Raw genomic sequence first — 55944 nt, forward strand, 5'->3', positions numbered from 1 at the left:
TGGGGCTGGATTTCATCTTCACCTGCGGCGCGCAGGTCGCCGCCCTGCCACGTTCGACGGAGGTCGGCTGATGTATGTTGCGGTCAAGGGTGGCGAGCGCGCCATCGACAACGCCCATGCCTGGCTCGCCGAGGAACGGCGCGGCGATGCGTCCGTCGCGGAGCTGAGTGTCGCGCAGATCCGCGAACAGCTCGCCCTCTCGGTGAACCGGGTGATGGCCGAGGGCTCGCTTTACGATCCGGATCTTGCCGCGCTCGCGATCAAGCAGTCACGCGGCGATCTGATCGAAGCGGTTTTCCTGATCCGCGCCTACCGCACCACCCTGCCCCGGTTCGGCACGTCGCATCCGGTCGATACCGGCGCGATGGCCTGCGACCGGCGCATCTCGGCGACGTTCAAGGATTTGCCTGGCGGACAGGTTCTGGGGCCGACCTTCGACTATACGCACCGACTTCTGGATTTCGCGCTCGCCGCTGAAGGCGAGGCTCCGCAAACGCCCGAACGCGAGGCGGACGATGCGGCGATGCCACGCGTGATGGACTTTCTCAACCGCGAGGGCCTGATCGAAGACGCGCGGCCCTCCGACGACGTGCCACCCGATGTCACGCGCGAGCCCTTGGCGATGCCGGCGGACCGGGCGCTGCGACTGCAGGTCCTGTCGCGCGCAGATGAGGGGTTTATCCTCAGTCTCGCCTACTCGACCCAGCGGGGCTATGCGCGCAACCACCCTTTCGTGGGCGAGCTCCGCATCGGCACGGTCGCGGTCGAGATGGACGTGCCCGAGCTGGGCTTTGCCGTCGAGATCGGAGAGATCGCGCTGACCGAATGCGAGACGGTCAATCAGTTCACCGGCTCGAAAACCGAGCCCGCCCAATTCACCCGTGGGTACGGGCTGGTCTTCGGACAGACGGAGCGGAAGGCAATTTCGATGGCGCTCGTCGACCGGGCGCTGCGCTGGGAGGAGCTTGGCGAGGACGACGTCGGCGCGCCCGCACAGGATGCCGAGTTCGTTCTCTACCATGCGGACAACATCCAGGCGACGGGCTTTCTCGAGCACATCAAGCTGCCCCATTACGTCGACTTCCAGTCAGAGCTGGAACTGGTGCGAAAGCTGCGCCGCGAGGCCCACGCTGACGCGGACGGCCATCGGGAGGCCGCGGAATGAGCATCGATACGGTCGTCTTCGATATTGGCGGCGTTCTGGTTGACTGGCAGCCGCATCTCGCCTGGTCCGGCGAGATGGGCGAGGACGCGGCTCGCGCCTTCCTGACCCGGATCGGGTTCGAGAAGATCAACCTGGCCTGCGATGCTGGCGCGCGGTTCGAAGATGCGGCGGCTGGGCTGGCGGATAAAGAAGACGCGGCCCGGCTTGCCGCTTATGTCGCGCGCTACACCCGCACGGTTCCCGACAAGATCGCCGGGACGTGGGATTTGCTCTACGCCCTGAAGGCGCGCGGCACGCCGCTTCACGCCATCACGAATTGGTCGGCGGAGACCTGGCCGGAAGGGCTGAAGGCGCATCCCGAGCTTGCCGAAATCTTCGGCACGATCGTCGTCTCCGGGGAAGTCGGGATCATCAAGCCCAGCACCCAGATCTACCGGATTCTGTGTTCCGGCGCCGCGGTGGCGCCGGAACGCTGCGTGTTCATCGATGACGGATTGCATAATTGCATCGGCGCGCGGGCTGCCGGGATGGATGCCATCCACTTCACGGATGCGGGTGCGCTCGAGGCGGCGCTCGTCGAAAGAGGTCTCTTATGAGCCTAGTCGCCGCCGCCATCCCCGCCGCAGGCATCCCCGTCTTCTTCCGCGCCGGACCAGTCGCCATCGAGCAGGCAGTTCAGCCAATGCGTCTCGGGAAAGGCCATACCGATGACAAGACGGCCGCCGAAAAACAGCGCGGCGCAGCCGACCACAAGCGCCAGGATCATATCTTCGGACATCACGCGTCCTTCGCTGTGAACTCGCCAAGACCATGCTTCGCGAACGGGGCCATTTCATGACCGAGACCGCTTATAATTTCGCCTATCTCGACGAGGAGACGAAGCGCATGATCCGCCGCGCGATCCTCAAAGGGCTCGCGATCCCCGGCTATCAGGTGCCCTTCGCGAGCCGCGAGATGCCGATGCCCTATGGCTGGGGCACCGGCGGCGTGCAGGTTTCCGCGGCGGTGATGACCCCCGAGGATCGCTTCAAGGTGATCGACCAGGGGGCGGATGACACGACCAACGCCGTCTCGATCCGCAAGTTCTTCGAGCGCACGGCGGGCGTCGCCACGACGACCCGCACGGAGGAGGCGAGCCTCATCCAGACGCGCCACCGCATCCCCGAGGCGGCGCTCGCCGAAGGTCAGATCCTTGTCTACCAGGTACCGATCCCGGAGCCCCTGCGCTTCCTCGAACCGCGCGAGAGCGAGACGCGCAAGATGCACGCGCTCGAAGAATACGGGCTCATGCATGTGAAGCTCTATGAGGACATCTCGCGGCACGGGCATATCGCGACCGCCTACGCGTACCCCATCAGGGTCGAGGGCCGCTACGTGATGGACCCCTCGCCGATCCCGAAATTCGACAACCCGAAACTCTCCGATTGCCCGGCGATCCAGCTTTTCGGAGCGGGACGCGAGCAGCGGATCTACGCGCTGCCGCCCTATACCCGGGCGGCCAGCCTCGATTTCGAGGATTACCCGTTCGAGGCGTCGAAGGCCGAGCATCCCTGCGCGCTTTGCGGGGCGGACGATACCTATCTCGACGAGGTGATCACCGACGATGCCGGGGGCCGGATGTTCGTCTGCTCGGACACCGATTACTGCGAAACCCGCCAGAAGGAGCGCGCGGCATGAGCCCTCTTCTCTCCGTCCGCGACATCGAGAAGCGCTACGGCGAGCATATCGGCTGCACCGGGGTCAGCTTCGATCTCTGGCCCGGCGAGGTGCTTGGCATCGTTGGCGAGAGCGGATCGGGCAAGTCGACGCTGCTGAGTTGCCTTGCCGGACACCTGGCCCCGGATCGCGGCGAGGTGATCTTCGACACCCGCACTGACGGTCCGCGCGACACGATTACCATGTCCGAGCCCGAGCGGCGGATGCTCTCGCGCACCGATTGGGCCTTCGTGCACCAGCATGCCCGCGACGGGCTTCGGATGGGCGTCTCGGCGGGCGGCAATGTCGGCGAGCGGCTGATGGCCGTGGGCGCGCGGCATTACGGCGAGATCCGCGAAAGCGCGAGCGATTGGCTCGGCCGGGTCGAGATCGACAAGAGCCGCATCGACGACCGCCCCTCCACCTTCTCGGGCGGGATGCAGCAGCGCCTTCAGATCGCGCGCAACCTCGTTACCGGCCCGCGCCTCGTCTTCATGGACGAGCCGACAGGCGGGCTCGACGTGAGCGTTCAGGCGCGGCTTCTCGACCTTCTTCGAGGGCTTGTCCGCGACATGGGGCTTTCGGTCATCATCGTGACCCACGACCTTGCCGTGGTCCGCCTTCTGGCCGACCGGCTGATGGTGATGAAATCGGGGCGCGTCGTCGAGACCGGCCTCACCGACCAGGTGCTCGACGATCCCCAGCATGCCTATACCCAGCTTCTTGTCTCCAGCGTCCTGCAGGTCTGAGCCATGATCGCGATCGAAAACGTCTCCAAACGCTTCACGCTGCACAACCAGGGCGGCGCGTCCATCGAGGTGATGACCGGCGCGGCGCTGTCGGTGCGACCCGGTGAATGCGTCGCGCTCATCGGCGCGTCGGGTGCCGGCAAGTCGACGCTGATGCGGATGATCTATGGCAATTACCTGGCCGAGAGCGGACGGATCATGGTCGGCGGGCTCGACGTCGCCCGCGCCGATCCGCGCGAGATCATCACGCTCCGCCGGGAGACGCTGGGCTATGTCAGCCAGTTCCTCCGGGTCGTGCCGCGCGTGCCGACGCTCGACGTTGTGGCGGAGCCTTTGCGCGCCACCGGCACGGGAGTGGACGAAGCGCGGAGCCGCGCAGCAGACCTGCTGAGCCAGCTCAACATTCCCGAAACGCTCTGGCAACTTTCGCCGACCACCTTCTCGGGCGGCGAACAGCAACGGGTCAACATCGCCCGAGGTTTCGCTCACCCCTACCCCGCGCTTCTGCTGGACGAGCCGACCGCGAGCCTCGATGCGATGAACCGCGAGGTCGTGCTCGGGCTGATCGAGGCTGCCAAGGCGCGCGGTGCGGCCATCGTCGGCATCTTCCACGACAGCGAGGCGCGCGAGCGCGTCGCCGATCGCAACGTGGACGTCACCGCCTTCACCCCGAGGCGCGCGGCATGAGCGGACGCCTCATCGCGGTTGTCGGCCCCTCGGGTGTTGGCAAGGACAGCCTCATCGCCGGGATCGTCGCCGCGCGGCCCGACGTAAGGCCCGTGCGCCGGACCATAACACGCGCTGCGGGACTTCCCGGAGAAGATTACGACGCGGTGAGCGACGCAGATTTCGAGACCCTAGAAGCCGAAGGCGCGTTCTGCCTTGCCTGGCGCGCGCATGGGCTGGCCTACGGCATCCCGCGCGACGTTTTGCGGGATGTTAACGGCGGTGCCGAGAGGATCGTCAACCTGTCGCGCGGGGTTCTGGCTGAGGCCGACCGGGTCTTTCCCGCGCTTCTGGTTCTCAACGTCACCGCCCGGCGGGACGTTCTGGCCCAGCGGCTTGCAACACGGGGCCGTGAGGACGCGGCGGATATAGATCAGCGGCTCGCACAGGCGGCCCGGCCGCTGCCGGATGGTCTCCACGCTGTCGAGATCGCCAATGACGGCCCGCTCGAGAACAGCGTCGCGCAGGCTCTTGCCGCGCTTGGCCCGGTTAAGGTCTGAACGATGGCAACGCGCGCTCGAACATGGAATGGTCACGGGACCGGAAAGTGCAGGTTTTGATGAATTCACCCAAACACGTCGCGGGCACTGAAACGCCCGCCCTCACGGAGACGCTTTGCCTTGCCAATGCCCGGCTTGTGCTCCGCGACGAGGTCGTGAGCGGCGCGTTGACCGTCGAAGCCGGGCGCGTCGCCGAGATCCGCCAAGGCACTGGCGTGCCGCGCGGCGCGGTCGATTGCGGCGGCGATTACGTGATCCCGGGGCTTGTCGAGCTGCACACGGATAATCTCGAGCGGCATATCGAGCCGCGTCCTTCGGTCGACTGGCCGCACCTTCCCGCGATACTCGCCCATGACGGCGAGCTTGCTTCCACGGGCATCACCACGGTGTTCGATGCGCTGCGTGTCGGCTCCATCCACGGCGGCAAGGCGCGCTACGATCCCTATGCGCGCCGTCTTGCCGACGAGCTTCTCGCGCTCCGCTCCGAGAACGTCCTGCGGATCAGCCACTTCCTGCACCTGCGGGCGGAGATCTGTTCAGAGACGCTGCTCGAGGAGCTTGCCGATTTCGGACCCGAGGACCGGGTCGGCATCCTGAGCCTCATGGATCACACGCCCGGCCAACGGCAGTTCCGCGACACCACGCAGCTGAAAACCTACATCGCCAAGAAACGTGGCCTCGACGATGCGGAGTTCGAGGCGCATGTCGCCAATCTCAAACGGCTTCAGGAAACCTATGGCGCAAAGCACGAAGCGGGCGCGGTGGCGGAGGCCGGCCGTATCGGCGCGGTCCTGGCGAGCCACGACGACACGACCGCCGATCACGTGAAGACGTCGCGCGCGCATGGCGTGCGGTTCGCCGAGTTCCCAACCACGCTCGAAGCGGCGGAGGCCTGCCGCGAGGCCGGGATCGCCGTCATGATGGGCGCGCCGAACGTGATCCGGGGCGGCTCGCATTCCGGCAACGTCGCCGCGCATGACCTCGCGGCGGCGGGCCTTCTGGATATCCTGTCTTCCGATTACGTGCCCTCGGCGCTGCTCTATGCCGCATTCCAGCTGGCCGAGACGTGGAAGGATCTGCCGCGCGCCATCGCCACGGTCACCGCGCGGCCGGCCGAGGTGACGGGGCTCGAGGATCGCGGAACGCTGGAGACCGGAAAACTCGCGGATCTCGTGCGGGTGCATGCTTTGGGCGAAGTGCCAGTGGTCCGGTCAGTCTGGAGCCGGGGGCGTCAGGTCGCCTGACGTCAGGCCGCCTGCTCCCCGACAAGGCCCAACGGCTCCTGATCTCGATCGAGCTCGATCGTGAAGGTCGTGCCGCGGCCCGGCTCGGCGGTGAACCAGATCCGGCCCCCGTGCGCGTCGACGATACGCTTGGCGATGCTGAGGCCGAGGCCGCTGCCCTCGTGGCGGCGCGTTTCGTATTGCGCGGCCTGCTGGAATTCTTGGAAAACCTTGTCATGGAATTCCTCGGGGATGCCCTCCCCGTTGTCGGAGATCGCGATCCGCGCCTTGTCGCCGCTGGCTTTGAGCGACACGCGGACATGCCCCGCGCCTTCTTTCGAGAACTTGGCGGCGTTCGACAGAAGGTTCGAGATCACCTGATCGAAGCGGCTCGGGTCGATACGCGACCAAAGAGGCTCCGAGGGCAGATCGAGATAGATCTCGGCCTTCATGCTTTCGGCGAAGGGACCGAAGCGGTCGACGATATCGCGCAGCATGGCGCCAAGGTCGGCGGCCTCGGGATTGATCTCGATCTTGCCCGATTCCGCGCGCTGCAGAAGAAGAAGATCGCTGACCAGAGTGGCAAGACGATGGGAGTTGCGCCCGGCGACGTCGAGTGGACCTTTCATGCGGTCCGGCACCGGGCCGAGCGCGCCGGAGTTCAGCACGTCCAATGCACCCTTGATGGATGTCAGCGGCGTCCGCAGTTCGTGGCTCACGGTTGCGAGAAATTGCGTCTTCGCGCGGTACGCCGCCTTTGTGCGCTCATGCTCCTCCTCGAGCGCCTTTCGACTTTTCAGATGCGCTGTATAGCTCGTCAGGAAGCTGCGAGCGCATTCCAGAAGGAACATCGTCACGTAGATCGCCGTGAAGAAGTGCAGCCAGGTCTCCGAACCGATGCCGTCGCCGGTCACCAATATATCGCGCAGCGGAATGAACAGGATCGCAAGCACGTAGATGATGAGACGCAGCGCCAGGATCGGCAGAAACTGGTGATTGTTGATCGCCGCGAAAATCGCGGCCGAGAACAGGACGATCATCGGCAGGAAGTGCCCGCTTTCGGCGCCCTGCAGTTCTGCCAGTGAGATCGCGAAGTAGGAGATCGCCATAGCACTGATAGCAGTGCTGATATACAGCATCGCAACCGCGCGCCGCACTTTGTGGACGTCCCAGCACCGTACGGTGAGGATACTGCGGACCACGAAGGCGTCGATCGTCTCGGAGACCAGCGTCACGCAGAAGAAGATCGCGCCGAGCTGCCAGCTATAGTACGATGACGTCAGAACGAGCATCGTCACATAGATGATCAGCCGCTGCCCAAAGAGGCGCTGGCCCACGCGCGCGTAGTCGCGCAACCGTCTCCGGTTGGACCAGATTTCGTCCTCACGGGCCAGAAGTGCCGGTAATTTCACCAGGATCTCTCCGGTTGTGGTCATTTCGGCAATACAAACCGAGAACTCGCCCTCAGATAGTTCATAATACCATTGAACCTATCTGCAATTGTGTCCAGATTAGGGAAAAAACGTGTGTGGTGTGGAAAACTCAATCACCTACGCCTGAGGCTCCCGATTGTCATTTCAAGAGCGCAAAGCCGACATTGCATTTCCGGAACTCGAGCCGGAACTGCCGTCAGAGAGAAAAACCAGAAATCCGGCATTTTTAAGGAATGTCGGATCAAAAGTTCTGCTCGCGCAGCATCCACGCCTCAAAACCAGTGTTATCTCGGTCCATAACCAACATCTTCACGGAGAGCTCTATCTCGAGTTTCTCCGCGCTCGAAAGCGCGTATTCATCGAACAGAAGAAATGGGACCTGCCCTTCGAGAAGGATCTCGAATTCGATCAATACGATACGCCACAGAGCCGTTGCGTCATAATCCACGAATTCGGCGAGGTGCTCGGCGGATTGCGCCTTTTGCCGACGACTGCACGCTGCGCGTGTTACACCTACATGATCCGGGACGCACAGCGCGGACTTCTGCCGGACATTCCGGATTATATCCTCTACGAAAAAGCACCTGTCGCAGATCATATCTGGGAAGGCACGCGGCTCTTCGTCTCGCAGGACATCTCGGCTGAAAGACGGGTCGGCGTGCAGACGCGCCTGATGCTCGCCATGGCCGAAACCGCCGTTGAGGCGGGCGCGACGCATGTCATCGGGCTGGTGCCGGCCCTTTATCAGCGCTGGGTGGCACGCCTCGGGATCGGAGCACTGCCGCTCGGACCCAAGATGAACATCGACGGGGAGAACACGCAGGCCGCCGTGATGCATGTCGCAGCGGTCGCCAAAAACGGGAAGACCCACCATTGATGTTTGGGCAGGCGAGAATCCGCTACGGCATCATTTGGCCGGGAATATATCACAATTCGGCCTCAAAACGCTGGCTCTTTGGAAACAGTTTACGCAACTTTAAATGAAAGTCGTGCCCATGCGAATTCTGGCAGTAGACGACGACCCCATCGTTCTGGATCTTCTCGAGGTTGCGCTGACGGGAGCTTCGCTTGACGATCTGACCCGTGCGACCTCTGCGGAGGAAGCGCTCGATCTCATCGACGAGACCGAGGAATCCTTCGAATGTATCCTTCTCGACATCAACATGCCCGGCATCGACGGCATCGAGCTGTGCCGCAGGGTTCGGGAATATCCCGAATACGAGACGGTTCCGATCATCATGATCACCCGCCTCGATCACCGCAGCTACCTCGAGAAGGCGATCCGCATGGGCGCCTCCGACTATGTCGTGAAGCCCTTCGACGGCACTGAGGTCGTCACCCGCATCGAGCTTGCCGCGCTGCGCCGGGCTCGCGACGCCGACCAGATCCCGGCACAGGGGCCGATCCCGCTGACCGATCCCGTTTCGCGCGCGGATCGCGAATGCGCCGAGTTCATCGAGCTGCCCGCCGCGCTCTCGTTCGAGACGATGAAATCCAGCATCACCTTCATTCCCGAAGAGACGCTGCTGAAGTTCAGCGCGATCAAGATCGCCAATTTCGATGCGCTGCGTGGTTCGCTCTCGCGGGACGAGCTCTCTCAGGCGATCATGCGGGTGGGCCGTAGCGTCGCGACCCGTCTTAAAGGCACCGACTTCATGATGGCATATGCGGGCGCAGGCACGATCGTTGCGGTCGTGCGCGGCCTGCACCAAACCTCGGCCAGCGCGCTCGGCTCCTCTTTGCAGGCGGCGCTGCTCGAGACCGTGCCCGCGGAGGCTGTCATCCCGGAGATCGTGGTCGCGACCGCGGGCCCGTCCAACACGGTCCACCGCCAGGATCGGATGACCCGGATCCGCTACGCGATCTACTGCGCCGACGAGGCTGCCCGCGAGACATGGTCCTTCGGCAAGCAGATCCGCGCGACCGTCGCCGCGGCCGAAGAGCTGGAAACGGAACGGACGCACTGAACCACTGCGCGGGGCCGGCCCGTCACGGGCTGGCCCGACGCGGGCGTGATTTGACTTTTTCGCTCATGTCGCCACGCTTTGACGCATCCCGACAGGAGCTCTTGCGTGCGGACCGCCCTCGCCCTCAGCATCGCCTGCCTTTCGAGTTCGGCCGCAGCGCTGGAACTGACGATGACCGGCAGCTACGCGCTCGACCGACCGTCGAGCCTCGACTACGACCCGACATTCTGCGGCCTCTGGATCGCCAATGAAGGCCCCGAAGCCATTCTGGTCACGCTCCAGGGCGACGAGCTTCGGCGGATCGGGTCGGATCTGAGCAGGATAAAGGCGATCTCGATCGAAGGAGACAGTCTCATCGTCGCGGACGGATTGGGGCTCTTTCAGCGCCTGACCAAGGATGGCGAGCCCCTCGCAGCGCCGTTCCGCATCTCGAGCGGCTGGGCCGATACCGAAGGAATCGCGATCGACGAGGATGGCAGCCTCATCACCGTCGAGGATGATCCCGAATATCTCTCATGGCTGTCGCCGGACGGCGACGTGCTGCGCCGGATCGACACGATGCAACTCGACCCGCCCTTGTCGGAGGCGCAAGGCATCGCCCGCGATCCGCGCACGGGGCATCTGTTGATCGTGGACGATTGGGAAGGCACCAACAGCCTTTACGAATTCGACGCAGAGGGCACGTTGATCGCCACGCAATCGCTGGTGCCGTTTGGCACGGATCCCGAAGGCATCGCGATCCGTCCGGGTTCGGGCCAGCTTTTCGTCGCGTTCGACATGGGCGCACGGATCGCGAGCTTCGACTACGTCCCGACCCTACCGCCCGGATCGGAGCCGCTGCCGCCCGGCGCCGATTGCATGATGTTCTAAAACGGCAAACTCCGCCGAGGCAGCCTTCGGAGCCTGGCGATGCTCCACATCACGGGGCGCGCGCGCCCGTTCATGCCCCGCTTGATGCGTGTCGTTGCAGTCAGCTCTTCCTTTCCCGCCGGTCGCGGGCCGCCTTGGAATGGCGACCGTGCCGGGCTAGGAGAAGGCTTCCGCCCGGAAACGCTTGAGGTCTGAAATGACGGACGCTCCTTCCCTCGACGAAACTGCCCGGAAACTGGCCGATCGGGTCGCCGCCCTGCCCGCGCGAACGCCGCGCCTTCTGGTGGCCGTGGCCGGACCGCCCGCATCGGGCAAGACGACGCTGGCCGAACGCCTGGCCGAGATGCTGTGCGAAGGCGGGCATGAGGCGCGGCACGTGCCGATGGACGGCTTTCATCTAGACAATTCAGTGATCGAGCCGCGCGGGCTTCTTCACCGGAAAGGCGCGCCCGAGACCTTCGACGCGCAGGGTTTCATTCACACGATGCAGCGGCTTGCGAACGAGGAGGAGGTGATCCTGCCGGCCTTCGACCGCGCCCGCGATATCGCCGTTGCAGGCCGGATCGCCATCGGCCCCGAGACGCGCATCGCGGTCGTTGAAGGCAATTACCTCTGCTTCACGGAAGATCCTTGGTGCGCGCTCGCCGAACTGTGGCAGTTCAGCGTTTTTCTCGACGTGCCGGATGACGTCCTTCGCACCCGCCTCGTCGAGCGCTGGCGCGACCACGGACTGAGCGAGGCGGCCGCGCTGGCCCGCGCCGAAGAGAACGATCTGCCGAACGGGCTGCGTGTCCTTCAGAAAAGAGCCGAAACAAGCCTGACGCTTGGCGGCTGACCGGGCTAGGCTGCTCGCAGGCCGAGGATCTCGCGCGCCTCGACCGGGCTGGCGACGGGGCGCTCGTATTTCGCGCAGAGCTCCGCGGCGCGGGCGATGAGCGCCGCGTTGGATGGTGCGAGCCTGTCGCGGTCGAGGCGCACGTTGTCCTCGAGCCCCGCCCGCGTATGTCCGCCCGCCGCGATTGCCCATTCGTTGACGACGAGCTGGCTGGCGCCGATCCCGGCGGCGCACCAGTTCGCCTCGGGCGCACGGGAGCGCATCGTCTCAACGTAGAAGTCGAACACGGCGCGGTCAGCGGGCATGGCGTTCTTCACGCCCATCACGAACTGCACGTAAAGCTTGCCGTAAAGATCCCCAGCCTCATGGCGGCGGATCGCCTGGATGATATGGCTGAGATCGAAGGCTTCGACCTCGGGCGTGACCTCGTAGGTCCGCATCTCGGAGGCGAGCCAATCGACGAGATCGGGCGGATTTTCGTAGACGCGCGTCGGAAAGTTGTTCGAGCCGACCGAGAGCGAGGCCATGTCCGGCCGCAATGGCAGCATCCCGCCCCGCGCCTGCCCGGCGCCCGACCGTCCGCCAGTCGAGAACTGCACGATCATGCCGGGGCAATGCGCCTCGATGCCTTCCTTAAGCCGCGCGAATTTCTCAGGGTCGGAGGATGGCGTCTCGTCGTCGTTGCGCACGTGGCAATGGGCGATGGCGGCCCCCGCCTCGAAGGCTTCATGCGTCGACTCGACCTGTTCAGCCACCGTGATCGGCACTGCCGGATTGTTCGCCTTGGTCGGCAACGATCCGGTAATCGCAACGCATAGAATACAGGGCTTCCCCGCGACATCGGCCATATTTCATCTCCTCCCCGGCAATCTCGGGACGGAGACTACCCTGCCCAGCGGCGGATACAATGGCCGCCTCTCATGCGGGTGCGGGCTCTGCCTCGGGCTTGAGAGTGCGCGCAGCCAGCCAACTGAGCGCCACGAAGACGGCCGCCGTCGCAAGGCACAGGGGCAGCCCCCCGATCTGGTAGCTGAGCCCGGACATCAGCGTGCCAAGAAGGCGACCCGCGGCGTTGGCCATGTAGTAGAAGCCCACATCCATCGTCACCCGCTCCGACCCCGCGAAATTGAGGATCAGGTAGGAATGCAGCGCCGAGTTGACGGCGAAGATCGCGCCGAAGACCAGAAGGACGACGACGATGGTGACGGTAAGCCAGGTCGCAGGCTCTCCCGCGATCCAGACGAGAAGCGCCAGCGCGGCAGGCAGCGCGAAGAGCCGGCCGGTCCATGCCTGCGCCTCGGGCACCAGCTCCGCCTCGGGGCGGTCTGCGGCGCGCAGGAGCTTCGGGGCGGATGCCTGCACCGCGCCGTAAAGAATCGTCCAGACGGCCATGAAACTGCCGATCATGAAGAACGCCGCGCGGTTGCCCTCTTCGGTGCCGTCGGACAGCACCGCGTAGAAGTAGATCGGGATGCCGACCACGAACCAGACATCGCGCGCACCGAAGAGGAAGACCCGCGCGACCGAGAGCCGGTTGATGTTCTGGTCCTTGGAGATCACCTCGGAGAACTTCGCATCCTTGCGCCCGACCGGCAGCCCGGACGGCATTTTGAGCGCGATCGCGGCGAGGATCACCGACAGCACTGCCGCCATCGCCAGAACCGAAGCGGTGAAGCCAAGCAGCGCCAGCAGGCCAGCGCCCAAAAGGAAGCCCACGCCCTTCACCGCGTTCTTGGACCCCGTCAGAACCGCGACCCATCGGAAGAGCCCGCCTTGCGCCTTGGGCGCGAGCGTCTTCACGGCACTCTTGGCCGAGGTCTTGGCAAGATCCTTGGCGACGCCCGATGCGCCTTGCACCGCCATGACATAGGCGACCGACGCCCAGAGCGCCCATCCCGGATCGAGCGCGGCGAGCGCCAGCAGCGCCACGACCTGAAGGCCGAGCCCGGCATAAAGCGTCGAGGTCATCCCGAACCGCGCCGCGATCCAGCCCGCGCAGAGATTGGTGATGATCCCGGCAATCTCGTAAAGGATGAAAAGGTAGGCCAGCTGCACGGGCGAGAAGCCGAGCGTGTGGAAGTGCAAGAGCACCAGCATCCTCAGCGCGCCATCGGTGAGCATGAAGGCCCAATAGGCCGCCGTCACCGCGATATAGGCGGAAAGCCCGTCCTGCCGCGCCGCGCTCATAGGGACGCGCCCACCATGCGCGCCACGTCGACGAGGCGGTAAGCATACCCCATCTCGTTGTCGTACCACGCATAGATCTTGGCCTGCGTGCCGTTCACCACCATCGTCGAAAGCGCATCCACGATGCCCGAGCGGGTGTCATTGGTGTAATCGGCCGAGACGAGCGGGCGCTCCTCGTAGCCGAGAATGCCCTTCAGTGGGCCCTCTGCGGCCTCCTTGAAGAGCGCGTTCAGCTCCTCCGTGGTGGTCTCGCGCTCCATCTCGAAGACGCAATCGGTGATCGAGGCGTTTAGGAGCGGCACACGGACGGCGTGCCCGTTGAGACGTCCCTTGAGCTCGGGATAGATCAATGTGATCGCCGTGGCAGACCCCGTGGTCGTCGGAATGAGCGAGGTCAGCGCGGAGCGCGCACGGCGGAGATCCTTGGCGGGCCGGTCCACGATGGTCTGCGTGTTGGTGACATCGTGGATCGTTGTGATCGAGCCGTGCCGGATGCCGATCGCCTCGTGCACGACCTTCACGATCGGTGCGAGGCAGTTCGTCGTGCAGGAGGCCGCCGTCACGATCCGGTGCTCCGCAGGGTCGTAGATGTCGTGGTTGACGCCGTAGACGACATTCGCCGCATTGCCGTCCTTCACGGGCGCGGAGACCACGACCTTCTTCACACCAGCCTCGAAATACGGGGCAAGCTTGGCTTCGGTCTTGAAGACGCCGGTGCAGTCGATGACCACATCGACGCCATCCAGCGGCAGATCCTCGATCCGGCGTTCGGAATGGACCGGCAGGCGCGTGCCGTTCACCGTGATGCTGCCTGCATCATGGGCGAACTCGGCGTCCCAGCGGCCATGCACGGAATCGAATTCCAGAAGATGCGCGTGCATCTCGGGATCGCCGACCGCGTCGTTGATCCAGGCGATCTGTGTGCCTTGGTCGATCAAGGGTTTCAGCGCAAGTTTTCCGATACGGCCAAGGCCGTTCAGCGCGTAGGTGGTCATGCGGGCTCCCCGGCATTGGTCTGGCCGATGTCATCGACGGCGCGTTGCAGCGAAATCCGGTCGAGCGTGCCGATGGGCAGCACGACGAAGGCCTGAATACGATTGCGAAGGGCGCCATAGGCGTGCTGGAAGGCGAGGCTCTTCTCGGCATCGGTGCCGACCGTCTTCACCGGGTCGGGCATACCCCAATGCGCGCTGACAGGCTGGCCTGCCCAGGCCGGGCAATCCTCGTTTGCCGCGCGGTCGCAGACGGTAAAGACGAAATCGAATTGCGGCGCGTCCGGGCCCTGGAATTCCTCGACATTCTTGGCGCGCAACGCGTCGATATCGTAGCCTTTCTTGCGAAGCGTCTCCACCGCGAAGGGGTTCAGCTCCGAATAGGGCCTGGTGCCCGCCGAATAGACGTTGAAGCGATCTCCACCCTCCCGGCGCAGGATCGATTCAGCGAAGATCGAGCGGGCGGAATTGCCCGTACAGATAAAGAGAACGTTGTATTTGCGGCTGGGCATGATCGCGTTTCCTTCTGGCGGGTGGAATGCGGATGGCCCGCAGAGATCCGGGCGGCCCCGGCAGCACTCCGCGAACAGGAAATCCATCAATCCCCGCGATCTCGTCGCATCGAGCCGGTAAAGCAGCGAGCGACCCTCACGGGACTGAGTAATCAGACCGACGCGACGCAGGGATGACAGGTAGGTGGAGGCGGTATTGGCGCGCGCGCCGATCGCGTCGGCCAGCTCGCCCGCCGGAACGGCATCGGGATAGCGGCGCACAAGGAGCCGAAAGAGCGCGAGGCGCTGCGGATGGCCGAGGACGGCGAGCTGATCTGCGTGATACGATTCCATATTTCGGGAAATAGTGAAATATGACGCGAGTCGTCAAGAGCCTTTCGCCCGTTGCGCGGGCGGGAGCGAGGGGCCAGCCCCTCGCGCTCCCCGAGGTATTTTCACCAATCCAAAGAGGGGGCGCGGCGCGCCCGTCAGGTCGTCTCGCGCTCTGCCCAGCCGGCGAAGACGCGCTCGAGAAAGACCACCGCGTAGTAAAGCGCGATGCCGAGCACTGCGAGCGCGATCAGCACCGCGAACATCAGGGGATAGTTCGAGTTCGTCTGGCCCGAGAGGAACAGCGCGCCGAGGCCGCGCCCGTGCGGCGAGACGATCTCCACGAGATTGGTGCCGATGAAGGCAAGCGTGACCGAGACTTTCAGCGCGCCGAAGAATTCGGGCAGCGTCTTCGGCAGCGCGATCTTGCGGAAGATCGTCACCCGGCTCGCGCCGAGCGAGCGCAGGATGTCCCGATATTCGGGTTCGAGCGTCGAGAGGCCGATCCCGACCGAGACGGCGATGGGGAAGAAGGAGATGAGGAACGCCATCATCACCGTGTTGAAATCGTGCTGGCCGATGAAGAGGAGCGCCAGCACCGGCACCAGCGTCGCCTTCGGGATCGCGTTGAACCCCACGAGCAGCGGATAGAGCGCATCGCGCATGATGCGCGAAAAGCCCATGACCATGCCGATCAGAACGCCGACGATCACCGCCAGCAGAAGACCCGCGACCGTCCGCCAGAGCGTTTGCCAGGCGCCGACGAGGAACAACTCCCAGAACCGCGCATAGGCCTGCGGCAGATCGGAGGGAGAGGCCATGACGTAGTCGGGCCAGCCGTTGAGGCGAACGAGTGCCTCCCAGAGAACGAGAAAGACAAGGATGGCGGCGATTGGCACGCCGATTTTCTGAAGGCTTTCCATCACTGCGCCTCCGCCGCGCCGCGCCCTTGGGCGATCTTGATCTGGTCGCGCAGGATATGCAGCATCTCGCCCGCCTCGCGCTCGTAGAGAATGTCGATGGTCCGGTCATCCGGAAGGGTCACGTCGAGCACGTATTGAGTGCGCGCGGGTCGGCCCGACAGGACGATCACCTGGTCGCCGAGAAAGACGCTCTCGCGCAGATCATGGGTGATGAGGACTGCGGTGAAAGGCTCCTTGGCGCGCAGATCGCGCATGGTCTGCCAGAGATCCTCCCGCGTGAAATTGTCGAGCGCGCCGAAGGGCTCGTCCATGATCAGCACGTCCGGTTTGTGCACGATGGCGCGGCAGAGCGAGGCGCGCTGACGCATCCCGCCCGAGAGCTCGGAGGGACGTTTGCCCTCGAAGCCCGACAGCCCCACCATCTCGAGCAGCGCCTCGGCGCGGGCCACGCGGTCGCGGCGCGGCATCGAGGGAGCGACGATCTCGAGCGGCAGGATCACGTTGTCGAGGATGTTGCGCCATTCGAGAAGGACGGGATTCTGGAAGGCCATGCCGACGGTCTTGCGCGGGCTCGTCACGCGCTTGCCGTGCAGCCAGACCTCGCCCTCGTCGGGACGCATGAGGCCCGCGACAAGGCGCGTCAGCGTGGACTTGCCGCAACCCGAGGGACCGACCACCGCGCAGAATTCCGATTCCGCCACCTGGATGTCGAGCCCGTCGAGCACGGGCAGCGGGCCGGCCTTTGTGCGGTAGGCATGGCGCACGCCCTTGATGTCGATGAGATTGTCCATGTCCCCTGCCCCTTTGCCTTGCGGACCGGAGGCGCATGGCCCCCGGTCCGGTCGTTTTATTCGGACAGCATCCGCGCCTCTGCCTCGGGCAGGTAGCTGTCGTCGAAAAGCGCCGCGATGTCCGGCTCGTTCTGGAACTCGTAGACCGTGCGCGTCTGTTCGATGGCGGCAGCAAACCGCTCGGGGTCGATTCCGCCCATACCGTTCTCGGCGACGTAATCGGTCAGGACGTTGGCCTCGATCGACAATTGCAGACGGCGCTGTTCGAGATCGGCATCGGCCGCCGGGTTACGCTCGAGGAGCGAGGCGATGGCCGCCTCGGGGTCGGAGATCGCCGCCTGCCAGCCTTCGGCGATGCCGGTCAGGAAACCTGTCACGGCTTCTGGGTTCTCGGAGGCGAAGTCGGTGTTCACGATAATCGCGTTGCCATAGAGATCGACGCCGTAATCGGCCATCAGAAGCACCGAGATGTCGTCCTCTGGGACGCCGAGCCGGATGAGGTTCAGCGTCGAGGAGAAGGAAAAGCCGGTGACGGCGTCCACCTCGCCCGAGGCCAGCATAGGCTCGCGGGTCGGAAAGCCCACGGGCTCCACGGTAATCGCATCCATGTCGAGATCGTTCTCGGCGGCGAAGATCGGGAACTGCGCCCAGGCGCCGTCCGGCGGCGGCGCGCCGAGCGTTGCGCCTTCGAGATCGCCGGGCGCTTCGATGCCCTGGCTGATCCGGCCGACGACGGCGAAGGGCGGCTTGTCGTAGACCATCATCACCGGAACGACGGGCGCGCCGGGGTTCTGGTCGAGAAAGCGAATGACCGAATTGATATCGGCAAAGCCGACCGGGAAGGCACCCGTGGCGACTTTCGGGATCGCGTCGAGCGAGCCCTGACCTTCGGTGATCGTCACCTCGAGGCCCTTGTCTGAAAAGATGCCCTGGTCGATCGCAAGGGTGTATGGCGCGGCGGGACCTTCGAACTTCCAGTCGAGTGCGAAGGGCATCGAGGTCTGCGCGAGCCCGGCGCTGGCGATCAGCCCGAACGCGGCGGCGGCGAAAGAGGTTTTCAGCATGTACGTCTCCCTGTTGACGGGCCATCTTTATCGGGACGTCTGATGGCTTGGCCGCTACCCTTGCGCGGCGCAGGCCAGTGAACCACAGCCGATGCCTGCACTCGACCATTTTTTCGGCGCCCTGCCGATTTTTCGAGCAATCCTGAAAGGCCATTGCCGCAGGTCGCACCTTTCCGTGAGGGCCGAGACCGCTATCTGTCCGGTCCATGACGCATTTTTCGCTCGCTCTGCCGCCCCGCATCGCATTTGGCAGGACTTGTTCGGACGCTGCGCCGGACGCTTGTCTCGTATTGGGGCAGCGCGTTCTGATGCTCCGAAGTCCGTCCGTTTCCGCTGCGGGCCGGATCGGCCGCGCGCTGGAGGAAAAAGGCGCGGAGCTGGTCGCGGAAGACCATCGCGGCGAGCCGACGATCCACGCGCTCCGCGCCGCGCTCGACCGCTGGCGGAAGGCCCCGCCTGACGTGATCCTCGCGATTGGCGGCGGATCGGTGATCGACATGGGAAAAGCGCTGGCGGCTTTGCTGCCGCAGCCGGGTCCGGCCGAAGATCATCTCGAAATCGTGGGGGCCGGGCGTCCGCTCGACGCGCCGCCACTGCCTGTGATCGCCGTGCCCACCACGGCGGGCACGGGAGCCGAGGCGACAAAGAACTCGGTGATCGGCGTGCCGGAGGCGGGTCGAAAAGTGTCCTTGCGCGATGCGGGGATGATCCCGGCCCGCGCTTTCGTCGATCCCGCCCTCACCGATGAAAGCCCGCGCAACGTGACGCTAGCGTCGGGGCTCGATGCGATCACGCAAGTGATCGAGCCGTATCTCTCCGCGCGGGCGAACCTCGTGACGGATGCGCTCTGCCGCGACGCGATCAGCCGCGGAATCGATGCATTGCACTGGCTGATGGCCGAAGAGAGCGCCGAGGCGCGGGACACGATGGCCTATGTCAGCCTGATCGGCGGTATCGCCCTCACCAATGCGGGGCTTGGTGCCGTTCACGGGCTTGCGGGCGTGGTCGGCGGTCAGACGGGGCTCGCGCACGGTGCGATCTGCGGACGGCTCCTCGTGCCAGTCCTCAGGGCCAACGAGGAGGCGCTGGCGGTGGACCGGGACACCGCGCGGATCGATTTCGTCGCGCGCATCCTTGCGGACCAGTTCGGGGTGCCGAAGATGGGGGCATTCGACGCCTTCCAGGACTGGATTGACGACCAGGGCCTGCCCTATATTCCGCGGCCTGAAAACAGTGAGACAGTGTTGGGCAGCTGGGCCGAGGCGGCGGCGGACGCCTCCTCGATGAAAGCCAACCCGGTCCCGTTGCCGCGCGAGAGGCTTGCCGCGATCCTGTCCGAAGCCAGCGCCTGATCCGCAATATCCCGCGAAGGGCGGCGCGTCACGTCAATCGGCTGCTCCTCCCGGCGGTTCCGATCTCCGAACGCCTATCCTGTCACCGTTGGAGCGCGGCCGGCTGAGCCGACCTCCTCGGCCACGTCCGTCAGCCGTTCGGCCAGCGGGTTCGAGGCGCGCCAGATCATGCCGACGCTGCGCTTCGGACGCGGATCGGCGAAACGCGCGACCGACACGCGGGCCGAGCGCGTCTCGACCGGCACGGCCATCTCGGGAATGAGCGTTACGCCGATCCCCGCGCCGACCATCTGAACGAGCGTCGCGAGCGAGGATCCCTCGAGCCCTTCGCGCGGCAGGTTCGACGTCATCTTGCAGAACGACAGGGCCTGGTCGCGAAAGCAGTGCCCCTCTTCGAGGAGGAGAAGCCGCATCCGCGCCAGTGCCTCTCCGTCGGGCACCGGCAGGTCGGCATCGGCTTCGGGCCGGATCAGCACGAAATCCTCGTCGAAAAGCGCTGTCTCCGACAGGCCCGGCTCCGAGACCGGCAGCGCCACGATGGCCGCATCGAGCCGTCCATCACGCAGCTCCTCGATGAGGCGTTGTGTGACGGTCTCGCGAATATGGATGTCGACCTCTGGAAACCGCTCGCCGAGCCGCGCGATGACCCTCGGCAGAAGATACGGCGCGATCGTCGGAATGACCCCGAGGCGAAGGCGCCCCGAAAGGCCCTCCCCGGCTGCGCGCGCCATATCGGAGAGCTCGTCCACCGCGCGCAGCACCTCGCGGGCACGGGCGGTGAACTCCTCTCCGAACGCCGTCAGCCGCGCGGCGCGCGCACCGCGCTCCACCAGTTTGAGGCCAAGCGATGCCTCAAGCTCGCGGATCTGCACCGACAAAGCAGGCTGTGAGATCGACGACGCCTCTGCCGCGCGGCCGAAATGTCCGTGACGCGCAAGCGCGTCGAGATAACGAAGCTGTCTCAGGCTGAATTCGCTCAAAAGAAAGAGTTATCAAAACCATTCCCAAAAGCAAATTTTCTTCATAGCTGGAGGATGCTAAACACAGGCACAGATCACTGCGCCGGGGGAATCGTTCCGGCTGCACGACAACCCGAGAGGAGAGACAAGATGATGGACGGCAACGATCTTGGCGGCTGCCCGGTCATTCACGGCACTGCCACGCAATCGCGCTTCGGCGGTCGCGGCAACCGGGACTGGTGGCCCAATCAGCTGAACCTGAAGATCCTGCATCAGAACCAGCCTGCCGGTAACCCGATGGGCGGCGATTTCGATTATGCAGAGGCGTTCAAGGCCCTCGATCTCGATGCGGTCAAGACGGATATCGCGCATGTCCTGAAGGACAGCAAAGATTGGTGGCCCGCCGATTACGGCCACTACGGCCCCTTCATGATCCGCATGGCCTGGCATTCCGCCGGCACCTATCGCACCGGCGATGGTCGCGGCGGCTCGGGCTCGGCGAGCCAGCGTTTCGCACCGCTCAACTCCTGGCCCGATAACGGCAACCTCGACAAGGCCCGCCGCCTGCTCTGGCCCGTGAAGCAGAAATACGGCCGGTCGCTCAGCTGGGCGGACCTGTTCATTCTGACGGGCAATGTCGCTCTCGAGGATATGGGCTTCAAGACTTTCGGCTTCGCCGGTGGCCGCGAGGACATCTGGGAGCCCGAGGAAGACATTTATTGGGGCTCCGAAGAAAAGTGGCTCGCCACCTCCGATGAGCCGAACAGCCGCTACGCCGAGGGCCGCGCGCTCGAAAACCCGCTGGCGGCGGTGCAGATGGGCCTCATCTATGTCAACCCAGAGGGCCCGGACGGCAACCCCGACCCGCTGGCCTCGGCGCAGGATATCCGCGAGACCTTCGCACGCATGGCGATGAACGACGAGGAAACCGTCGCGCTCACCGCGGGCGGCCACACCTTCGGCAAGACCCACGGTGCGGGTGACGCGGCGAATGTAGGCGTCGAGCCAGAGGGTGGCGATATCACGGCGATGGGCTTCGGCTGGCTCTCGACCTTCGAGAGCGGCAAGGGCAAGCACGCGATCACCTCGGGTCTCGAAGGCCCGTGGACGCCGACGCCGACGCAGTGGGACATGTCCTATTTCGACATGCTCTTCGGCTACGAGTGGGAGCTGACCAAGTCCCCGGCCGGCGCGCATCAGTGGACGCCGAAGAACATCAAGGACGAGGACAAGGCCCCGCAGGTCGACGGCTCGGACGAGAAGGTCGTGCCGATGATGTCCACCGCCGACATGGCGATGAAGATGGACCCGGCTTACGAGAAGATCTCGCGCCGCTTCCACGCCAACCCGGACGAGTTCGCCGATGCCTTCGCCCGCGCCTGGTTCAAGCTGACCCACCGCGACATGGGTCCGAAGGTCCGTTACCTCGGCAAGGAAGTCCCCGCCGAAGATCTCATCTGGCAGGATCCGATCCCCGAGCGCGATCACGAGCTGGTCGATGCGAAGGATATCGACGCGCTGAAAGCCTCGATCCTCGAAAGCGGCCTGTCCGTGCGTGAGCTGGCCTATACCGCCTGGTCCTCGGCGGCGACCTATCGCGGATCGGACAAGCGCGGCGGCGCCAATGGCGCGCGCATCCGTCTCGCGCCGCAGAAGAGCTGGGAGGTCAACGAGCCCGAGCAGCTCTCCAAGGTGCTCGAGGTCCTCGAAGGTCTGCAAAAGGCGTTCAATGACGGTCAGAGCGGTAACAAGCGTATCTCGCTCGCCGACATGATCGTTCTCGGCGGCAACGCGGCCGTTGAAGAAGCCGCACGCAAGGCCGGCCACGAGGTCGAGGTGCCCTTCACGCCGGGCCGGATGGATGCCACCGAAGAGCAGACCGACGTCGACAGCTTCGACGTGCTCGAGCCCGGCGCGGACGGCTTCCGCAACTACCTCAAGACCGGCTATACCGTGCCGACCGAGGAGCTCTTGATCGACCGCGCGCATCTTCTGACGCTGACCGCGCCCGAGATGACGGTGCTGGTCGGCGGGATGCGCGCGATGGGTCTCAACCAGGGCGAGCGCAAGCACGGCGTGTTCACCGACCGTCCCGGCGCGCTGACCAATGACTTCTTCCTCAATATCCTGTCGATGGATACCGAGTGGAAGCCGGTCGACGAGAACGGGCAGGAATTCGAAGGTGTGGACCGTGCCAGCGGCGAGAAGAAGTGGGATGCGACCCGCGTCGATCTGGTCTTCGGCTCGAATTCGCAGCTTCGCGCGATCTCCGAGGTCTATGCCGAGAACGGTCACGAAGAGAAGTTCGTCGCCGATTTCGTGAAGGCCTGGGTCAAGGTGATGGATGCGGATCGCTTCGACGTGAAGTGAGCCCAGCTCCCTCTGCAAATGAAACGCGCGCCCCGAGGGGCGCGCGTTTTTCGTTCTGAGGCCCCTGCCCTGTCCCTTGAAACCTCAGGGCATCAGAACGGTATCAATGACGTGGATCACGCCGTTCGTTGCCATGATGTCGGCCGTGGTGACGCGGGCATTGTCCACATGCACGCCGTTGCGGCCGTCGATATGCACGTCCGAGCCCTGAACCGTCGTCACCGACATGCGCTGACCGGCAAGCTGGTCGGAGGTCACCGCACCCGGCACCACGTGATAAGTCAGGATCGAGGTGAGCTGGTCCTTGTTCTCGGGGAGCAGAAGGCTTTCAACCGTGCCTGCAGGCAGCTTGGCGAAGGCCGCGTTGGTCGGCGCGAAGACGGTGAAAGGCCCGTCGCTCTTGAGCGTGTCGACAAGCCCGGCGGCCTCCACAGCGGCCACGAGTGTCGAAAAGTCGTCGTTTGCCGCAGCGATATCGACGATGTCGTCTCCGTCATCCATCGCCGGAGCGCAGGCGGCGGCCAAGGCTGCGACGCTGAGCGCGGCGAAGGTCTTGATGGCAAAACGGCGTTTCATGGGACGTCCTTCCTCGGTTTTTTCCAATCTGGGTGCTGCGCCGTCTCGCCCGGCGCTGGTTAGGTTTACGCAACGTCGCCCATGCCGGATCAGTTTTGCCTGTATCGCCACCGGGGCATGGGTTCAAAGCAGCGGACCTGTGGTCTAGGCTCAAAACCTCACCGCCCGTCGAAAGGCCTCGCATGACGCTTTCTCTCGCCCATATCCTCTCGGCCCGGCGCACCTTGCGGGGCGTCGCCGATGCGACCCCCTTCGTGCCGTCGCCGTTCATGACGAAGGCTGCCGGGCAGGACTTCCTGCTCAAGCTCGAGAACATGCAGCCGATCGGGGCCTTCAAACTGCGCGGCGCGATGAACGCGGTGATGGCGTTGTCAGAGGGCACGGCGGGCGTCACCTGCTGCTCCACCGGCAATCACGGGCGGGGCGTTGCCTATGCGGCCGGCCTGCGCGGCATTCGCGCGGTGATCTGCATGTCCGAGCTGGTGCCCCAGGCTAAGGTCGACGGCATCCGGGCGCTCGGCGCTGAGGTGCGGATCAAGGGGCGCAGCCAGGACGAGGCGCTGGCCGAAAGCCTCAGGCTCGTCAAGGAAGACGGACTGGTGGAGATCTCGCCCTTCGATGATCCACATGTCATCGCGGGACAAGGCACGATCGGCCTCGAGATGCTGGAGGCGCGGCCCGATCTGCACACGATCCTCGTGCCTCTTTCGGGCGGCGGGCTGGCGGCGGGTGTCGCGCTTGCCGCCAAGTCGATCAATCCGGACATCCGCGTCATCGGCGTCTCGATGGATCGCGGCGCGGCGATGCACCTCTCCATCGCGGCGGGGCATCCCGTCGAGGTGGAGGAAGTCGCGAGCCTCGCCGACAGCCTCGGCGGCGGGGTCGGGATGCAGAACCGGCTGTCCTTCCCACTCTGCCGCGACCTTCTGGACGACACCGTTCTGGTGACGGAGGACGAGATCTATCAAGCCATGCAGGTTCTTTTCTACGAAGACCGGATCGTCGCCGAGGGAGCCTGTGTGGTCGGCCTTGCGGCAACGCTGGCGGGCAAAGTGCCCGCAGCCGAGGGGCCCGTCGGCACGATCATCACCGGGCGGAACCTCGACATGACCATGTTCCATGACATCATGGCCGGGCGAGATGTGCAGCTCGGCGACGTGACCGTGAAAGGCAAACCCTATGGCGCATGACGTTCGTGTGGTCACGGAGGCCGAACTGCGCGCAGTCGTCGCGCTCGATCTGGAGACGGTCGACGTGATCGAGGCGGCCTTTGCGGCGCTTGCCTCGGGCCGCGTGGTGATGCCGCCGATCCTGTCGATGGAGCTGGCGGAAGCCAATGGCGAGGTCGACGTGAAGACCGCCTATATTCCAGGATTCGACGGCTTCGCGATCAAGGTCTCGCCGGGCTTTTTCGACAATCCCGCGCTTGGCCTGCCGAGCCTCAACGGCTTGATGATCCTCTTTTCCGCCAAGACAGGCCTCGTGGAGACTGTCTTCCTCGACAACGGCTACCTGACCGACATCCGCACCGCCGCCGCGGGCGCGGTGGCCGCGCGGCATCTCGCGCCGTCAGAGATCGAAACCGCGGGCGTGATTGGAACAGGCGTGCAGGCGCGGCTTCAGATGAAGGCGGCGCATCTCGTTCGCCCGTTCTCGAGGCTCTTGGTGCATGGCCGCGACGCCGCGAAAGCGCGCGCCTGCGCCGAGGAACTGGCCGCAGAGCTTGGCATCGAAGCAGACGCGGTGGATGCGGAAACCTGTGTGCGAGAAAGCCAGTTCGTGGTGACGACCACGCCCGCGCGCGACCCTGTGGTTCACGCCGACTGGCTGCATCCGGGACTGCACATCACCGCGATGGGCTCGGACCAGGCCGGCAAGAACGAGATTGCTCCCGAAGCGCTCGCCGCAGCCGATCTTTACGTCTGCGACAGGGTCAGCCAATGCGAGGTCTCGGGCGAGCTTGAAGCAGCGCACGCGGCGGGGCTTCTGAAGGACAGAACGCCCCCAGAGCTTGGAGAGATCGTGGCGGGCACCCATCCCGGCCGCACCGATGCCACACAGGTCACGATCTGCGATCTGACGGGCACCGGCGCGCAGGACACGGCCATCGCGAGCCATGTCTCCACCCGGCTTTCCGGGGCCGGAACGCTCGTGCGCGCCTAGCGCGCGGCGAGGACCGCGCCGATCCGCTCCATCGCCTTGGAAATGTTCGCCTCTGAATTGGCGTAGGAAATTCGCAGGAACCCCTCGCCATTTGCGCCGAACGACGTGCCCGCGACGGTCGCGACGCCCGCTTCCTCGAGAAACAGCGTCTGCGTGTCCATCGAGGTCAGGCCCGTCCCACGAATATCGGCAAAAGCGTAGAACGCCCCGCCCGGATCGGCGCAGGAGACCCCCGGCAGCGCGTTCAGCGCCTCCACCGTCACGATGCGGCGGCGATCGAAGGCGGCGACCATCTCGGCCACAGCGTCCTGCGGGCCGGTCAGCGCCGCGAGCCCCGCATATTGCGCCGAGGCGTTCACGCAGGAATGGTCGTTGATGCAAAGCCGCGTGACGTGATCGACCGCCGCTTCCGGCCAGACCGCGTAGCCGAGCCGCCAGCCCGTCATCGCGTAGGTCTTGGACCACCCATCGAGCAGGATCAGCCGGTCGCGGATCTCGGGATAGCGCAGGAACGAGACATGCTCGCGCCCGCCATAGAGCATTTGCGAATAGATCTCGTCCGACAGGATCGCCACGTGTGGATGCTTTGCGAGGCCCGCGACGAGCGCATCGATCTCGGCTTTCGGCATCACCCCGCCGGTGGGATTGCCGGGCGAGTTCACCACGATCAGGCGCGTTCGATCCGTGATCCGGGACAGGATCGCCTCGGCCTCGGGCGCGTGTCCCAACGTTTCGGACAAGGGATAGGGCACGGCTGTCGCGCCGGAATAAGCGATGGCAGAGCCGTAGATGGGAAAGCCGGGATCGGGGTAGAGAATCTCCGCCCCCGGCTCGCCGAACATCAGCATGGCGAAGAACATCGTGGGCTTGCCGCCCGGCACCGCGACGACGTGGCCCGGATCGACCTCGGCCCCGTGGCGGCGGGCAAGGTCCGCGGCCACGGCTTCGCGCAGCGCCGGAATGCCGTTCGCCGGTGTGTAGCCGTGATGGCCATCCCTCAGCGCCGCAATTCCGGCCTCGACGATATGGGGCGGTGTCGGAAAATCCGGCTGGCCGATACCGAGATTGACGATGTCGTGTCCCTCGGCGGCGAGCGCGTTGGCCCGCGCGAGCACTGTAAAGGCGGATTCCGTGCCCAGCCGCGAGAGCGAGGCGGCAAACCTGAGTTGAGACATTCCCGCATCCTCCCGATTGCGAAGATAATGGCTATCGCCGGGCGCAGGCGGGGGCAAGGGCGCGGTGTTCGGGAGGTTCAAACCGCAGGAGAGGCTACCGTCCGTTGCCTGAAAGCGACATATAATGTCGCATCCGGGCGATTCATCCCTTTACCGTCGTGTCGTGACAGATAGCTTAAGCTGCATCGCGTGTGGTGCCGAAGGTGCCCACGCCACCAAAAATGACAAAGCACAGATAGGGAAGATCATGAAGACACTCGCTTACAGCGCGGCAGCCATAGCGCTTTTCGCCGCCGCACCTGCATTGGCGCAGGAAGATTGCGGCGAAGTCTCCATCACGGAGATGAATTGGGCATCGGCCTCGATCGTGACCAATGTCGCGAATTTCATCCTGACGCAGGGCTATGGATGCGACGTCAGCGTGGTGCCGTCCGACACCGTGCCCGCAATCACCTCGCTCGTGGAGAACGGCGAGCCCGACATCGTGACCGAGCTCTGGACCAATTCCACCGGTGACGCCTATGCCCGCCTCGTCGAAGAGGGCCGCGTACAGGAAATCGGCACGATTCTCGATCCCGGCGGCATCGAAGGCTGGTGGGTGCCTGCCTATCTCGTCGAAGAGCATCCCGAACTCGCCGACGTCGAAGGCGTGCTTGCCAATCCCGACCTTGTCGGCGGGCGCTTCCACAACTGCCCCGAAGGCTGGGGCTGCCGGATCTCGAACGACAACCTGACCGAAGCCTTCGGCGTCGCGGAAGCGGGCATCGAGATCTTCAACCACGGCTCGGGCGAGACGCTCGCAACCTCGCTGGCCTCCGCCTACGAGGCCGAAGAGCCCTGGTTCGGCTATTACTGGTCCCCGACCGCGCTTCTGGGCTCCTACGACATGGTCAGCGTCGATATGGGCCCCTACAACGAAGAGGAATTCCGCAAGGCGACCCAGCCCGATTCCGAGAATGTGGGACGGTCCTCCTTCCCCGCATCGCCTGTGAAAACAGCCGTGATCGCGGACTTTGCAGAGGCACATCCTGCAATCGCTGATTTCCTGTCGAAGATGACCTACCCAACCTCGACCATGAGCGAGATCGTCGCCTGGATGGATGAAAACTCCGCCTCCGCCGAGGAGGGCGCGGTCTATTTCCTGACGAATTACCAGGACGTCTGGGGCGCCTGGCTCGACGAAGGGGCGACACAGCGCCTTCAATCCGTCCTGAACCAGCAGGGCTGAATTCAAGAGCGGCCTCTCGGGGCCGCTCTTCGCTTTTTGGCCGACCGCATGGCCGGTTCCCAAGCACAGGGAGAAACATCATGAAACTTCAACTGACCGCTGGCGCCGTCACCGCGCTTCTCGCAGCACCTGCCTTCGCGCAAGAGAGCTGCGGCGATGTCTCGATCACCGAAATGAACTGGGCCTCGGCCTCCGTCGTGACCAATGTCGCGAACTTCATCCTGACCCAGGGCTACGGATGCACTGTCAGCGTCGTGCCGTCGGACACCGTGCCCGCGATCACCTCGCTCGTGGAGAACGGCGAGCCCGACATCGTGACCGAGCTTTGGACCAACTCGACGGGCGAAGCCTATACGCGCCTTGTTGAGGAAGGCCGCGTGCAGGAACTGGGAGACATCCTCGATCCCGGCGGCATCGAAGGCTGGTGGGTGCCCTCCTACCTGGTCGAGGAGCATCCCGAGCTGGCCACGATCGAAGGCGTGCTGGAGAACCCCGAGCTTGTTGGCGGGCGTTTCCACAACTGCCCCGAAGGCTGGGGGTGCCGGATCACCAACGACAACCTTCTTCCCGCCTTCGGCGTCGAGGAAGCCGGTTTCGAGATCTTCAACCACGGCTCCGGCGAGACGCTCGCAACGTCGATGGCCTCCGCCTTCGAGGCAGAAGAGCCCTGGTTTGGCTATTACTGGGCCCCGACCTCACTTCTGGGCTCTTACGACATGGTCAGCGTCGACATGGGCGAGTTCAACGCCGAAGAGCATGCCAAGGCCACGCAGCAGGACGCCGAGGATGTGGGACGCACGTCATACCCCGCGGCGCCGGTGAAAACCGCCGTCGTGTCAGACTTCGCCGAGAACAATCCCGAAGTGACCGACTTTCTGTCGAACATGACCTTCCCGACCGCCACCATGAGCGAGATCGTTGCCTGGATGGACGAGAACTCGGCCTCGGCAGAGGAGGGCGCGGTATTCTTCCTCACCAATTACCAGGATGTCTGGACGGACTGGCTGAACGACAGCGCGACCGAGAACCTGCAATCGGTTCTGGCCCGCCAGTAAGGCCGTCAGGGGCGATCCTAAATGGATCGCCCTGCCTTCGCTTCGCAGGTTCGAGGCCGCCCCGGCACCCCGCGGGAAGCTAGGACTCGCAATCATGGCCCGACCGTGTCTATAATTGACTGGTCAATCAAAAGCCCCGCTCAAGAGGGTGCATGATCCACAACCGTTAACAGGGATAAATCCGAATGAACCGCACCATCGCCTTGGCGGCCTCTGCCGCCGCAACGCTTTTCGCAGCCCCCGCCCTCGCGCAGGAGGAATGCGGCGAGATTTCCATCACCGAAATGAACTGGGCGTCGGCCTCGGTCGTCACGCAAGTCGCGAACTTCATCTTGACGCAAGGCTATGGCTGCGACGTGTCGGTCATCCCCTCCTCGACCAACCCGGCGCTGACCTCCGTCGCCGAGACCGGCGAGCCTGATGTTCTGACCGAGCTCTGGACCAATTCCGCACCCGCCTATGCGCGGCTCCGCGACGAAGGCAAGCTCGTAAAGCTCGCGGACGTCCTCTCCGATGGCGGTGTCGAGGGCTGGTGGGTTCCGAACTACCTCGTGGAAGAGAACCCCGAACTCGCCACGATCGAGGGCGTGCTGGCGAACCCGGAGCTTCTGGGCGGACGTCTGCACCAGTGCCCTGATGGCTGGGCCTGCAAATCCGTCAATGCGAGCCTCGCCGAGGCGGCGGGCCTTGAGGAGGCCGGTTTCGAGATCTTCGTGCATGGCTCGGGCGAGACGCTCGCGACGTCCATCGCCTCGGCTTATGAGAGCCAAGACCCCTGGCTCGGCTATTACTGGTCGCCGACCTCGGTACTGGGCCAGTATCCGATGACGATGATCGACATGGGCGGCACCGATATGGAGGCGCATGAGTGCAACGCGCAGGAAGATTGCGCCGACCCGCAGCTGTCGAACTATCCCTCCTCCGAGGTGCTGACCGCCGTCACCGCCGATTTCGTGGAGCGCGAGCCGGCCGCCTCCGAGTTCCTGTCCAAGATGAGCTTCACCAACGCGCAGATGAACGAGGTTCTGGCCTGGATGGAAGAGAACGCGGCCTCCTCCGAGGAAGGCGCGGTCTACTTCCTGACGAGCTTCCAGGACAACTGGACCGGCTGGCTGAGCGACGGCGCACGCGAGAACCTGCAATCGGTCCTCGCCTCGCAATGAGGCAAAGCGGCGGGCGTGTCTCAGGGCGCGCCTGCCCCGCCCCGTGCCGGAGCCTTGCAATGCGTCCGGCGATCGGGGTCAAATGAAAGGAAGTGGCGGGCCGCGACGTTGCGCCTGCCGATCTTGCGATCACGCGATGGGTCCGGTCACAAGGACCCGGCAAAGAAAAGACAGGGGAAAGGATCGCCATGGCGACCTATGATTGGATATTCGACGGTCTCGGACTTCGGGGCTGGTGTGACGGGGACGGCTCCGGGAGCGGAGCCCCGATGTCGATGTCGGACCTGATGAACCAGGCTTCGGGAGAGCAGCCGGACGTCTCGGTCTGGGAGACGCCCTTTCCCTCGATGGACGCGCTGAACGATGCCTGCGATGCCTTTCCGCAATCGCGCGAGGTGACCAAGGGGCTCGAGCGGGGCTTTCTCGACGTCAAGGACGCGCTCTCGACGGTGCTCGACCCGATCACCCAGCCCCTGAGCTGGGCGCTCGAATACGCGCTCTGGGCGTTCCAGGGTGTGCCGTGGTGGATCATGATCCCGCTCCTGGCGCTTCTCATCAAGGTCGTCAGCCGCTCCTGGGGCCTCGCGGCCTTCGTCGCGGGCTCCTTCGCGGCGCTCGCCTTCATCGATTATTACGATTACACGATGCAGACGCTGGCGGTGATCTTCGTCTGCGCGCTGATCTGCGTCGCCCTCGGCGTGCCCATCGGCATCGCCATGTCGCGATCCGACAAGCTCCAGCAAGCGATGATCCCGGTCTTGGACATGCTGCAGACGCTGCCGCCCTTCGTGTATCTGATCCCGCTGATCTTCCTCTTCTCGGTGACCGAACCCAAGCTCTACGGCATCGCGATCATTCTCTATGCCATCGTGCCGGTGATCCGCCTGACCAATCTCGGCATCCGGCTCGTAGACAAGGAGGTGATCGAGGCCGCGGACGCCTTCGGCATGACCAAGCGTCAGAAACTCTACGGCGTGCAGATCCCGCTCGCGCTGCCGAACATCATGGCCGGCGTGAACCAGACCATCATGATGAGCCTCGCGATGGTGGTGATCGCCTCGCTCGTCTCGGCCCCGGGCCTCGGCGTTCTTGTCCTCCGCGGCATCCGCAATCTCGAGCTTGGCGTCGGGCTGATCTCGGGTCTCGGCATCGTGCTGCTCGCGGTCATCCTCGACCGCTCCACCAAGGCGGCGCTGGCGCGCGTCAACGCCGCGCAGAAGCATTAAGGAGGGCGCGACATGGCCGATCCAAAGATTTCCATCCGCAATCTCTACAAGATCTTCGGCAGCGACTCGCAGATGGCGCTGAAGCACGCGAAGGAAGGCATGCACAAGACCGAGCTGTTGGAGCAGCACCGGCATGTCCTCGGTCTGCGCGACATCAACGTCGATATGCAGGCGGGCGAGATCACCGTCATCATGGGCCTTTCGGGCTCGGGCAAGTCGACGCTGATCCGGCATCTCAACCGGCTGATCGACCCCACGGACGGCGAGGTCTGGGTCGAGGATTCGAACATCATGACCTATTCGGATGCGCGGCTGCGCGAGATGCGGCGCAAGAAGATGTCGATGGTGTTCCAGAAGTTCGCCCTCCTGCCCCACCGCACGGTGCTCGAGAACGCGGCAACCCCGATGATTGTCGACGGGGCCAAGCGCGCCGACTGGGAAAAGGAGGCGACCCGCTGGCTCGACCGCGTCGGGCTCGAGGGACAGGGGCCGCAATATCCCCACCAGCTGTCGGGCGGTATGCAGCAGCGGGTGGGCATCGCCCGGGCGCTGACCTCTAATTCGGACATCATGCTGATGGACGAAGCCTTCTCGGCGCTCGATCCGCTCATCCGCACCGACATGCAGGATCTCTTGATCGAGCTGCAGCGCGAGTTGCAGAAGACCGTGGTCTTCATCACCCACGATCTCGACGAGGCGCTGAAGCTCGCCGATCACTTGGTGATCCTCAAGGATGGCGAGGTCGTCCAACAGGGCGAGCCGCAGCATATCCTGATGAACCCGAACGATCCCTACATCGTGGACTTCATCTCCGACATCAACCGCGCCCGCGTTCTGCGCGCCCGGACGGTGATGAAGAAAACCTCGGAGAACCCGGGCGACACCTCCGGCGAAGTGGACGGCAACGACACGCTTGAAAGCGTCATCGCCAAATCGCGCGGCAATGCGGACCTGTCCTACCGCGTCATGCAGGACGGCAAGCAGACCGGCATTTTGACCATGCGCGACGTCGTCACCGCCCTCGTGCCGACCGAGGCGGCCGAGGACGGCATGCGGAAAGCGTCGTAACTCCCTACCCGCGCGCTGGCTCCGGCTCAGGCGCGCGGGAAGTAATCGTGCCGGATCATGTAGTCGAACATCTGCATCATGGAGAGCCCGAGCGGGCGGTATTCGAGCCCGAGCTTCTCGCGGCTCTTGGAATTGTCCGCACGGAACGGCACGTCGACATTGCGCTTGACGTAGCCGCGTTCGAGCCCCGCCTTGGGCGCGATCAGCCAGACGAGCCATTTCGGCGCGGCGCGCGTCGGTATCGGGTAACTCTCGCCGTAGCTCGGCACCAGTTCCTGCGACACCGAGAAGAGATCGGTGTCGTGCCCGCTCGTGATGTGACGCCCCTGAGCGTCCGGCAGGAAGCCGGCGGCGATATGCGCCTCGGCCACGTCGCGCACATCGACGACACCGATGCCGAGACGCGGCGCGCCTTGCTTGAATTCGCCGTTCCCGATCCGCGCGACGATGGAGAAGCTCTCGGAACTCGGCTTGCCGCCGATCGCGGGACCGACCACGAGGCTCGGATTGATCGTCACGAGCCGCCACTGGCCCTGATTGTTGGCGATGCGCCATGCCTCGCGCTCCGCGACGGTCTTGGAGTAATTGTAGGGCTGGTAGTCGAGCGAGGCAGTCTCGTTCCAGACATCCTCGGTCAGCCGGCCGCCCGGCGCATCCTGGCATTCGGTGTTGTCGCTGTAGATCGCGGCACAGGAGGATGTGACGACGACCCGACGCACGGTTTCGGTCTTGCTGGCCTCGCTGAGAACGTTGCGCGTGCCGTTCAGCGCCGGGTCGACCAGATCCTTCTGCGGATCGTCGTAGTCCGAGGTGAAGGGCGAGGCGGTGTGAAAGACGACGCCGCATCCTGCCATCGCCTCGGCATAAGAGCCCTCTTCCAGAAGATCGGCCTCGAAATAGCGGATCGTGCCCGGCGCGTCCTCAGCGATTGCGTCGAGATGGCGGGTCTTGTCGGGGTTCCTGGCGTTGCGGATCGGGGCATGCACGGTCGCGCCCGCATCGAGAAGGCGCTTCACGATCCAGCCTGCCACATAGCCGGTCGCGCCGGTCACGAGAATGGGGGTATCGGTGTCGATCTCGGGTCTCGGCATGGCGTATCCTATGAAAATCGTTTGTCTTTGATGCGGGAAAAGCGCGCAAACCGGCCGCCCGGTTCCCCGTCTGAACGCGCACCTTGCCGTGACCTTGCGTTCCGCGCGCGCGAAGGTGAGCGCGCCGTCATGGCGTTTATGGGACGGGATGTTATCCTTCCGCCAAGTGATGAGGAGAGGTGCATCGCATGAAACTCACCGTGAACGGCACGTCGCACGAGGTGGATGTCGAGGAAGACATGCCGCTTCTCTGGGTTCTGCGGGACGAGCTCGGCTACAAGGGCGTCAAATACGGCTGCGGCATTGCGCAATGCGGCGCCTGCACGGTGCATCTCGATGGTGTCGCGACGCGGTCCTGCCAGATCCCGGCGGGCTCGGCGGAGGGCGCGGAGGTTCTGACCATCGAAGGGCTCGGCCAGCCGGATGCCCTTCACGCGCTTCAGGCCGCCTGGATCGAGCACCAGGTCGCGCAATGCGGCTACTGCCAGTCGGGCCAGATCATGCAGGCCGCCGATCTTCTCTCGCAGGTGGCGGATCCGACGGATCAGGACATCGACGACGCGATGGGCGGCAATCTCTGTCGCTGCGGCACCTATCCACGCATCCGCGCCGCCATTCGCAGCGCCGCGCAGGCGATGAAGGAGGTCTGAGATGAGCCGTATCGGAACCATCGCCCGCCGCACCTTCCTCGTGGGCAGCGTTGCCGTCGTCGGCGGGGCGGCCTTCGGCGTCTATGCCGCGCGAAAGCCCCACCCCAACCCGCTACAGACCGGCGAGGGCGAAGCCGCGATTACGCCGTATGTTCGGATCGATGGCGACGGGGTCACGCTCATCACGCCGCGCGCCGATAGCGGTCAGGGGGTCTACCACGTGCAGGCCGCGCTCATCGCCGAAGAGCTCGACGTCGATCTGGACGCGATCGCCATCGATCCCGGCCCGCCCGCGCCCGCCTATTGGAACACCGCGCTTGGCGCGGAGGCCGCCGAATTCATGGTGCCCGCGCAAGGGGCGATGCACAACGCGACCGAAGGGGTCGTGACCGCCGCGATGAAGCTGATGGGGATGCAGATCACCGGCGGCTCGACCTCGGTGCCGGACGGGTTCGACAAGCTGCGCGCCGCAGGCGCCTCCGCCCGGGAGACGCTGAAATCGGCAGCCGCCGCGCGGTCGGGCGTGGATGTGACGCTGCTCGAGACCGAAAGCGGACACGTGATCCTGCCCGATGGCAGCCGCATCGCCTACAAGGATCTCGCGCCCGAGCTGGCCGAGACCCCGGTCGTGCAGGACGTGCCGCTGCGTGCACCGGAGGATTGGCGCTATATCGGCAAGCCCATGCAGCGGCTCGATATCGTCGCGAAATCGACCGGTACGCAGACTTACGGGATCGATGTCGAGGTCGAGGGCATGGTCCACGCGACGGTGCTTCTCAATCCCGCCCAAGGCGGCGATCTGGGGGACTGGGACGCGGCCGAGGCGCTGACCATGCGCGGCGTCACCGACATCGTGCCGATCACCGGCGGGCTCGGCATCGTGGCGGACAACACCTGGCGCGCTTTCAAGGCGGCGCGGGCGATTTCCGCCGAATGGGGCGCACCAGACTTTCCGGCGGAGCAAGAGGGCCACTGGGCCGCGCTCGAGGCTGCCTTCACCGAAGAGGCCCGCGACAGCCGCAAGCGCGATGATGGCGATGTCGAGGCCGCGCTGGCCGAAGGCGAGGTCATCGAAGCCGAATACCGCGCGCCTTACCTCGCGCATGCGCCGCTTGAGCCGCTCTCGGCCATCGTGCGCGTGAACGCCGACAGCGCCGAGGTCTGGACCGGCACGCAGATCCCCCGCTTCCTGCAGAACAACGTGGCGCGGATCGCCGGTATCGACGCGGAGAACGTGATCGTCCACGCGCAGATGATGGGGGGCTCCTTCGGCCACCGGCTCGAAGACGAGGTGGTGAAGCACGCGGCCGAGATCGCGGTGCAGATGCCCGGCGTGCCGGTCAAGCTTACCTATTCGCGCGAGGAGGACATGATCCACGACTATCCCCGCGCCATCGCGATGGGCCGGATGCGCGGGCGCGTGTCGGAGGGCCGCGTCGAGGCGCTGGACCTGTCGATCGCGCAGCCTTCGGTGATGTCCTCGCAGATGGGACGACAGGGGCTCTCGGCACCGGGGCCGGACAGCCAGATCGTTGCGGGCGCGTTCGAGCAGCCCTTCGCCCTGCCCCATCAGCGCGTGACGGGTTACCGGGCGACGGGCCTTGCGCCGGTGTCCTCCTGGCGGTCGGTCGGCGCGTCGTCGAACGGGTTCTTCTACAATTGCGCGCTCGACGAGCTCATCCATGCTGCCGCGGCCGATCCCCTGGAGGAGCGGCTGCGGCTCGTTTCGGATCCGCTGGCGCGCGCGGCGCTCGAGGCCGTGGGCGAGATGTCGGGCTGGTCGGGGCCGACGCCCGAGGCGGGGCTCGGCCGCGGCATCGCACTCACCCGGTCCTTCGGCGTGCATTGCGCGCAGGTGGTCGAGGTCCGGGATACCGAAGCGGGGCTCCGTATTGCACGGGTGTGGGTGGCCGCGGAAGTCGGCCGCATCGTCGATCCGGTGAACTTCGAGAATCTCGTCCAGGGCGGCGTGATCTGGGGCCTCGGGCACGCGATGAACTCCGAGATCACCTATTCGGGCGGCGTCGCGCAGCCCGACAATTTCCACGACCATGCGGGGATGCGGATCTGGCAGGCCCCCGAGATCGAGGTTCGGGGGCTCGAGAACGGCGATGCGGTCCGGGGCATCGGCGAGCCGCCGGTGCCGCCGGCCGCCCCGGCGCTTGCCGGCGCGATCTTCGCCGCGACCGGCACGCGCCTCCGGGAGATGCCGTTCAACAGATCCGTGACATTCGCCTGACGGGGAACGCCGGGGGCGCTGCCCCCGGACCCCCGGAGTATTTTCGGCCAGATCATGGGCAAGGCGCGCATCGCTCCAGCCCATTGCACCCCGGCGCGTCATGCGGTTGTCTTGTGCCAACAGGCACATCGGCAGACACGGGAGGCGCCGCATGACCCATATTCTCGCCATCGACCAGGGCACGACCTCGAGCCGGGCGATCCTGTTCGACGAGACGCTTAAGATCACGGCCATCGCGCAGGAGGAGTTCGACCAGCATTACCCCGCGAGCGGCTGGGTCGAGCACGAGGCCTCCGACCTTTGGACGACGACCGCCGCAACGTGCCGGGGCGTGATCGAGAAAGCGGAGATCGGCGCGGGCGATATTGCCGCGATCGGGATCACCAACCAGCGCGAGACGACCGTGGTCTGGGACGCCGAGACAGGCCACGCGGTCCACCGCGCCATCGTCTGGCAGGACCGCCGCACCTCCGCGCTCTGCCAGGAATTGAAGGCCGCGGGCCACGAGGAGATGGTCACGGACCGCACGGGACTGCTGCTCGATCCCTATTTCTCGTCGACCAAGCTGAAGGTGATCCTGGATGAGGTCGATCCGGACCGCTCGAAGGCGCGGGCGGGCAAACTCCTGTTCGGAACAGTCGACACGTTCCTCATCTGGAAGCTCACGGGCGGCAAGGTCCACGCGACGGATGCGACCAATGCCTGCCGGACGATGCTGTATGATACGTTCAAGGGCCGCTGGTCCTCCTCGATCTGCGAGCTTCTCGATATCCCGATGGAGATGCTACCCGAGGTCCGAGACAGCGCCGGCGATTTCGGCGTGACACGGTCGGATCTCTTCGGGCGCGAGATCCCGATCCTCGGCGTGGCGGGGGATCAGCAGGCAGCGACGATCGGTCAGGCCTGTTTCAAGCCCGGCATGCTGAAATCGACCTATGGGACGGGGTGTTTCGCACTGTTGAACACGGGCGATACGCCGGTCCGGTCGGAAAACCGGCTTCTGACGACAGTGGCCTACCAGCTGAACGGCAAGCCGACCTACGCGCTCGAAGGATCGATCTTCATCGCGGGCGCCGTGGTTCAATGGCTGCGTGACGGGCTCAAGATCATCCGCGAGGCAAAAGAGACCCAGCCTTTGGCCGAACGCGCGGACGACGCGCAGAACGTCGTGCTCGTCCCCGCTTTCACGGGCCTCGGCGCACCCTACTGGAACGCCGAATGCCGTGGCGCGATCTTCGGCCTGACGCGAAATTCGGGCCCCGAGGAATTCGCGCGTGCCGCGCTCGAGAGCGTTGGCTACCAGACCCGCGATCTTCTCGATGCGATGCGCGCGGACTGGCAGGGGGAGAACGCCGCCGACACCCTGCGCGTCGATGGCGGAATGAGCGCGTCCGACTGGGCGATGCAGTTCCTCGCCGACATCATCGGCGCGAATGTGGACCGCCCGGATGTGCTCGAGACGACGGCGATGGGCGCTGCGTGGCTTGCAGGAATGCAGGCCGGGATCTACCCGGACCAGCAAGGCTTTGCGGATATGTGGCAGCTCGACCGGAAATTCGAACCAGCGATGGACAAGACGCGGCGGGAAGAGAAATACGCCGCCTGGCAACGCGCAGTGGCGGCGGCTCAGGGGTTTTGATCGGGCGCGCAGAATAGCTCGGCGCCTCTCCGCCTCCGGCTCAGCGCGCTCTTGCCGATATGAGGCCGCGCGGTCATGCTTCGGCAAAAGCTTCGAAGCAGGAGGCAGAGCAGAATGACACGACTGACACGACGCGGTTTCACATCCCTCGCCGCGATGGCGGCCCTATCGGCATGCGGCGGCGTGCCTGCCGGCGGCGGATCGGGGCCAGCCCCCGCCCCGGATCCGAGCCTCCGTCCGGTTCCGAATGCGGGCTACGATCAGTGGGTCGCGGCGTTCCGGAGCCGCGCGGCGTCGCGCGGGATTTCGAACACCACGCTCGACACTGCCTTCCGCAGCGCGGGCTTCCTGCCCGGCGTGGTGGAGCGCGATCGCAACCAGACCGAGTTCAAACGAAGCTTCGAGGATTACCTCAACATCGTCGCGGGCGAAGCACGCGTCACCACGGGCCGGGAGAAGTTTCGCCAGTTCGGCGGCATCTTGTCCGAGATCGCGAACCGCTACGGCGTGCCGCCCGAGATCACCTGCGCCATCTGGGGCGTCGAGAGCCGCTTCGGCGCGCGGCGCGGCGATATCTCGGTCATCTCGGCCACCTCCACCCTCGCCTATGATGGCCGGCGGGGCGATTTCTTCGAAGCGCAGCTTCTGGCGGCCCTGCGGATTCTCGAGCGCGGCGATACGAGCGCGAGCCAGCTACAGGGGTCCTGGGCAGGCGCGATGGGGCATACGCAGTTCATTCCCACGACTTACCAAGCCCATGCGGTCGATTTCCGTGGCGACGGGCGGCGCGACATCTGGTCGGAAGATCCGACCGACGCGCTGGCCTCGGCGGCGGCCTACCTGTCGGACAGCGGCTGGCGGCGCGGCGTGCCCTGGGGTCTTGAGGTCAACGCACCAAGCGGTCTGCCAGTCGGGCGCGGCACGCGCCGGTCGGTCTCGAGCTGGGCCTCCTCGGGGGTCACGCCTGCGCGCGGGGGCAGCCTGCCCGCGCTCGGCGACGCAGCGCTTCTGCGGCCCGATGGCAGCACAGGCCCGGCCTTCCTCGTATCGCGGAATTTCGAGGTGATCCTGCGCTACAACAACTCGGAGAATTACGCGCTCGGCGTGGGATACCTCGCCTCGCGGATCGCGGGCGGACCGCCGCTCTCGGCGTCGTTTGGTCCCGACAGGTACGGTCTGACGGTCGAGGACCGCCGACTGCTGCAAGAGCGTTTGACGGCGCGCGGATTCGATACAGGCGGAACCGATGGCGTGATCGGTCCCAATACGATCGAGGCGATCGAGGCTTACCAGGCGAGCGCCGGCCTTGCCGTGACAGGAGAGCCGTCGCAGGCCCTGCTCAACACGCTCCGCTAAGCGTCGAGTGGCACCACGCGAAAGCCATCCGCCGTTTCCCTGAGGCGGATGGCGCGACACGGCGTCCTGGCCTTCAGACAGCCGATATGCGGCGCGAGCCCGGCTGCCTCGGCGGGAAGTCGTGTCGCCATGGCAAGCGCGCGGGACAGCGGCACATCGCACTGCCGCACAAGCACGGTGACAGCCCGCGCCATATCGAGGTCGGCACCCGCGAGCGTGCCATCCTCAAGACGCAGTTCTCCGTCCCGGCGCAGAATTTTCCGGCCATTGAGCGTGAAGTGGTCCAGTGTGGTGCCGGCCACCGCCATCGCATCCGTTACGAGAAAGATCTTTGGGGACGCAGCCAGCGCAACGCGCATCACATCGGGCGCGACGTGAACGCTATCCGCGATCAGCCCCGCCCATGCTTGGGACGCGAGCGCTGCGCCGACAAGACCCGGTGCGCGCGACTGCATCTGGCTCATGGCGTTGAACAAATGCGTGACGCCACGCGCACCGGCAGCAAATGCATGCTCACCGGTCCCGGCATCGCACGCGCTGTGGCCGAGCGAGACATAGATCCCGGCCTCGGCGAGCCGCGCGATCTGATCGGGCGTCACGGTCTCGGGCGCGACAGTGACCTTGAGGCAGCCGACCCGCGCTTTCGCCTCGATGAGAGCAGCGAGATCCGCAGTCTCCATCGGCCGGATCAGCTCGGGCGCATGCGCGCCGTGCTTCGCGGCGGAAAGGTGGGGGCCTTCGAGATGAAGACCCTCGATGCCGGTCATAGCGCGGGTTCGGGCCTCGGCGACAGCGTCGATGGCGGCTGCGGTAATCTCAGGCCTGTCGGTGATGAGCGTGGGCAGCAGCGACCCTGTGCCGAGCGCGATATGGGCCTCTGCGATGCGCTGAAGGGTCTCCACGCTCGGATCATCGTTGAAGAGCACACCGCCGCCGCCATTGACCTGCAGATCGACGAATGCCGGGGCGAGGATATCGCCGGCGAGATCTATCGGATGCCCCTCAGCGCCTTCGATTATAAAATAATCTTCGATAGTTATCGGCCAATTCTCATGCAGGACATGACCATCGAAGACCCGGCCGCCATGATAGGTTACGCGTTCCATGTCACCCCCGAGATCCAACGCTGTGCGAGAGAGAGCGCTCCGTCGAGGGGCGTGCCCACAGGCTCGATGACGCGGTGGCGCGCACGCTCCGGTAGCCGCGATGCGAGATACGGGCCGAGCCCGCCCGTCAGGCATATCGGGGCGTCTTGAGACAAGCCAATTTCCTTTGCCACATCATATAGTTGCTCTGCGGAATTGATGAGAATTCCGTCAGCAGCAGGATCATTGGCCGCAGCTTCCGTCACGAGCCGCGCCAGAGCGGCGACCTCTTCGGTCGACGCACCGGCTGCAAAGTGAATAACCGCCGCGCGATCACCGATCCGCTCTCGGATCGCGCGACTCAACCACCCCTCGGCTGCACGGCACTCGAAGACCGCCATCGTGTGCCGGAGCGCCGCGCGTCCGACCTCGAAGGCGGACCCGTCATCGCCAAGGCGCGCGCCCCATCCGCCGGCGAAGCGAAGAGTGCCGTTATCGCGTACGGCGACGAAAGAGCCCGTGCCGGAATGAAGGACGCAGCCATTCCCCGGACCGAGCGCACCTTCAACCGCGCAAAACCGGTCTTCTGCGACCTTCACATGCGTCAGCGGCAGCGCGGCTTCAGCCTCACGTGCGAGCGCATCCGAGACGACGCCGGCGAGTCCGCAATAGGTCGGAACGTCTGTCAGCGCGCGTCCGGCCTTGCCTGACAGAAGGTCAAGACCACCCCACAATACATTGATACCGCGTCTAAAATCGCTCGAAAGATTGCATGGTCCGACCTCAAGCTCGATACGCTCACCAGCCTCGAGCAGCGCGAGCCGGCATCTTGTGCCGCCGCCGTCTATACCGATGACCGGCGCATGTTCTGACCACATCGAAAGCCTCGTGGATCGGATCGCTGATTCGCTTGGGCGTTGACACAAAACGCGAACGCACGTAGAACAAAGCGGAACGGGTGAAGGAAATCATCTCATGTTGACCAAGAAACAACTCGATCTTCTCGACTTCATCAACCGCCGCGTGCAGCGCGATGGCGTACCCCCGAGTTTCGACGAAATGAAGGAGGCGCTCGACCTGCGGTCGAAGTCCGGCATTCACCGCCTGATCACGGCGCTGGAGGAGCGTGGCTTCATCCGGCGGCTGGCCCACCGGGCCCGCGCGATCGAGATCGTGAAGCTGCCCGAGAGCCTTGGCGGTCTCGCCAGCGGCTTCCAGCCAAAGGTGATCGATGGCGACCGCCCCGACAGCAAGCCGCTGGCCGCACAACCCATCGAAACGGCACACGCGACCGAGCTGCCGCTCATGGGCCGGATCGCCGCAGGTCAGCCCATCGAGGCGATCAACGATGCGCCTCCGGGAATCGCGGTGCCGGGTCAGATGTTGTCTGGGTCGGGCAAGCATTACGCGCTCGAGGTCAAGGGCGACTCGATGATCGAGGCGGGGATCAACGATGGCGACGTCGTGGTGATCCGCGAGACGAGCGATGCACAGAACGGCGATATCGTGGTCGCTCAGGTCGAAGGCTACGAGGCGACGCTGAAGCGCTTCAAGCGCAAGGATGACATGATCATCCTCGAAGCCGCGAACCCCGCCTACGAGCCGCGCGTACTGCCGAAAGGATCGGTCAGCGTGCAAGGACGGCTGGTCGGGCTGATCCGCACCTATTGACGGGCAGCGTGACCGGACGGGCGATCCGGCCCGATCCGGTCCGCCCATATCCGGCGGCCGGTCTGGTCCGCGACGGTTCGGATCAGGAAGCCCTGCCCGCGGCGGGCCACCGCGACAGCACCGGTAGCGGCGAGTTCCTCCGGGCCGAAGGCCAGGCAAGGCAAGTCCGGAGGTAGCGTGTAGCGGCTGACGACGATCTCTTGGTCGCTGCACCCGCCGAACGCGGCCTCCCCTTTCTTGTCGGCGATGTGGATCACGGCGGTCTCTTGCGGCCAGCGCGTGGCGGCCTGCACCTGATCCGCCGGATCGCCATCGTTCTCGAGCCAGAGGCCTGCCGCGAAACCCGCCCCGCGCTCTCGCGACAGCGCCCGCCCCAGTACCGTCATCTCGCCGACAAGAGCGCCGTTTGCATCGATCAAGAGCCAAGGCCGCTCCGTCTGCCACCACAGGAGCCCCGCAAGGACGGCTGGTCCGAGCGCGACGAGGCGCCCGCGCCCCGCGACAAGGACCGCGATGAGACCGGCCAGAGCGACGAGGGGCAGAACCGCGCCCGACGGCGCGACGACCTTTCCCACCGCGCCCGGCAGCGCGGCCGCCCAGTCCGCGACCCCGAGGATCCAGTCGAGACCGAGGCGCATCACCCAGAGCGGCAAAGCCTCGAGGCCGAACGGCATGAGCGCTAGTGCGGTCAAGCCGGCGGGCATGACCAGCGCGCCCATGAGCGGCACGGCAAGAAGGTTGGCCAGCAATCCGTAGTGAGCAACCTGATTGAAATGCGCCATCGCGAAGGGAGCTGTGGCCGCTCCCGCGACAGCGGAGGAGATCACAACCGCCGCCGCGCCGCGCAGCAAAGGCGGCAAGCGCCGCTCCATCCCGGTATCGCGCCAGAGAGCGAACGCCGCGACCAGTGCCGTGGTGGCTGCGAAGGACATCTGGAAACCGGGCGATAGCAGCGCTTCGGGCCGCAGGAGGAGCACCACCAGCCCCGCAAGCGCGACCGAGCGCAGGGACAGCGCGCGCCGGTCCGCAAGAACGGCGAGCAGCATCACCGCGACCATGACGAACGCCCGCTCCGTCGCGACATTCCCGCCCGACAGCGCAAGATATCCCGCCCCCGCCAGAAGCGCGCCCCCGGCGGCGATCTTCTTCACGGGCCAGACCAGCCCCAAACCCGGCAAGAGAACGAGCGCAAGTCGCAGAGCGGCGAAGACGATGCCGGTCACCAGCCCCATATGTAGACCGGAGATCGCCAGGAGATGCGCGAGGTTGGACGCGCGCAGCGCCTCCGTGGTGCCTGCTTCGATCGCGCTTCGGTCGCCTGACAGGAGCGCCGCTGCCACCGCACCCGAGGTCTCGGGCATGGCGGCCCGAACGCGGTTGGAAATCGCGTGGCGCAGGCGAGCGATGCGGAAGCTGCCGGGCTCCGCCGGGGCGAGCGTGAGCGCCGGGCTACGGGTGTAGCCGACACCGCCAATTCCCAGAAACCAGGCGTGCCGACGGAAATCGAATCCACCCGGCTCGACGGGCCCGTTCGGTGCGGAGAGGTGCCCCGTGAGGATAACAAGACTACCGGGCTTTGGGTCGATCCAGCGTTGATCGCCGTGAAGAGAGATCCGCACACGTCGCGGCACGGCCTCTCGCGGCATCCAGGGCAAGGCCACGCGGTCGAGCGTAAGACGCATCTTGTCGGAGGCGGAGCGGTCGATCCCGACGACCCGGCCTTCCACCGGACCGTAATACCGCCCTTCGATCAGCGGCCCCGCGACGAGATGCGCGCGCGCACCGGCGACCGAGAGGCCGAAGAGCGGTAAGGACATCGCCAGCGCCAAGACGGCGAGGACCGGCGGGACACGTGAGGCGGTGACGAGGCCCAAGGCCCCGAGACAGGCCGCCGCGACCAGAACCGGGATCGGCGGTTCGACACGTAAGGCGAAGTAGAGCCCGATCCCTGAGGCGAAAGCCACCACAGCCCAAGGAAAAAGCGCGCCAGTCTGTCGCCCGAGCCAGGCCTCCAGCCGCGCCTCGATACGGGCCATGCTTGTCCTCTGATCGCTGCACCGTTAAGCCTCCGCTCAAGAATGCGCGCGGATCATTATCGAAGGGTTAATACACGCCGATGGCAGAGAAGATCGTCACCCGTTTCGCCCCGTCTCCCACGGGGTTTCTGCATATCGGGGGGGCACGCACGGCGCTCTTCAACTGGCTTTACGCGCGGGGCAGAGGTGGCCAATTCCTGCTGCGGATCGAGGACACCGACCGGGCCCGCTCCACCGAGGCGGCGACCGACGCGATCCTCAAGGGTCTTTCCTGGCTGGGGCTCGACCACGATGGCGACGTCGTCAGCCAGGCCGCCCGCGCGGATCGTCATGCCGAGGTGGCGCGCGATCTCTTGAGCAAGGGCGCGGCCTACAAGTGTTTTTCCTCGCAGGAGGAAATCGAGGCGTTCCGCGAGGCTGCCCGCGCCGAGGGCCGCTCGACGCTCTTCGTCTCACCCTGGCGCGATGCCGATCCGTCCACGCATCCCGAAGACGCGCCTTACGTGATCCGTCTCAAGACCTCGCTCGACGGTGAAACGGTGATCCGGGACGAGGTGCAGGGCGATGTCCGGATCGGAAACGATCAGCTCGACGACATGATCCTGCTGCGCTCGGACGGCTCGCCCGTCTACATGCTGGCCGTGGTCGTGGACGATCACGATATGGGCGTGACCCACGTGATCCGGGGCGACGATCATCTGAACAATGCCGCGCGGCAGATGGGGATCTACACCGCAATGGGCTGGGATGTGCCCGTCTACGCGCATATCCCGCTCATCCACGGGCCGGACGGCAAGAAATTGTCGAAACGGCACGGCGCGGTCGGGCTCGAGGAATACCAGGTGATGGGCTACCCCGCGCAGGGCATGCGGAATTACCTCGCCCGGCTCGGATGGAGCCACGGAGACGACGAGGTCTTCTCCGATGCCGAGGCGCTCGAATGGTTCGACATCACCGGAATCGGAAAATCGCCGGCGCGGCTCGATTTCAAGAAATTGGAAAGCATTTGCGGTCATCACATCGCCCGGATGGAGGATGCTGCACTGCTGCAAGAAATCGATGCTTTTCTGGATGCCGCCGGGCGCCCCGCCCTGACCGAAGGGCAGCGCGTGCTCTTGTCGGAGGGCATGTACTGCCTGAAAGATCGCGCCAAGACGCTCCCTGAACTCCTTGAAAAGGGGCGATTTATTTTCGCGGAACGCCCGATTGTCCCGGAGGAGAAAGCGGCGAAGGCACTGGACGATGTATCCCAAGGTATACTGTCAGAATTGACGCCGCAGCTGCGAAATGCTAATTGGTCGCGCGACAATCTGGAGGTTGTTCTCAACGCCTCGGCGGAAGCGCACGGAATTAAATTCGGCAAACTTGCGGGACCGCTCCGCGCCGCACTCGCAGGGCGCGCCGTCACGCCAAGTGTGTTCGACATGATGCTCGTTCTGGGACGCGATGAAACTATCGCGCGGCTGGACGACGCAGCAGGCCGAACGGACTGAGACACGGTCGCCAGACCGACCTCGTCCCGGCCAAACGACATTCGCGCGCCGCGCCCGCGGCGTGACAGGGATAGCTTGAAGGGACGACGCCATGGCTGAAAGCACGAAAAACGCAACGCTCTCCATCGACGGAAAATCGTGGGATCTGCCGATCTATTCGCCCACGGCCGGACCTGACGTGATCGACATCCGCAAGCTCTATTCGGATGCCGGTGTCTTCACATACGATCCGGGCTTCACTTCGACGGCGAGCTGCGACTCGACGATCACGTTCATCGACGGGGCCAAGGGCGAGCTGCTGCACCGCGGCTACCCGATCGATCAGCTCGCCGGCAAATCGCACTATCTTGAGGTTTGCTACCTGCTTCTCTACGGAGAGCTCCCCTCCGCAGAGCAACTCGAGATCTTCGAGAGCACGATCACCCGGCACACGATGCTGCACGAGCAGATGGTCAACTTCTTCCGTGGCTTCCGCCGGGACGCGCATCCGATGGCAGTCATGGTCGGTGTCGTCGGCGCGATGTCGGCCTTCTATCATGACAGCACCGACATCTCGGATCCCTACCAGCGCGAGGTCGCCTCGCACCGCCTGATCGCCAAGATGCCGACGATCGCGGCCTGGGCCTACAAGTATTCCGTGGGACAGCCCTTCGTCTATCCGCGCAACGATCTGTCCTACGCGGCGAACTTCCTGCACATGTGCTTTGCCGTGCCGGCAGAGGAATACGTGGTCGATCCGATTCTCGCCCGTGCGATGGACCGCATCTTCACGCTGCATGCGGATCACGAGCAGAACGCATCCACGTCGACGGTGCGGCTCGCCTCCTCCTCGGGCGCGAACCCCTTCGCCTGCGTCGCGGCGGGGATCGCCTGCCTGTGGGGTCCGGCGCATGGCGGCGCGAACCAGGCCTGCCTCGAGATGCTGAAAGAGATCGGCACCCCGGACCAGATCCCAGAATATATCGCGCGCGCGAAGGACAAGAACGATCCGTTCCGCCTCATGGGCTTCGGTCATCGCGTCTACAAGAACTTCGACCCCCGCGCGACGGTGATGAAACAATCGGCCGACGAGGTGCTCGATCTCCTTGGCGTCGAGAACAACCCGATCCTCGCCACCGCGAAAGAGCTCGAGAAGCAGGCGCTTGCCGATCCCTACTTCACCGAGAAGAAGCTCTTCCCGAACGTGGACTTCTATTCGGGCATCATTCTCGAGGCGATGGGCTTCCCCACCTCGATGTTCACGCCGATCTTCGCGCTCTCGCGCACGGTTGGCTGGGTCAGCCAGTGGAAAGAGATGCTGAACGATCCGCAGAACAAGATCGGCCGTCCGCGCCAGCTCTATCTCGGCAACACCCAGCGCGACTACGTGGACATCGAAAACCGCTGAACCGTGTCGCACACGACATCGCGCGGCCGTCCGGAAAACCGGGCGGCCGTTTCGATTCGCCCGTCCCGTGGACTTGGTGAGCCCGACTGCGACAATCCCGAGACTTCCTCAAACATTGTCACTAAGCCAAAGACAATGGAGCAGCCAAACCCCTGAAAAAAGGCGTTAATCTGGCGTTTCACCACCTTTTTCTTGCCACATATCGCAAGCTTGAGGCCATGTCTGGCGAGGCTTTCCTCAACCGCCGGAGTAACGAATATGGCAACTGGTGAAACTGTTATCGTGACGCTCGGATGCGATCCGACCATTGACCTCGAAGTGGTCGAGGACGGCAACAAGCTCGTCGTGCGTCTCATCAATCCGTCAGCCGATGTCGATATCGACGGGCTGTTCCTGAACCTTCAGAACGACGCGCTCGCGGATCAGATCGATATATGGCCGCGTGAAAACTCGGTACCGATCACCGGCTTCGACACTCAGGCCAACAGTGTCGACCATCTCGACAACGGCGCGACCGTCCAGGGCGACTACGATGTCGGCATCCAGTTCGGCAATGCGCCCGACAGCACCGCCGGCTACACCGAAGCGCCCGTGATGTTCACGATCGAGCCCAAGTTCGGCTCAGGCATCGACGCGATCACGCTCGCGGATCTCGACCTGACGAACGTCACCGTCGTCGTGAACAGCGATACGGGCAACGGCCAAGCGCTTGTCGGCAATCCCTCCGGCGATTTCGACGATGGCGCCACCACCACGGAAATCGTCGAGGAAGTGGCGGTCTCCGAGGACTTCAACCACATCCACCGCCCCGAAGACAGCGACGACATCGTGGGCAACGATGGCTGGTACATCTGGGACAACAAGGCGTGGACCGACGGCTGCCGGGACGGCAAGCTCGTTTTTGAGGAAGTCGCGGCGAATTCCGGCGTTACCATTTCCTTCGACGCCATGACCTGGAATGCGGCCTGCTTCGAGAATTCAGGCCATTCGAAGGACACGTTCGAGGTTCAGGTCAAGCTCGATGACGGCTCCTGGCAAACGCTCGATGTCTTCACCGTGAACGACAAGGGCACGGCGATGGTCGGCTCCGAGACGGGTCAGACCTTCGGCAACCATGGCAACACCCTGACCTACGAGGTCGACGGCGTCAGCGAAAGCGCACAGCTTCGTCTCGTCTCCGACTTCACGGCGAGCAACGAATATGTCGGGATCGACAATGTCGAGATCGTCGCGAAGAACGAGGTTATCATCGACGGTGACGGCGATGATTGCGACGACGAAGACGTCGTGATCGCGGAAGACGATTTCGACGGCATCCGTTACGTCAGCCACGCCGAAAGCGTACAACATGCCGGTAAATGGTATGCCGAAGACGGCAAGCTCGTCGCCGATGGCTGCAAGGACGGCAATCTCTGGTTCGATACGGTCGAGACGCCGAACGACACCACGATCTCCTTCGACGCCTCTACGCCGAACGCGCATTACTTCGAGAATAACGGCTGGATGGAAGACAGCCTCGAGGTCTGGGTTCTCAAGGACGGCCACGAATGGGTTCTGCTCGACACGTTCCAGGTGAACGATGAGGGCACGGCCCTGGTCGGCGACAAGACCGGACAGACGATCACCTCCGACAGCCAGACGATCAGTTATTCGGGCGGTGAGCTCGAAGGCGCGAAGACCATGCAGCTCGTGCTTGATGCGGATTTCTCGGCATCCAACGAGCAAGTCCACATCGACAACCTCGCCTTCACCGAGGAAGCGGAGTGCGACGACGACGAAGGCAAGGACGGCGAGGAAATCTGCGAGGATTTCAGCGGTCTGCAGGCCGGCGACGATCCCTTCGATGCGTTCGAGAACCTCAAGATCACCGCGACCAAGGCTGGCGCGACGCAGGCCGACGATGCGATGATCTTCGACACCGAGAACCCGACCGGTTGGGACTACGACCTTGGCTTTGCCGATCAGGGCAATGCGATCATCATCTCCGAAGATGGCGACGCGCATGATCCGGACGACAACGCCCACGGCGGCACGATCTCGTTCGAGTTCACCACACCGTCCGAGGTCAAGAGCCTCAGCATCCTCGATGTCGAGGAGCATGGCGGCACGATCGATCTCTTCGACGCGGACGGTAACGTTCTGAACTCGCTCGAAATCCCCGCGGGCCGCGACAACTCGCAGCAAACGCTCGAGATCAACACCCAAGGCGTGAGCTACATGGACGTGAACCTCGTCGGCTCCGGTGCGGTGGATGATCTCTGCTACATTCCGGAGGATGATTGCGAAGGCGACCAATACGACATTCTCTTCAAGGACGAAGAGGACGAGGACGCCGATCCTTACGCCAATGCCGAGGCAGAGAGCGAGGACGAGGACGCGTACGAATACGCGTAATCCAAACTCCTGCCCAAGACAGCGCGCCCGGGGCTCCTGCTCCGGGCGCGATCGTTTCGGCGAACCAGAGGCGCCGTTAACCCATTGTTAAGATTACAATCCGCTTAACCATTACATTCTGTTATTCCGCGCTCGGGGCAGTCAGTGGAGTTTGCGGAATGGAACAGCTGGTTTTCCTTGCCTTCGGCCTCATGGCATTGCCCGAAGACGACAAGCGGGCGCATTTCCTCGCCGGACGGGCGATCACGGAAATCGGACAGGCCGACGGTCTGGATCCATTGGAAGCGTGCGGCGTGACGCTGCTGGCCGGTGTCGCCAAGGAGATGGCCGATGTCCGCGGACCGGGCGACGCCTCGCTCCGCGACGGGCTCGCGACCGTCGCGGGATGCGGCATCACCTATCGGTTCTGAGCGATCAGCGCCCCTCGAAGGAAGCGGGGCGCTTTTCGAGGAAGGCGAGCACACCCTCTTTGAAGTCGCGGGTCTGGCCGCATTCACCCTGCAGCTTCGCCTCGAGTGCGAGTTGTTCCTCGAGATCGTTCTCGAAGCTCGCATGCATGGCCTGTTTGACCTTCTGAAACGCCGCGGTCGGCCCCTTGGCGAGATGCGCCGCCCGCGCGCGCCAATGGGCGTCGAACTCATCATCCGCAACCGCTTCCCAGATCATGCCCCATTGGTCAGCCTGCCGCGCGGATATCTTCTCAGCGAATAGCGCCGCGCCCATCGCCTTGGCGAGCCCCATCTGCCGCGGCAGTGCCCAGGTGCCGCCCGCATCGGGGATGAGCCCGATCCGCGTGAAGGCCTGGCTGAAGAAGGCGCTTTCGGTGGCGATGACCACATCGGCAACGAGAGCAAGATTGGCCCCTGCCCCCGCTGCCGCCCCGTTGACCGCCGAGATCGTCGGGACCGGGCTGTCCACGATCGCACGCAGCATCGGCACGTATTCGTCGCGAAGCGTGCGTTCGAGATCGAGGTTGGCGGCATTGGACCGATCTCCAAGATCCTGACCCGAACAGAAGGCCCGGCCCGTGCCGGTCAGGACGACGCAGCGCGCCTCCTCTCCGCCGCGCTTGACGGCATGGGTGATCTCGGCGCGCATCTGGGTGTTGAGCGCGTTCATCACGTCGGGACGGTTCATGGTGACGACAGCCACCCCGTCTGCGACCTCATAGGAAAGCGTTTCGTATTGCATGAGCCCTGTCCTCCTTGTCGCGCGCATCAAACACGCGCCCGCGGGGAAAGGCAAAGCGCAACGCGGCGTCACGGGAGGGCGGATCAGCGGCTGTCGCCGTCCAGAAGTTCACGGAGGCGGGCTTGCTCTGCGTCGCTCAGTCCCGCTTCCGCCTGCGCCTCGGCGCGAGAGCGGCCGCGCAAATAGCCGAGGCCAAGACCAAGGGCGATCAGCCCCATGAGCGGGCCCGCACCCCAGAGCAGCCAGTTCCAGCCATCGGCCTGCGGGTTCAGGAGAACGAATTCACCGTACCGCTCCACGATGAAGTCGACGACTTCCTCGTCGGTATCGCCAGCTTCCAGCCGCTCGCGCACGAGCAGACGCAGATCCCGCGCGAGCGAAGCGTTGGATTCGTCGATGGATTCGTTGCGGCAGACCAGGCAGCGCAGACCTTCGGAAATCTCCCTCGCCCGCGCTTCGAGTGCCGGATCGTCGAGCACTTCATCGGGCTGCACTGCCGGCAGGGTCGATGTCAGAGACGCCGCGAAGACGGCCGCAAGGGTGAATGAGCGTGCGACCCTCATTCCGCCGGCACCGCAGACCGAGAGGTCTTCTTCGCCCCGGCGGCCACGCGGAAACGCCGGTCCGTGAGGCTGAGCGCGCCGCCGAGAGACATGATGAGGCAGCCCGCCCAGATCCAGTTTGCGAGGGGCTTGATATATGTCCGAACGACCCAGCCGCCGTCATCCTGACGGTCGCCGATCACAACGTAGACATCGCGCAGGAAGCGGTAGTCGATCGCAGCCTCGGTCGTGGGCATCCGCGCCACCGGGTAATTGCGCTTCTCGGGCGTCAGAACAGCCACCTCGCGCCCATCCTTGGCCAGCGTCACGTTCGCCATCGTGGAGACGTAGTTCGGCCCCTGAACGCGATCCACGGCATTCAGCGTCAGCGTGAAGGCTCCGACATCGAAGGTCTCTCCGATCTGCGCCGTGCGGATGTCCTCCGACTCCCAGGCCGTCAGTCCCGCGACCCCGATGAAAAGGATGCCGAGCCCCGCATGTGCGACGCTCTTTCCCCAATCGGCGCGCGGCAGGCGGGCAAGCCGTTTGAGATCGCGCGACTGTCCGGTACGCGACCAGAGATCCACCACCGAGCCGCCGACGAGCCAGGCGCCGAGGAAGAGCCCGACCGGCCCCAGCAGCGAGCGTCCGGTTTGCATCGCCCAGGCCAGCCCCGCGATGGCGAAGGCCAGGAGCAGCACCGGCAGAAGGCTTCGCCCGATGCGACCCAGCTTGCCGCGCTTCCAGGAGATCATCGCGCCAAAGGGCAGGATCAGCCCGAGGATCAGCATGAAGGGCGTGAAGGCCGCGTTGAAGAACGGCGGGCCGACCGAAAGCTTCCGGTCGAACGCCATCTCCGCGATGAGCGGCCAGATCGTGCCGACGAAAACGACGAGCGAGGAGACCGCCAGCAGGATGTTGTTGGCCACCAGCGCGGATTCCCGGCTGACCATCCCGAAGACGCCCTTGGCCTGCATCGAGCTCGCCCGCGCTGCGAAAAGCGTGAGCGCGCCGCCGGTGAAGGCGATGAGGATCATCAGAATGAAGACGCCGCGCTCGGGGTCGTTCGCGAACGCGTGGACCGAGGTGAGCACGCCCGAGCGCACGATGAACGTGCCGATCAGGGAGAAGCCGAAGGCGAGGATCGCCAGAAGGATCGTCCAGGCTTTCAACGCCTCGCGCTTTTCGACCACGATCGCCGAATGCAGCAGCGCCGCTGCGAAAAGCCAGGGCATGAAGGACGCGTTCTCGACCGGATCCCAGAACCAGAAGCCGCCCCAGCCAAGCTCGTAATAGGCCCACCAGGAGCCCATGCCGATTCCGATGGTCAGGAAGATCCAGGCCGCGAGCGTCCAGGGTCGCACCCAGCGGCCCCATGCGGCATCGACGCGCCCTTCAATGAGCGCGGCAACCGCGAAGGAGAAGCAGATCGATAGACCGACATAGCCGAGATAGAGAAATGGCGGATGGAAGGCGAGGCCGGGATCCTGCAAGAGCGGATTGAGATCCTGTCCGTCGAAAGGCGGCACGGCAAGGCGCGCGAAGGGGTTCGAGGTCCAAAGGATGAAGGCATAGAACGCCACACCGATCGAGGCCTGCACCGCGAGGACACGAGCCTTCAGCGTCTCGGGCAGGTTGCCGCCGAACCAGCCGGCCATCGCCCCGAACAATGCCAGGATCAGCACCCAGAGCAGCATCGAGCCCTCGTGGTTCCCCCAGGTACCGGAGATCTTGTAGAGCATCGGTTTGGCCGAATGCGAGTTCTGCGTGACGAGGTTGAGCGAGAAATCCGACGTCACGAAGGCATGGACGAGCGCGCCGAAGGAGAAGGCCACCAGCAGGAATTGCGCCGTCGCCGCTGGCTCGCCCACGGCCATCCAGCCGCTCCACCGTTTTTGCGCGCCGACGAGCGGCACCACCGTTTGCACGAGCGCCACGAGGAACGCGAGGATCAGGGCGAAATGGCCAAGCTCTGTAATCATGCCCTGTTATAGGCACGAAAAATGGGGCGGGCCAATGGGGAGCAGCCCGCCCCGGTTCAACTTGTCGCGCGTCTCAGCCGGCGCGGGCCCGCCACTCGGCAAGCGCTGCATTCGGTTCCAGGGGCTGCGTTTTCTCGGGCCTCTCAGGCTCAGCGGCACGAAGTGTCTCCAATGCCTTCATATCCGCCATCACGCGCGGCGCGGCCGCCATAGTCAGCGCGACGTCGCGCTGGAAGTCCTGTCCCTTCGCCTGGTGACGCGCTCCGAAATAGAAGCTCACGATCGCGCCCAGAAGCCACCAGAGCGGCTCTGGCACGAGTGCAATCCCCGCCATGCGTTGGCCGAACCAGACCGGATCCACGAGCGCCGCGACGAAGAGCCCGATCGTGCCCAGGGCCATCGCCGGGCGCGGAACACGGTTGAGCCCGTCGATCACCTGGTCGAATACCCCTTTCCTCGGCAAAGCAAACTCCGCGCCGAATTGCTTGAGGGCGGCCTCGCGAAGGGCCTGCCCGCGTTCCGCTTCGCCTTCGGCATTGGCGCGAAACACCTCGACGGTTTCCGCGACGACGTTCCGGCCGGTGCCGAACAGCAGCTCCATCACCCCCATGCCGCAACCCTCCGCTCGAAGTCGCGCTGGCTGAGGTGATAGCGCGGCGCGATGAACTCTTCCGCCCGCGAGATCCAGCCGCCCTTCCCGCCAGCGCGGGTCCGGGCGTATTTGCGCGAGGCCGGGCGGCGGTCCGCCAGCGCAAAATAGTAGTTGCGCCGCGCGATTCCGTAGGCATCGATGAAATAGGCACCCGCCTGGTCATGGGCCTCGCGCGCCGCGCCGCAGGTTTCGGGGCCAAGCGCCCCATCCACCGCCACGCGCCAGCCCATCTCGCAGAGAAGTCGCTGGAGGATCTTGATCGCATTGGACCCGGCATTCACCTGCATGTCGAAGACGCTTGCCTGTAATGGCTCTGGCAGGTTCGCGATGCCTGGGGCGTGGAAATAGTGCTGCAGGAAGATCTCCGTCGCCTCGGCGCGGCTCAGCGCCTTCACATCCGACACCCCGACACGGCCATCGCCATCGAGATCGCGGCCGAGCCGGCGCATCGTGTGAAGGGTGACGCCATACTTCGTTGCGCCGCCGGGATCGTCCGGATCGTTCACGTAGCCGCCTTCACGCGCCACGATCTCTTCGGCGATGCGCCGGACGTCGGACTTGGATGAGCTCATCGGATTTGCCTCTTGCCTCTGGATAGTGAGGTGGCAAAGCTCGCGCGAACGGGTTAATAGCGGGCTCCATCGGCGTTCGCAGCCGGCACGGATCAGGGGATGGCGACATGCACGCGGATGAAATCATTACGCTTCTGGGGCTGGAGCCACATCCCGAAGGCGGACATTACAGGCAGACCTGGGAAGGGCCCGGAGAGGAACGCGCCTCGGGCACGGCGATCTATTTCCTTCTCAAAGGAGACGAGGTGAGCCATTGGCACCGCGTCGATGCCGCCGAGATCTGGCACTTCTATGCCGGCGCGGCGCTGAAGATCGCCGACACCGATCAGGGCCCGGTCACCGAGTTCACGCTGGGGTCCGATTTCGAGACCGGCCAGCGCCCGCAGATCATCGTGCCGCAAGGGGCGTGGCAATCGGCGCGGTCCACCGGGGACTGGACGCTGGTCGGCTGCACGGTATCGCCCGGTTTCCGCTTCGAAGGGTTCGAGTTGGCACCGGAAGGGTTCGACATACCTGGCGCATGAAAAAGGCCGGGCGCTTGGGCCCGGCCTTGATAACGTGAGAGACGTGGAACCTTAGTTCCAGAAGCCTTCATCGACGCCTTCCATCTCTTCCAGCTGCTCTTCGCTCTGGCCGATGGCGAGCGCGTAGCTGCGGTCATCGACGGGCACGAGCTGCACATCGTCGATTTCCATGAAAATGTGCTTGTCGCCAAGATCGAGGAAGCCACCGACCTCGATCACGAGCCCGCGAAATTCACCGCTGCGCGTCAGGACCACGTCTTCAATGGTGCCGATCTGGTTCCAGTCGGAGCCGACCTCTTCATAGGTCTCTGCGCCGAAGTTCTCGACGCCCTCTTCGGAGTTGACCGAGTAGACGGGCCCGTCGGTGATGTCGCGTGTGCGGATGAGCTGCGCGTCCTCGGCGTTGCCGGTCATCTCGGCTGTCTCTTCGGAGATCTCGTCACCGGCGTTCTCGGCCGCCTGCTCGGTGTTCTCAGCGGCGTTCTCGGTCGCCTGAGCGGCATCTTCCGCAGCGTTTTCAGTTGCCTGCGCGGCATCTTCAGCTGCGTTCTCGGTCGCTTGGGCCGCGTCCTCAGCGGCGTTTTCGGTCGCTTCACCCGCGTTCTCGACCGCCTGCTCGGCATTCTGAGCGGCGTCGTCCAAGTTGTCGTCGGATTCCTGGGCGAACGCGGTGCCCGCAACCATCGTCAGGGCGAGTGCGGACGTCATAAGACGTGTCATGAGATACTCCTTTCAATCTCGTGCATCTGGGCAAAGAACACGAAATCGGGAGCGGCGTTCCACTTATTGAGCAAAAAATACTCACGAAATTCACGGAACAGTGAGCGGCCTCACGCGTTCGCGCGGATCATGCGTCAGTCGCGGTAAAGCGACGCGAATTCGATCAATTGCCGGGTGGAGCCATCCTTGTCCTCGGCGGATCGCTCCCCGGTCACAACAGGTCCGAGCGAGGAGGCCAGCTCCTTGCCAAGCTCCACTCCCCACTGATCGAAGGAGTTGATGCGGAGGATCACGCCCTCGACGAAGACCCGGTGCTCGTAGAGCGCGACAATCTTGCCGAGCGTCTCGGGCGTGAGCTGACCGTAGATCAGCGTCGTCGACGGCCGGTTCCCGGGGAACACGCGATGACGCGCCTGCCGCTCGAGCTCAGCGCCCTCGAATTTG

At 64.7% G+C, this 55944-nt stretch carries 55 protein-coding genes (2 of these 55 only partly in view); 31 read left to right on the top strand and 24 right to left on the bottom strand.

Translation table 11 applies throughout. The features are described from left to right. The 3 genes in view from phnH to FIU91_RS11455 are tightly spaced (each overlapping or abutting the next) and all read left to right on the top strand, a layout consistent with a single transcriptional unit that may run on beyond the window. Nucleotides 1–71, top strand: the final stretch of a protein-coding gene (gene phnH / locus FIU91_RS11445; RefSeq protein WP_152462541.1) for a phosphonate C-P lyase system protein PhnH. Its footprint begins 493 nt before the window's first position; the window shows 71 of its 564 coding nt (coding positions 494–564); its start codon lies off the left edge, out of view; the stop codon is at nt 69–71. Continuing rightward, the gene (locus FIU91_RS11450; protein ID WP_152462542.1) at nt 71–1165 is read left to right on the top strand and encodes a carbon-phosphorus lyase complex subunit PhnI; all 1095 of its coding nucleotides are present in this window, start codon (nt 71–73) and stop codon (nt 1163–1165) included. The genes phnH and FIU91_RS11450 overlap by 1 nt, the downstream gene beginning before the upstream one ends. Beyond that, nucleotides 1162–1761 carry an HAD family phosphatase gene (locus FIU91_RS11455; RefSeq protein ID WP_152462543.1) on the top strand — a complete coding sequence of 200 codons (600 nt, stop codon included), beginning with the start codon at nt 1162–1164 and terminating at the stop codon, nt 1759–1761. Before FIU91_RS11450 ends, FIU91_RS11455 begins: the two co-directional genes overlap by 4 nt. A gap of 2 nt (nt 1762–1763) precedes the next feature. Here FIU91_RS11455 and FIU91_RS11460 read toward each other — a convergent pair whose 3' ends face one another. Continuing rightward, entirely contained in the window at nt 1764–1943 is a 180-nt protein-coding gene (locus FIU91_RS11460; RefSeq protein WP_152462544.1) for a hypothetical protein, read from the bottom strand. Nucleotides 1944–1999: 56 nt separating this feature from the next. Between FIU91_RS11460 and FIU91_RS11465 the strand changes: the two genes are divergently transcribed. From FIU91_RS11465 to FIU91_RS11485, 5 genes are read left to right on the top strand one after another with little or no spacing between them, the layout of a single operon-like run. Beyond that, nucleotides 2000–2842 carry an alpha-D-ribose 1-methylphosphonate 5-phosphate C-P-lyase PhnJ gene (locus FIU91_RS11465; protein WP_152462545.1) on the top strand — a complete coding sequence of 281 codons (843 nt, stop codon included), beginning with the start codon at nt 2000–2002 and terminating at the stop codon, nt 2840–2842. Then, complete coding sequence (gene phnK / locus FIU91_RS11470) at nt 2839–3609, top strand: phosphonate C-P lyase system protein PhnK (RefSeq protein ID WP_152462546.1); 771 nt, start codon at nt 2839–2841, stop codon at nt 3607–3609. Before FIU91_RS11465 ends, phnK begins: the two co-directional genes overlap by 4 nt. 3 nt (nt 3610–3612) lie before the next feature. Continuing rightward, nucleotides 3613–4296: a phosphonate C-P lyase system protein PhnL gene (gene phnL, locus FIU91_RS11475; RefSeq protein ID WP_152462547.1), complete on the top strand. Its 684-nt coding sequence runs from the start codon at nt 3613–3615 to the stop codon at nt 4294–4296. Next, nucleotides 4293–4835, top strand: a complete 543-nt coding sequence (gene phnN / locus FIU91_RS11480; RefSeq protein ID WP_152462548.1) for a phosphonate metabolism protein/1,5-bisphosphokinase (PRPP-forming) PhnN — start codon at nt 4293–4295, stop codon at nt 4833–4835. Before phnL ends, phnN begins: the two co-directional genes overlap by 4 nt. 59 nt (nt 4836–4894) lie before the next feature. Continuing rightward, on the top strand, nt 4895–6079 hold the full coding sequence (locus FIU91_RS11485; RefSeq protein WP_152462549.1) for an alpha-D-ribose 1-methylphosphonate 5-triphosphate diphosphatase: 1185 nt from the start codon (nt 4895–4897) through the stop codon (nt 6077–6079). 2 nt (nt 6080–6081) lie between these two features. Here FIU91_RS11485 and FIU91_RS11490 read toward each other — a convergent pair whose 3' ends face one another. Beyond that, a complete protein-coding gene (locus FIU91_RS11490) occupies nt 6082–7494 on the bottom strand; it encodes a cell wall metabolism sensor histidine kinase WalK (protein ID WP_152462550.1) in 1413 nt (470 codons plus the stop codon). Between the two features lie 238 nt (nt 7495–7732). After that, the gene (locus tag FIU91_RS19685) at nt 7733–7939 is read right to left on the bottom strand and encodes a hypothetical protein (protein ID WP_254702121.1); all 207 of its coding nucleotides are present in this window, start codon (nt 7937–7939) and stop codon (nt 7733–7735) included. Here FIU91_RS19685 and FIU91_RS11495 point away from each other — a divergent pair. The 4 genes from FIU91_RS11495 (at nt 7871) to FIU91_RS11510 (ending at nt 11163) form a co-directional block, all read left to right on the top strand. Next, entirely contained in the window at nt 7871–8368 is a 498-nt protein-coding gene (locus FIU91_RS11495; RefSeq protein ID WP_245760199.1) for an acyl-homoserine-lactone synthase, read from the top strand. The two genes, FIU91_RS19685 and FIU91_RS11495, sit on opposite strands and share 69 nt — an antisense overlap. Before the next feature lie 103 nt (nt 8369–8471). Beyond that, nucleotides 8472–9458, top strand: a complete 987-nt coding sequence (locus FIU91_RS11500; protein WP_152462551.1) for a PleD family two-component system response regulator — start codon at nt 8472–8474, stop codon at nt 9456–9458. A gap of 105 nt (nt 9459–9563) precedes the next feature. Beyond that, a complete protein-coding gene (locus tag FIU91_RS11505; RefSeq protein ID WP_152462552.1) occupies nt 9564–10328 on the top strand; it encodes a hypothetical protein in 765 nt (254 codons plus the stop codon). A gap of 196 nt (nt 10329–10524) precedes the next feature. Further along, nucleotides 10525–11163, top strand: a complete 639-nt coding sequence (locus FIU91_RS11510) for a nucleoside/nucleotide kinase family protein (RefSeq protein WP_152462553.1) — start codon at nt 10525–10527, stop codon at nt 11161–11163. Nucleotides 11164–11168: 5 nt separating this feature from the next. Here the strand turns inward: FIU91_RS11510 and FIU91_RS11515 are convergent, their stop codons facing one another. The 7 genes from FIU91_RS11515 to FIU91_RS11545 form a co-directional block, all read right to left on the bottom strand. Then, entirely contained in the window at nt 11169–12011 is an 843-nt protein-coding gene (locus FIU91_RS11515) for a 3-keto-5-aminohexanoate cleavage protein (protein WP_152462554.1), read from the bottom strand. A gap of 70 nt (nt 12012–12081) precedes the next feature. Further along, complete coding sequence (arsJ, locus tag FIU91_RS11520) at nt 12082–13350, bottom strand: organoarsenical effux MFS transporter ArsJ (protein WP_152462555.1); 1269 nt, start codon at nt 13348–13350, stop codon at nt 12082–12084. After that, on the bottom strand, nt 13347–14345 hold the full coding sequence (locus FIU91_RS11525) for an ArsJ-associated glyceraldehyde-3-phosphate dehydrogenase (RefSeq protein ID WP_152462556.1): 999 nt from the start codon (nt 14343–14345) through the stop codon (nt 13347–13349). Before FIU91_RS11525 ends, arsJ begins: the two co-directional genes overlap by 4 nt. Further along, on the bottom strand, nt 14342–15187 hold the full coding sequence (locus tag FIU91_RS11530; RefSeq protein ID WP_152462557.1) for a helix-turn-helix domain-containing protein: 846 nt from the start codon (nt 15185–15187) through the stop codon (nt 14342–14344). Before FIU91_RS11530 ends, FIU91_RS11525 begins: the two co-directional genes overlap by 4 nt. 134 nt (nt 15188–15321) lie before the next feature. Continuing rightward, nucleotides 15322–16086, bottom strand: a complete 765-nt coding sequence (locus tag FIU91_RS11535; protein ID WP_093009988.1) for an ABC transporter permease — start codon at nt 16084–16086, stop codon at nt 15322–15324. After that, nucleotides 16086–16877, bottom strand: a complete 792-nt coding sequence (locus FIU91_RS11540) for an ABC transporter ATP-binding protein (RefSeq protein ID WP_093009989.1) — start codon at nt 16875–16877, stop codon at nt 16086–16088. The genes FIU91_RS11535 and FIU91_RS11540 overlap by 1 nt, the downstream gene beginning before the upstream one ends. A 56-nt stretch (nt 16878–16933) precedes the next feature. Then, the gene (locus FIU91_RS11545; protein WP_152462558.1) at nt 16934–17941 is read right to left on the bottom strand and encodes an ABC transporter substrate-binding protein; all 1008 of its coding nucleotides are present in this window, start codon (nt 17939–17941) and stop codon (nt 16934–16936) included. Nucleotides 17942–18147: 206 nt separating this feature from the next. Between FIU91_RS11545 and FIU91_RS11550 the strand changes: the two genes are divergently transcribed. Then, a complete protein-coding gene (locus FIU91_RS11550) occupies nt 18148–19293 on the top strand; it encodes an iron-containing alcohol dehydrogenase (RefSeq protein WP_152462559.1) in 1146 nt (381 codons plus the stop codon). A gap of 74 nt (nt 19294–19367) precedes the next feature. On the opposite strand, the gene FIU91_RS11555 is transcribed toward FIU91_RS11550, so the two are convergent. Next, a complete protein-coding gene (locus FIU91_RS11555) occupies nt 19368–20273 on the bottom strand; it encodes a hydrogen peroxide-inducible genes activator (RefSeq protein ID WP_093009992.1) in 906 nt (301 codons plus the stop codon). Between the two features lie 132 nt (nt 20274–20405). Between FIU91_RS11555 and katG the strand changes: the two genes are divergently transcribed. Further along, nucleotides 20406–22622 (top strand): catalase/peroxidase HPI, encoded by a 2217-nt coding sequence (gene katG / locus FIU91_RS11560; RefSeq protein ID WP_152463722.1) that lies wholly within the window; start codon nt 20406–20408, stop codon nt 22620–22622. A gap of 84 nt (nt 22623–22706) precedes the next feature. Here the strand turns inward: katG and FIU91_RS11565 are convergent, their stop codons facing one another. Then, complete coding sequence (locus FIU91_RS11565) at nt 22707–23198, bottom strand: fasciclin domain-containing protein (protein ID WP_093009993.1); 492 nt, start codon at nt 23196–23198, stop codon at nt 22707–22709. A 182-nt stretch (nt 23199–23380) separates the two neighbouring features. On the opposite strand from FIU91_RS11565, the gene eutB reads away from it, so the two are divergent. Both eutB and FIU91_RS11575 read left to right on the top strand, forming a co-directional pair. Then, nucleotides 23381–24388 (top strand): hydroxyectoine utilization dehydratase EutB, encoded by a 1008-nt coding sequence (gene eutB, locus FIU91_RS11570; RefSeq protein ID WP_152462560.1) that lies wholly within the window; start codon nt 23381–23383, stop codon nt 24386–24388. Further along, nucleotides 24378–25361 carry a cyclodeaminase gene (locus FIU91_RS11575; protein ID WP_152462561.1) on the top strand — a complete coding sequence of 328 codons (984 nt, stop codon included), beginning with the start codon at nt 24378–24380 and terminating at the stop codon, nt 25359–25361. Before eutB ends, FIU91_RS11575 begins: the two co-directional genes overlap by 11 nt. Here the strand turns inward: FIU91_RS11575 and FIU91_RS11580 are convergent. Continuing rightward, nucleotides 25358–26536 (bottom strand): pyridoxal phosphate-dependent aminotransferase, encoded by a 1179-nt coding sequence (locus tag FIU91_RS11580; RefSeq protein ID WP_152462562.1) that lies wholly within the window; start codon nt 26534–26536, stop codon nt 25358–25360. The genes FIU91_RS11575 and FIU91_RS11580 overlap by 4 nt on opposite strands. Nucleotides 26537–26783: 247 nt before the next feature. On the opposite strand from FIU91_RS11580, the gene FIU91_RS11585 reads away from it, so the two are divergent. The 5 genes from FIU91_RS11585 to FIU91_RS11605 all read left to right on the top strand — a co-directional run bounded on the left by FIU91_RS11585 (nt 26784) and on the right by FIU91_RS11605 (nt 32276). Beyond that, nucleotides 26784–27764 carry an ABC transporter substrate-binding protein gene (locus FIU91_RS11585; protein WP_152462563.1) on the top strand — a complete coding sequence of 327 codons (981 nt, stop codon included), beginning with the start codon at nt 26784–26786 and terminating at the stop codon, nt 27762–27764. An 80-nt stretch (nt 27765–27844) separates the two neighbouring features. Then, a complete protein-coding gene (locus tag FIU91_RS11590) occupies nt 27845–28819 on the top strand; it encodes an ABC transporter substrate-binding protein (protein WP_152462564.1) in 975 nt (324 codons plus the stop codon). Nucleotides 28820–29004: 185 nt separating this feature from the next. Further along, the gene (locus tag FIU91_RS11595) at nt 29005–29982 is read left to right on the top strand and encodes an ABC transporter substrate-binding protein (protein WP_152462565.1); all 978 of its coding nucleotides are present in this window, start codon (nt 29005–29007) and stop codon (nt 29980–29982) included. 188 nt (nt 29983–30170) lie between these two features. After that, entirely contained in the window at nt 30171–31208 is a 1038-nt protein-coding gene (locus FIU91_RS11600; protein WP_093010122.1) for a proline/glycine betaine ABC transporter permease, read from the top strand. Nucleotides 31209–31220: 12 nt separating this feature from the next. Then, nucleotides 31221–32276 carry a glycine betaine/L-proline ABC transporter ATP-binding protein gene (locus FIU91_RS11605; RefSeq protein WP_152462566.1) on the top strand — a complete coding sequence of 352 codons (1056 nt, stop codon included), beginning with the start codon at nt 31221–31223 and terminating at the stop codon, nt 32274–32276. A gap of 26 nt (nt 32277–32302) precedes the next feature. Here the strand turns inward: FIU91_RS11605 and FIU91_RS11610 are convergent, their stop codons facing one another. Then, nucleotides 32303–33367, bottom strand: coding sequence for an NAD-dependent epimerase/dehydratase family protein (locus tag FIU91_RS11610; RefSeq protein WP_152462567.1), 1065 nt, complete (start codon nt 33365–33367; stop codon nt 32303–32305). A gap of 188 nt (nt 33368–33555) precedes the next feature. On the opposite strand from FIU91_RS11610, the gene FIU91_RS11615 reads away from it, so the two are divergent. The 4 genes from FIU91_RS11615 (at nt 33556) to FIU91_RS11630 (ending at nt 39251) form a co-directional block, all read left to right on the top strand. Continuing rightward, nucleotides 33556–34017, top strand: a complete 462-nt coding sequence (locus FIU91_RS11615) for a (2Fe-2S)-binding protein (protein WP_093010002.1) — start codon at nt 33556–33558, stop codon at nt 34015–34017. A gap of 1 nt (nt 34018) precedes the next feature. Beyond that, nucleotides 34019–36256, top strand: coding sequence for a xanthine dehydrogenase family protein molybdopterin-binding subunit (locus FIU91_RS11620; RefSeq protein ID WP_152462568.1), 2238 nt, complete (start codon nt 34019–34021; stop codon nt 36254–36256). A gap of 151 nt (nt 36257–36407) precedes the next feature. Continuing rightward, a complete protein-coding gene (gene glpK / locus FIU91_RS11625) occupies nt 36408–37895 on the top strand; it encodes a glycerol kinase GlpK (protein WP_152462569.1) in 1488 nt (495 codons plus the stop codon). A 114-nt stretch (nt 37896–38009) separates the two neighbouring features. Continuing rightward, a complete protein-coding gene (locus FIU91_RS11630) occupies nt 38010–39251 on the top strand; it encodes a lytic murein transglycosylase (RefSeq protein WP_152462570.1) in 1242 nt (413 codons plus the stop codon). Here FIU91_RS11630 and nagA read toward each other — a convergent pair. Beyond that, nucleotides 39248–40357 carry an N-acetylglucosamine-6-phosphate deacetylase gene (gene nagA, locus FIU91_RS11635; protein ID WP_152462571.1) on the bottom strand — a complete coding sequence of 370 codons (1110 nt, stop codon included), beginning with the start codon at nt 40355–40357 and terminating at the stop codon, nt 39248–39250. The genes FIU91_RS11630 and nagA overlap by 4 nt on opposite strands. After that, nucleotides 40345–41214 carry a BadF/BadG/BcrA/BcrD ATPase family protein gene (locus FIU91_RS11640; protein WP_152462572.1) on the bottom strand — a complete coding sequence of 290 codons (870 nt, stop codon included), beginning with the start codon at nt 41212–41214 and terminating at the stop codon, nt 40345–40347. The genes nagA and FIU91_RS11640 overlap by 13 nt, the downstream gene beginning before the upstream one ends. Before the next feature lie 97 nt (nt 41215–41311). Between FIU91_RS11640 and lexA the strand changes: the two genes are divergently transcribed. Continuing rightward, a complete protein-coding gene (gene lexA / locus FIU91_RS11645; protein WP_093010007.1) occupies nt 41312–42007 on the top strand; it encodes a transcriptional repressor LexA in 696 nt (231 codons plus the stop codon). Here the strand turns inward: lexA and FIU91_RS11650 are convergent. Next, entirely contained in the window at nt 42001–44043 is a 2043-nt protein-coding gene (locus FIU91_RS11650) for a ComEC/Rec2 family competence protein (RefSeq protein ID WP_152462573.1), read from the bottom strand. The two genes, lexA and FIU91_RS11650, sit on opposite strands and share 7 nt — an antisense overlap. Nucleotides 44044–44123: 80 nt before the next feature. Between FIU91_RS11650 and gltX the strand changes: the two genes are divergently transcribed. The 4 genes from gltX to FIU91_RS11670 all read left to right on the top strand — a co-directional run bounded on the left by gltX (nt 44124) and on the right by FIU91_RS11670 (nt 49727). After that, nucleotides 44124–45536 carry a glutamate--tRNA ligase gene (gltX, locus tag FIU91_RS11655; protein WP_152462574.1) on the top strand — a complete coding sequence of 471 codons (1413 nt, stop codon included), beginning with the start codon at nt 44124–44126 and terminating at the stop codon, nt 45534–45536. Nucleotides 45537–45627: 91 nt separating this feature from the next. Beyond that, nucleotides 45628–46923 (top strand): citrate synthase, encoded by a 1296-nt coding sequence (gltA, locus tag FIU91_RS11660; RefSeq protein ID WP_093010010.1) that lies wholly within the window; start codon nt 45628–45630, stop codon nt 46921–46923. 258 nt (nt 46924–47181) lie between these two features. Further along, complete coding sequence (locus FIU91_RS11665) at nt 47182–49317, top strand: hypothetical protein (protein ID WP_152462575.1); 2136 nt, start codon at nt 47182–47184, stop codon at nt 49315–49317. A gap of 158 nt (nt 49318–49475) precedes the next feature. Next, on the top strand, nt 49476–49727 hold the full coding sequence (locus tag FIU91_RS11670) for a hypothetical protein (RefSeq protein WP_152462576.1): 252 nt from the start codon (nt 49476–49478) through the stop codon (nt 49725–49727). A 4-nt stretch (nt 49728–49731) separates the two neighbouring features. On the opposite strand, the gene FIU91_RS11675 is transcribed toward FIU91_RS11670, so the two are convergent. The 5 genes from FIU91_RS11675 to FIU91_RS11695 form a co-directional block, all read right to left on the bottom strand. Beyond that, nucleotides 49732–50508: an enoyl-CoA hydratase-related protein gene (locus FIU91_RS11675; protein ID WP_152462577.1), complete on the bottom strand. Its 777-nt coding sequence runs from the start codon at nt 50506–50508 to the stop codon at nt 49732–49734. 83 nt (nt 50509–50591) lie between these two features. Beyond that, nucleotides 50592–51071 (bottom strand): cytochrome c-type biogenesis protein, encoded by a 480-nt coding sequence (locus FIU91_RS11680; protein WP_093010014.1) that lies wholly within the window; start codon nt 51069–51071, stop codon nt 50592–50594. After that, entirely contained in the window at nt 51068–53032 is a 1965-nt protein-coding gene (locus FIU91_RS11685; RefSeq protein WP_152462578.1) for a heme lyase CcmF/NrfE family subunit, read from the bottom strand. The genes FIU91_RS11680 and FIU91_RS11685 overlap by 4 nt, the downstream gene beginning before the upstream one ends. A 73-nt stretch (nt 53033–53105) precedes the next feature. Then, entirely contained in the window at nt 53106–53642 is a 537-nt protein-coding gene (locus FIU91_RS11690; RefSeq protein WP_152462579.1) for a holin family protein, read from the bottom strand. Next, complete coding sequence (locus FIU91_RS11695) at nt 53633–54256, bottom strand: holin-associated N-acetylmuramidase (RefSeq protein WP_152462580.1); 624 nt, start codon at nt 54254–54256, stop codon at nt 53633–53635. Before FIU91_RS11695 ends, FIU91_RS11690 begins: the two co-directional genes overlap by 10 nt. A gap of 107 nt (nt 54257–54363) precedes the next feature. Between FIU91_RS11695 and FIU91_RS11700 the strand changes: the two genes are divergently transcribed. After that, nucleotides 54364–54780 carry a cupin domain-containing protein gene (locus tag FIU91_RS11700; RefSeq protein ID WP_152462581.1) on the top strand — a complete coding sequence of 139 codons (417 nt, stop codon included), beginning with the start codon at nt 54364–54366 and terminating at the stop codon, nt 54778–54780. Between the two features lie 51 nt (nt 54781–54831). Here the strand turns inward: FIU91_RS11700 and FIU91_RS19690 are convergent, their stop codons facing one another. Then, nucleotides 54832–55500, bottom strand: coding sequence for a PRC-barrel domain-containing protein (locus tag FIU91_RS19690; RefSeq protein ID WP_254701952.1), 669 nt, complete (start codon nt 55498–55500; stop codon nt 54832–54834). A 134-nt stretch (nt 55501–55634) separates the two neighbouring features. Next, a protein-coding gene (gene pgi / locus FIU91_RS11710) for a glucose-6-phosphate isomerase (RefSeq protein ID WP_152462582.1) crosses the window boundary here: on the bottom strand, nt 55635–55944 show its 3' portion. It continues 1274 nt past the right edge of the window; 310 of the gene's 1584 nt are visible here — the last part of the coding sequence; its start codon lies off the right edge, out of view — the gene reads right to left on this strand; it ends in the stop codon at nt 55635–55637.

The organism is Roseivivax sp. THAF30 (genome assembly GCF_009363575.1).
In the GTDB taxonomy this organism is placed as follows: domain Bacteria; phylum Pseudomonadota; class Alphaproteobacteria; order Rhodobacterales; family Rhodobacteraceae; genus Roseivivax; species Roseivivax halotolerans.

Bases quoted from the DNA above. Each gene is read 5' to 3' on its own strand.
- FIU91_RS11675 (WP_152462577.1), bottom strand. From the start codon at position 50,508: ATGCAATACGAAACGCTTTCCTATGAGGTCGCAGACGGGGTGGCTGTC.
- FIU91_RS11670 (WP_152462576.1), top strand. From the start codon at position 49,476: ATGGAACAGCTGGTTTTCCTTGCCTTCGGCCTCATGGCATTGCCCGAA.
- FIU91_RS11550 (WP_152462559.1), top strand. From the start codon at position 18,148: ATGACGCATTTTTCGCTCGCTCTGCCGCCCCGCATCGCATTTGGCAGG.
- FIU91_RS11485 (WP_152462549.1), top strand. From the start codon at position 4,895: ATGAATTCACCCAAACACGTCGCGGGCACTGAAACGCCCGCCCTCACG.
- FIU91_RS11545 (WP_152462558.1), bottom strand. From the start codon at position 17,941: ATGCTGAAAACCTCTTTCGCCGCCGCCGCGTTCGGGCTGATCGCCAGC.
- katG (WP_152463722.1), top strand. From the start codon at position 20,406: ATGGACGGCAACGATCTTGGCGGCTGCCCGGTCATTCACGGCACTGCC.
- phnN (WP_152462548.1), top strand. From the start codon at position 4,293: ATGAGCGGACGCCTCATCGCGGTTGTCGGCCCCTCGGGTGTTGGCAAG.
- FIU91_RS11640 (WP_152462572.1), bottom strand. From the start codon at position 41,214: ATGTGGTCAGAACATGCGCCGGTCATCGGTATAGACGGCGGCGGCACA.
- FIU91_RS11590 (WP_152462564.1), top strand. From the start codon at position 27,845: ATGAAACTTCAACTGACCGCTGGCGCCGTCACCGCGCTTCTCGCAGCA.
- FIU91_RS11595 (WP_152462565.1), top strand. From the start codon at position 29,005: ATGAACCGCACCATCGCCTTGGCGGCCTCTGCCGCCGCAACGCTTTTC.
- FIU91_RS11575 (WP_152462561.1), top strand. From the start codon at position 24,378: ATGGCGCATGACGTTCGTGTGGTCACGGAGGCCGAACTGCGCGCAGTC.
- FIU91_RS11530 (WP_152462557.1), bottom strand. From the start codon at position 15,187: ATGGAATCGTATCACGCAGATCAGCTCGCCGTCCTCGGCCATCCGCAG.
- FIU91_RS11605 (WP_152462566.1), top strand. From the start codon at position 31,221: ATGGCCGATCCAAAGATTTCCATCCGCAATCTCTACAAGATCTTCGGC.
- nagA (WP_152462571.1), bottom strand. From the start codon at position 40,357: ATGGAACGCGTAACCTATCATGGCGGCCGGGTCTTCGATGGTCATGTC.
- FIU91_RS11465 (WP_152462545.1), top strand. From the start codon at position 2,000: ATGACCGAGACCGCTTATAATTTCGCCTATCTCGACGAGGAGACGAAG.
- gltX (WP_152462574.1), top strand. From the start codon at position 44,124: ATGGCAGAGAAGATCGTCACCCGTTTCGCCCCGTCTCCCACGGGGTTT.
- FIU91_RS11500 (WP_152462551.1), top strand. From the start codon at position 8,472: ATGAAAGTCGTGCCCATGCGAATTCTGGCAGTAGACGACGACCCCATC.
- phnL (WP_152462547.1), top strand. From the start codon at position 3,613: ATGATCGCGATCGAAAACGTCTCCAAACGCTTCACGCTGCACAACCAG.
- glpK (WP_152462569.1), top strand. From the start codon at position 36,408: ATGACCCATATTCTCGCCATCGACCAGGGCACGACCTCGAGCCGGGCG.
- eutB (WP_152462560.1), top strand. From the start codon at position 23,381: ATGACGCTTTCTCTCGCCCATATCCTCTCGGCCCGGCGCACCTTGCGG.
- FIU91_RS11610 (WP_152462567.1), bottom strand. From the start codon at position 33,367: ATGCCGAGACCCGAGATCGACACCGATACCCCCATTCTCGTGACCGGC.
- FIU91_RS11700 (WP_152462581.1), top strand. From the start codon at position 54,364: ATGCACGCGGATGAAATCATTACGCTTCTGGGGCTGGAGCCACATCCC.
- FIU91_RS11515 (WP_152462554.1), bottom strand. From the start codon at position 12,011: ATGGCCGATGTCGCGGGGAAGCCCTGTATTCTATGCGTTGCGATTACC.
- FIU91_RS11490 (WP_152462550.1), bottom strand. From the start codon at position 7,494: ATGACCACAACCGGAGAGATCCTGGTGAAATTACCGGCACTTCTGGCC.
- FIU91_RS11690 (WP_152462579.1), bottom strand. From the start codon at position 53,642: ATGGGGGTGATGGAGCTGCTGTTCGGCACCGGCCGGAACGTCGTCGCG.
- FIU91_RS11460 (WP_152462544.1), bottom strand. From the start codon at position 1,943: ATGTCCGAAGATATGATCCTGGCGCTTGTGGTCGGCTGCGCCGCGCTG.
- FIU91_RS11535 (WP_093009988.1), bottom strand. From the start codon at position 16,086: ATGGAAAGCCTTCAGAAAATCGGCGTGCCAATCGCCGCCATCCTTGTC.
- FIU91_RS11455 (WP_152462543.1), top strand. From the start codon at position 1,162: ATGAGCATCGATACGGTCGTCTTCGATATTGGCGGCGTTCTGGTTGAC.
- FIU91_RS11525 (WP_152462556.1), bottom strand. From the start codon at position 14,345: ATGACCACCTACGCGCTGAACGGCCTTGGCCGTATCGGAAAACTTGCG.
- FIU91_RS11580 (WP_152462562.1), bottom strand. From the start codon at position 26,536: ATGTCTCAACTCAGGTTTGCCGCCTCGCTCTCGCGGCTGGGCACGGAA.
- FIU91_RS19690 (WP_254701952.1), bottom strand. From the start codon at position 55,500: ATGACACGTCTTATGACGTCCGCACTCGCCCTGACGATGGTTGCGGGC.
- FIU91_RS11450 (WP_152462542.1), top strand. From the start codon at position 71: ATGTATGTTGCGGTCAAGGGTGGCGAGCGCGCCATCGACAACGCCCAT.
- FIU91_RS11540 (WP_093009989.1), bottom strand. From the start codon at position 16,877: ATGGACAATCTCATCGACATCAAGGGCGTGCGCCATGCCTACCGCACA.
- FIU91_RS11585 (WP_152462563.1), top strand. From the start codon at position 26,784: ATGAAGACACTCGCTTACAGCGCGGCAGCCATAGCGCTTTTCGCCGCC.
- FIU91_RS11650 (WP_152462573.1), bottom strand. From the start codon at position 44,043: ATGGCCCGTATCGAGGCGCGGCTGGAGGCCTGGCTCGGGCGACAGACT.
- arsJ (WP_152462555.1), bottom strand. From the start codon at position 13,350: ATGAGCGCGGCGCGGCAGGACGGGCTTTCCGCCTATATCGCGGTGACG.
- lexA (WP_093010007.1), top strand. From the start codon at position 41,312: ATGTTGACCAAGAAACAACTCGATCTTCTCGACTTCATCAACCGCCGC.
- FIU91_RS11600 (WP_093010122.1), top strand. From the start codon at position 30,171: ATGGCGACCTATGATTGGATATTCGACGGTCTCGGACTTCGGGGCTGG.
- FIU91_RS11620 (WP_152462568.1), top strand. From the start codon at position 34,019: ATGAGCCGTATCGGAACCATCGCCCGCCGCACCTTCCTCGTGGGCAGC.
- gltA (WP_093010010.1), top strand. From the start codon at position 45,628: ATGGCTGAAAGCACGAAAAACGCAACGCTCTCCATCGACGGAAAATCG.
- FIU91_RS11665 (WP_152462575.1), top strand. From the start codon at position 47,182: ATGGCAACTGGTGAAACTGTTATCGTGACGCTCGGATGCGATCCGACC.
- FIU91_RS11685 (WP_152462578.1), bottom strand. From the start codon at position 53,032: ATGATTACAGAGCTTGGCCATTTCGCCCTGATCCTCGCGTTCCTCGTG.
- FIU91_RS11510 (WP_152462553.1), top strand. From the start codon at position 10,525: ATGACGGACGCTCCTTCCCTCGACGAAACTGCCCGGAAACTGGCCGAT.
- FIU91_RS11565 (WP_093009993.1), bottom strand. From the start codon at position 23,198: ATGAAACGCCGTTTTGCCATCAAGACCTTCGCCGCGCTCAGCGTCGCA.
- phnK (WP_152462546.1), top strand. From the start codon at position 2,839: ATGAGCCCTCTTCTCTCCGTCCGCGACATCGAGAAGCGCTACGGCGAG.
- FIU91_RS11680 (WP_093010014.1), bottom strand. From the start codon at position 51,071: ATGAGGGTCGCACGCTCATTCACCCTTGCGGCCGTCTTCGCGGCGTCT.
- FIU91_RS11615 (WP_093010002.1), top strand. From the start codon at position 33,556: ATGAAACTCACCGTGAACGGCACGTCGCACGAGGTGGATGTCGAGGAA.
- FIU91_RS11695 (WP_152462580.1), bottom strand. From the start codon at position 54,256: ATGAGCTCATCCAAGTCCGACGTCCGGCGCATCGCCGAAGAGATCGTG.
- FIU91_RS11630 (WP_152462570.1), top strand. From the start codon at position 38,010: ATGACACGACTGACACGACGCGGTTTCACATCCCTCGCCGCGATGGCG.